The following is a 56,952-nucleotide window of genomic DNA, read 5'->3' on the forward strand; positions in this document are numbered from 1 at the left end:
CATGGGTCCGCATCGGGACAATGATGATGATTGGCGGCAACCAGTTCATCCGCGAGTGTGGACGCATCCGGCCGCTTTGGACGCGAATGGGACTCTTGACTGATTGCTTGTGGCGCGAAAGGCGTTCGCGATAACGAAAACTGGGTTGCCAGCCCGCCTACACGCGCTTTCCGACTGCGCCAGATTCATCGGCTCGGACCGGTAACGTCGAGTTCGGTGTACATGCCCGCCCAGTAGTGGCCGGCGATGTTGCAGATCAGCTCGTAGCGTCCGGGGGGCAGGGTGATAGCGGTCCAGCCGCTCGCCCCGGCAGCGATGCCGTAAGGGGCGATGTTCATACCTTCACCGACACCGCAGGTGCGAGAAGCTTCACCCAGGCTGCCGGTCTCGTCCACCTTGCCTGGCGGGGCCTGGCCACTCGCTACGACAAGCTGGCCATCGTCTACCGCGCCGCAGCCATTCTCAGAGCAATCACGATCTGGCTGCCCTATCTGTCAGACACGCCCTAGGGGGGCCGACCTGCTGTGGCACTTATTTGATGTTGTCGACGGCAATACCAATTACCCTCAACCGTCACGGTGTTCGGAACCCGCGCGGCGAAGGGACTGGCGATGGCCGGCAAGTTCGATATCACCAAGGACAAGGCAGGTAAGTTCCGGTTCCGCCTCAAGGCCGGCACCGGGGAGATCATCGCCGTGTCTGAGGCGTACGAAACAATCGCCAGCGCCAAGAACGGCGTCGAGTCGGTGAAGAAGAACGCAGCCGAGGCCGCTCTTGTTGACCTGACCGACTAAGGCGCGCGCCTGCTCAGCGGTGAGACGTGGCAGACCGCGTCGGAGGGCTGCTGAATAACCGACGGGTCAGCGTGGCCGCTAGTAAACATCAGGCGACCGAACCGGCGGACCGGGCGGGGCGGCGGCTTTGTCAGTTAGTGTTGAGGAACCGGGGGCAGATGGGGGTGGACTTTGCCGCGGTGTAGGAGCGAACAAGCGGGCGCAGACGCCCACGGATCTGATCACGGTGATCCAGGCAAAGTCGATGGAGGCGTCAGTGCGGAGTCATCACCAGAGGATTGCACGATCTGGTAGAGGGGTTTCGGGCGGCGACCCAAGACGACCTCAGCTCTCGTCCGGCGGTGGGTCGGCGAGTTCCACGTGCCAACCCGATTTGGTCAGCAGAATTGGGCGGGCGGCCTCCACCGGAACCTCCGAAGGCGCATTTTTGCGATCTTGCCAAATGATGACCACATCCGATGAATCGGGGCCGTGTCCTATTTCGCTGGAATCATAGGGGATATCCGTTGCGGATACTCGTTGCAGGAGCGGCGAGTGATCGAAGATTTCGCCCCACACCGGATTGTAGGAAATAATGTAGATGGTCCTAGTTTCCTGGCTGAGCGCGGTTTCTATATTGCTGCGGAGACGCTCGGTGAGATTCTTACCAAACGGGTTGAAAAGATACACGACGAGATCTCCGCTGGGTAAGTTGTGGATATCGAGTGCATCACCTGTGATGACGGTGATCGGCGTCCGTCCGGGCTGCTCGTGCGCTATAACCGCCGCGTTCTGCTCGGCGATCCGCGCAAGTTCCGGAGATATTTCGATCCCGACTACAGATCGAAATGCGAATTCACTGGCGACGATTAATGCGCGCCCTTTTCCGCAGCCGATATCGACGAAAGCAGCTCTTTCCGGATTGGGTATCGCACTCAGTGCAGCCCGTATGATGCTTGGCTGTGAACCACCGTATCCGGTATTCGAGTTCGGATCACCTCCTGGCCCCAACCCCAATACGGTGCCCTGCAGGTGTCCGCTGGTGTCGACATGATACTGCGTGTCAAATGGATGAACCGGATTGAGCCGCGTGGACTTGCGGTCATAATACCTAAACAGGACTCGACGAACCGGCTCGAACCTGGAAGCACGATGAACTACGGGCTGTAGCCGGCGGAAAATCTGATGTCGCCAGGGTGTCATCGGGGTTGACCGGTGACGTCGAGTTCGGTGTACATGCCCGCCCAGTAGTGGCCGGCGATGTTGCAGATCAGCTCGTAGCGTCCGGGGGGCAGGGTGATGGTGGTCCAGCCGCTCGCCCCGGCAGCGATGCCGTAAGGGGCGATGTTCATACCTTCACCGGCACCGCAGGTGCGAGAAGCTTCACCCAGGCTGCCCGTCTCGTCGACCTTGCCGTCGGGACCGCTGACACGCTGCCCGGGAAGCTGGCCCTGCGGAAGTGGCAGCACGACGACCTCGTGGGTCAGCGCACCTTTGTTGCGTACCCGCAGCGACACCTGTCCCGCCGGGACTGTGGACGGGTTGACGAAGACCCGCGTCGTTCCCCTGGGGGGCCACGGGTATCCGTTGTTGTTCGCGCCCGGGCCGTAGGGGCCGTTGCCCATCATGCCCGGCCCCATCATGCCTCCCATGTCGGTGAGGGTGACGTCAACCACTGTGCCGGACAACGCCGGCGCCGCGCAGGATCGTGAACCGGCGAACGGCCCAAAGGCGGCCAACGAGGCCGTGCTCGCGATTCCGAGCGCGACGGCGGCAATCGCGATGATCAGCGCCAGCCGCACACGGTGAGAGCCCACCGCGATCACCGGTGATCACGCAGCAGCGCCATGCGCTGCCGATACTCCTCGGCGTCGATCTCGCCACGAGCGAAGCGTTCGTGGAGCAGATCCTCGGCCCGCGTCGGCCCGGAAACCGGCGGACGGGTGCTGTGGCGTGAATCGCCAACATAGCGAATGGCAAACACGATCGCAGTGATCACGAGCGCCCAGAACGCCACCATCCCAACCGTCATCAGGATCCAACCGCCCCATCCCCAGCCGTCACCGCCGTACCACATCATCGTCGTCCGCTCCCTTCCTAGAGGCGAAGCCGCACTGCGGCGAACTTCTCATGCACGAGGTCCGACACCGACGTCGCACCAGCGACCCATAGCAGAGCCTTGCGGCACATCGTGGTCGTCGGCCTCGTACTAACTCCAACAGTGCGCACCGATCACGATGAATCGATGAGGATTCTGTAAAGATTCGCTCAAGAAACCGCGCCGCGGGCACAGGCCGCGTCGTTGGCGCCGCGACTGCGTGGCAGACAACTGAACGAATAACACCTGCAGCGCGCGCGTCATCAACGTAGTTGCTTAGTACTACTCTCTATAGGACATCCTGTACGCACGCTGGGAATCGAGGGTAAACCACACCTGGCGGACCCAACCGGCGCATCATCACTGCATGGCCGGATCCGCTGAATCTCCCTCCCCGACAGTTGCCACTTCCGAGGAGCGGCCGGCGACCACGTCCTCGCGAGCGTCCGAACAGCGCAGTCGCCTGACCGCTGTCCTACTGTGGGTAGGTATCGCCGCAGGCGTTGTGTTCATCGTCGCGGTCCTGTTCTTCTCTGGGTTCTTCCTCGGCAGGCAAATAGGGTGGCATCGCGGCTACGACGGCAACAGGACGGTCCCATCCGGCACGTGCCCGATGATGGGCACTGGTGGGCAAATGCCCATGGGCCCCGGCGGGATGATGGGCCCCGGCGGGATGATGGGGCCCGGCGGCGGGATGGGTCCCGGAGGGATGACTCCTGGCGGGATGACACCCGGTGACTCGCCCCCCGGTGGGATGAGTCCCGGGAGGATGACACCCGGTGAGTCGGCCCCCGGTGGGATGACTCCCGGTGGAGCCAGCACCGACCCGCATCACCCCCCGACCTCGTCGAGCAACCCCAGCACGCCGCGTTCCTAACCGTCTGAGAAGCCCTCTCGGCGGCCGATTCTGTCTATGGTGATCAACATTGTCGACGTCGACATCCCGCTCTGCGTGGTACTCGGCTGAGCCCGTTCCATCCCATGCCATTGACTATCGCGAAGGAATGCACGTCCTGAACGAGTGGCAACGCAGTCCGGCTGCAACCGAACTCGCCAGCCTTGCCCCCGTCCGCTGCGCCCGCAGTCGCCGAGGGTTGACGCGCGCGCCGGCCTCACAGTCCGCCGCACGTCCGCCCGGTGACGCAATTTCGCGGTGGAGCGAGTCGAGTGGGTCAGGGGGTCGTCGCGGCCAGCCTCATGCGGCGACTCGGTATTCGACCGTACCGACCAACCTGCTCGCGTCGCATCGAGCCGGGGTCACCTGGTCTCGACGGATCGGCTTGTGCACTACAGCGCACTTCCACCGCGTCGCCGACGTGGTGGTCGAATCCGTTGCCACCATGCGTAGTACGGGCAGAGCTCAGCGGTGACGGCGGCTGCGTGGCTGTTTGGTGTCGGCGGTGCCATCCTCGTCGGCATCGGAGCATTCTTCATGTTGGCGCGTCCTGCTTTGCTGCCAGAGGACTTGCGCTACCTGGACCGCAGCGCCGTCGAGGTAGCCACGGCTTTGCCGCGCCTCGGCCGATGGCTGCGGTGTGTGTTCACCGTTCTCGGCGGGTACGCGGCGGCGACCGGGATCCTCACTCTTTACCTGGCCGTCACGAGCGTGCGGCACGGGAATCTGGTCACTGTGGCAGTCCTGGCGATTGCGGGCGCGTCATCGATCGGTGTCATGGCGGTGGTAAACCTTTTGTTGCACTCGGCGTTTCGCTGGCCGTTGTCAGCTCTAGCTGCAGTGTGGGTTGCGGCGACGCTGGTTGCGGTCGCGTCCTGAGGCGTGTCCAGCGCGGGCGCGAAGCGGTGTTTGCGCCTGGCTTCCGCGGCGCTCAAACCACGTCTCAGACCGCGATTCACCCAACCGTTTAGCCATGCCCGGTCGCCAGTGGTGCCAGCAGCACCGTGGAGCAACCGGCGAGCACTCAACGAGGCGGGGAACGAAATCGTGGAAGCACAATCAGGACTTCAGGCCTACGGCGTATGCCCCGACAACGCCGTCATCAAGCTCGGTCCCGGCAACCGCTACCGCATCGATTACGACTACTGCAAGGGCTGCGGCATCTGTGCCACCGAATGCCCCTGCGGTGCAATCACTATGGAGCCCGAGGAAATCTAATGTCGCACGGTCAGCCCCCGGAGTACCGACCACGGTGAGGAAGAACGCTTCGTTCGCGCGCCGGTGAAACCGTGCGATTGGTCCCCGGGAGGAGGAGATGCGGTGATCGCGGGCAGGGACGTCTCAACGGTAGGTTGCTCCGCGACTAGCCATAACGCCGGCAACACCGCCAGCGCTGCCCACCGACGGACCGACGGCTACTGCGTCGGACCACCGGGACTCTGGTTGGGGATGTCGGTAATCGGCAGATTCGGCGCCGGTTTGGGTGAGGGGGTCGCGGGCAGCGGCGGGATGCGGCCAGCGGGGATGTCGACGATGTCGTTAGCGGCTGGCCCGTTAACCCGGCTGCCGTAGCTGCTGCCGGGCGCGCGCGAACCTAGCAGGTGGCTGACGGTCACCATGTGATATCCGTTGGCGATCAGTACCGGCAAGAACTGATAGACCACATCGACGGTGCTGGAGTACGTATCGTGCAGCAGCACCACCGAGCCGGGCTTGATCTGCGTTTTCAGCATGTACACGGTGGCGGCGGTGTTGGAATCATTGATCCAGTCGAACGGGATGACGTCCCACAAGATCTCCGCCAACCCCTGCTTGCCTGCCTCGGCGCGGACCGCATCACTGGAAAGGCCACCCGCCGGGCGATACAACTGCGGCGCCCGGCCGGTCGCCGCAGCGATGACCTCCGACGCTTTACTGAGCTGGCCCGGAATGTCCTGCACGGGGATCGTGCTCATGTTCGGGTGTTCCCAGGTGTGGTTGCCGATCTCCATCCCCGCATCGGCGATACGCCGGGCTGCGCCCGGATCAGCGGCGACCTTGTTGCCGATCAGAAAGAACGTGGCCTTGGCGTTGTCAGCTGTCAAGACCTGCAGCAAGCGGTCGGTGAACGGTGTCGGTCCGTCATCGAAGGTCAAAGCCACACATTTGACCCGCGCGCAATCGACATTGTCTGGATCGGCGGCCTGTCGTTCACGCCCGGCGAGCACCATCACCGCCGCCACCACAACCAGCACCGCGGCAAGCGCACTCACCTGCCACCACAGCCGTAAACCCTTCCGGGACAACATGGTCACACCTTCAGGTCCGACGTCGCACACCGGCGGATCTCACAGATGAACCGCCAAGCTGCAGCTACCGATCTACGGTCACGCATAGTAGCTGAGGTCGTCGACGCGCACCCCCGCCCGCCCGGCGCCGGGACGTAATACTCCGGAGAGACGTCCTGCTGCTCGTGCGCCGTGTCAGAACGCGGCGCACGACACCAGCGCAGTCATAGTGAACGCGACGAACGCCAGCATCGAACCCAGCATCGCCGCACCGCACGCGGCCGTGGCCGAGCCCGCGAGCGGCCCCCGGCCTGTTGAACGTCCGCTCTCCAAGCGGGCCAGCCGCAGTCGGGTGCACTCACCAGTCATTCCCAACGCCGCTCTTGGCGCGGGAGCCCCAGCCAGCTCCTCGAGCGCGCGCCGCAGACCACCACACCCGTGCTGGCGCGCGGCCTGCGCGTCGGCGTCGAGTTCAACCAGCGTGCGAATCAATGACGGTGACTGGCGCATCAACGGTAGCCAGCTCATGCCCGCAGCCGCGGCATGCGCCGCATCGACCAACAGGTGGTGACCACGGCGCAGATGGGAACGCTCGTGTGCTAGGACCGCATCGACTGCCGCGCGGTCCAGACGCTGGGTCACCCCGCTGGTCAGCACCACCAGTGGCGGTGCGCCGGCCACGCTGTAAGCCAGCGGTTCCGAGGCCGGCAACCACAACACCCCACCGGCATCGGGCCGGGCGCCCGTCAACAGCCGCGCCAGCTCGACATGCCGCCCGTGCAGTCGGTGGCGTTCCCGACCGGACCGCCACAGCACCCAGCCACCCCGTATCACTGCGAACCCAAGCAAGACAGCACTGACGACCGCAGCCACCGATTCGACGCCTCCGGGTGAAACTTCCCGTGACGCCAACGAACAGCGGCGCACCAGTTCGCCCAGCACAGGCAACGCTATCGAGATGACCGTCGCACACATCGTCAGTGCCCAAACTGCGACCACCAATGACGCCTCCACACCCCGGGTCACCATGGTACGAAGCAGGCTTGGCGCCACGTTGCCCATTGCGAGGCCGACTACCGCAGACACAAACATCGCGCTCATCGCCTTCGGCGCCGTTCTTTGAGACCGCGTGACAACGCCTCCAACTCGGCTTCAGTCGCGCCACGGGCGAAGTGCAGAAGCGCCGCCGTCGGATCCCCACTGTCAGCCAGCAGGTCACGCACCGCGTCGGTGGCCGCCTGGATGCGGCTGCGTGTTGCTAGGTACGTGTAGGCACGCCCGTCAAGCTGGCGGCTCAACCATCCCTTCTGATAGAGGTTGTCCATGACGGTCATCACAGTTGTATAGGCGGGCTTGCGGTTCGGTTCGAGTTCGTCCAGAACGTCGCGGACCCGCACCGGTGCGTCAGAACGCCACACCACGTCCATGGTCACGGCTTCCAGCTCGCCGAGGCCCGGCAGCGGGCGTTGCCGCGCCGCCGGGGTCCGGCGGACACCGCGCGGAGTCTCCCGGCGAGGAGTCATCGCAGGAATCCGGGCCGGCCAACGCTCCGACCCAGGGGCGTGCACGTTCGTATCGCCGTCACTGCGGCCGGATGCCTTCCAGCGCGGATTGCGCCTGCTCGCCCGGCGTCGCGGCCACCTGCGCGCTCGGGATCGGGCATTGGGTCGGCGTGGACAGCCGTCGCCAGACTGCCCAGCCCAACAACGCCAGCGAGGCCACAGCAATCAGCGGCTGGAGCGGTGCCCACACTGACAGCGCACCGCTGACCCCCAGTGCGGCGACAACGAGCTTGTTGCACACCGGACAGCCCACCGCTAATAACGATGCAACATTGGCGAACACGCCCGCCCGGGCTGGTGAGAGCTTCTCGTGAGCCGGGCGCCGCACGTAACTCGCCACGAGCAACCCGGTGAGCGCTGCGGTGATCACCCAGACCGCATAGCTCCACCACGGCACCGGCGTCATACGCAGAAAAAACGGATTGGAGATCAGCGCGCTCGGGACGGCTACCACAACCGCTGCGCCCAATGCCGCGAGCACCGCGACGGCCCACTGCAGCAAGGTCCACCCGCGTATCGTCATATCTCAGCCTGTCCTAACCCCGCCGATATCTACTAGGCGCAATAGTAGACGACGTCACCTCGACGTTGATGGCCGCTGACGGACGGCTTGAGACAAGCCCAGGTCTGATCTCAACTGCGCTCCAATCGCGCTATCTCTTCGTCGATGTCATAGTGCGCCGACGGCCACGACAAATTCATCGATTCGAGTGCCGCGATCAGCAATTCCATCACGGTGATGCGGCTATACCACTTGTGATCGCTGGGGACGACATACCAAGGGGCGACCTCGGTTGATGTTTTGTCTAGCAGTGCCTGGTAAGCGTCCCGGTACGCGGGCCACAGCAAGCGATCGTCGACGTCTCGGGGACTGAATTTCCAGTACTTGTGCGGGTCTTGAAGGCGGTCGAGCAGCCTCTGCCTTTGCTCGTCCAGGGAAATGAACATTGCCACTTTGACGATGACAGTGCCCTGGTCAGCCACCTGCTCTTCGAATTCGTTGATCTCACAGTACCGACCCTGCCACACCTCCTCAGGGACGAGCTTCCGAACTCGAGCCACGAGGACGTCCTCATAATGTGAGCGGTCGAATACCCCGATGTGTCCAAGGCGCGGCAAGGCCTTGTGGACACGCCATAAGAAGTGATGCTGGCGTTCCTCGCTGGACGGCACCCCGAAGGGCGCATGATCGACGCCTTCGGGGTTGACCGTGCCAAGCACATGGCGAATGATTCCACCCTTTCCAGCAGCGTCCATGCCCTGCAGTACCAGAAGTACCGCGCGACCATTACCTGCCACCGCATTGGCGTAGAGCTTCTCCTGCAAGGTATGTAGACGCTTGCCCCTGTCCTGCAGGAGTCCCACCGCGTCGGACTTGCTTCCGACGAACCCCGGAGTAGCGGAAGTGTCGAGATCGGCCAGCGAAAATATGCCGGGAATCGGGCGCAGCAGACGAACCGGTGAGACGTCCCAGCCCGAAGCGGCCGCCTCAATACGTGCCCCCATGTCACGAACCCCCTTCGAGTGCCAACTGCTCCTCCGCCTGCGGGGCATACCATCTCGGGCCGCCGACACAAGTGCGGCCTTCGCCGGAACGATTCGGGCTCGCGGGCGCGAGTGCGGCGATGAGAGGCGTGGCGCACCGTCCGAAGAGGATCACCATAAGCCTCCCAGAACTGATCAGATCTGCCAGTCTTGTGCACCGTCGTTCTGGTTGTAGGTGCCCACAGAGTTCTTCACGACGACGGCGTCGCCACTGCCGAAATGATCAAAGAACCACTGGGCGTTGGCCGGACTGAGATTAGGGCATCCGTGGCTGACGTTGCGCTTGCCTTGGTCGGCAACCGACCACGGCGCGCTATGCACGAAGATGCCGGTGTTACTTATCCGAACGGCGTCTTGCACCTTCAGCCTGTACCCCTCGGCAGCGTCTACCGGTACGCCATACGTAGACGAGTCCATGACGATATCGGCGAACTTCTCTAGGACGTAGTAGGTGCCGTTGGGTGTTTCGTAACCCTTCTTTCCCATAGATACGGGAAATGTCTTCTCTACTGCGCCGTTGCGCGCGATCGTCATCTGGTGGATCTTGTCGTCGATTGTCGCGATCAGGGAGTCACCCGTGCGGAACGTGGATCTCGTGCCGGCGGCGGCGATCGATACCGTCGTATTCGCGGGCCAGAGGTCGAGAGGGCGCCAGCGCAGCTGCGTATCGCTCATCCAATAGAACTTGCCTGGCACCGGGGGATCCGACGAGATGTGGACTGCTTGCTCTGCCATGACCCGGTCGGCGATAGGCCGTTGGAAATTGATGATGATCGGCTTGGCCACACCGACCAGCGAGCCGTTGGCCGGGTTGAACGACGGGGGCAGGAAAGGTGGTGGGCCTACAAAGGGAGCGGAGTTCTGCCCCGCCGGAGTCTCCACCCCGGTGAACGGATTCTCATTCGACGGTCCCACGATCGCCGATGGCTCGTGAGCTTCAAGTCCATCCGGTCCCGTTACGGTTGCTGAGTCGTTCTGCACGAGATCCGGGTCCGCGAACGCCAACGGGCTGCCCACGAGCAAGCCCATCGTGATGATGACAGCGGTCAATGTGACAGAACGAGAACGCCGCACTGGATCACACCTCCAGGTTCCATACATCCGGTGCGGGCACCTCGCCGTTCAGCTTCAGGCCCAGCCGGGAGCGCAACGCCGACAAGCGTTACCCGCCATGACGAGCCTCCATTTGCCAGCCTGCACCTCCTCATCTCCCAAAACCTACTGACAAGGACAGTACGTTGCAAGGAAGTAGCGACTTTGTCACCGCTGCGGCATCGCTGGAGGGCACGCCGTCCGACCTTCGGTCGCGATCCGCTTGGAACGCCACTTCTACTATGTTGTTTCGTAGGAAGACGTTGAACGCACTCGAAGCCACCGCTGCGGCGCGGCTTTCTCCATTCGGAGCTCAAGGGAGCCACATTGCACATACATCGCCGAACATGGGCAACGGTGCTCGGCGTGATGCTCGTCGGCATTGGACTACTCGGTGCGGTAACCGTGATGTCGCGAGACGTTTGCACCGCAGACTGTCCGGCGGCGCAGACCAAGATCGACAGCGCCATCCCCTCGCCCACACCAGCTCCGGCCGCGACCGATACATCACCGCGAGACGGCGCCCAAGAGGTGGATCCGTTGGGACCGGTGACGGTGACCGCGACGGCGGGTCGGTTGACCACGGTCACGATGGTCAACGAGGCCGGCGTTTCAGTGCCCGGGATCATGACGCCCGACAACACCGTCTGGAAGCCCACTGTCCCGCTGGGTTATGGTCGGCTCTACACGCTCACGGTAACCGCCGAAGGCACCGATGGTCGACCAGCCACACGCAACTCGTCGTTCTCTACCCTCACTCCTCGGAATCAAACGAAGGCTTACCTGACCACCACAGCCGGAACACCGATACGGGAGGGCGGCAGCTACGGCATCGGCATGGTTGTCGTAGCGCATTTCGATGAACCGATTGTCGACCGAGCGGCCGCCGAGCGGCGACTGAAGGTGAAAACCTCTCCGCCGGTTCAGGGTTCGTGGTACTGGCTGGATGACCAGAACGCGCACTGGCGTCCCCAGCGGTACTTCGCGCCAGGCACCGAAGTGACCGCGTCGGCAAACATCTACGGGGCTCCACTCGGGGGAGGATTGTACGGCCAGGAGGACAGCACAGTCACCTTCACCATCGGTGATGCACACGTTTCGGTCGCCGACGATACGACGAAGCAGGTCAGCGTCTACGAAAACGGCGTGTTGGTCCGCACCATGCCTACCTCGATGGGAATGGGCGGCACTGAAACAATTGGTGGACAAACCATTTCGTTTTGGACCCAGCCTGGGGTCTACTCAGTACTGGACAAGGCCAATCCGGTGATCATGGACTCGTCAACCTATGGCTTGCCAATCAACTCTCGACTGGGATATCGCGAGACCATCAAGTACGCCACCCGGATCAGTACGGACGGCATTTACCTGCATCAGCTCGAGAGCACAGTCTGGGCGCAGGGAAACACCAACGTGTCGCACGGCTGCCTGAACCTCAACGCGGAAAACGCCAAATGGTTCTATGAGTTCTCGCAACCGGGCGACATCGTGGAGGTGCGCAACACCGGCGGCGAACCGTTAGAGATCTGGCAGAACGGCGATTGGAGCGTGCCGTGGGACCGATGGCTCGCCGGCAGCGCGCTGTCATAACAGGCGCGTGAGTTGCAGTGGCGGTGGGGCACTGCGCGTGTTGACAGCTAGGTCTTGGCAGCGAACCCTACAAGCAAGAAACCGCCCAAGATAAGCACGCCGGCCATCGGATACCCGATGAGCAGATCCTGCAGCCCGATGATCCGTAACCGGCCGAGGTGGGTGATCATGTGGATGACCGCCATCGCCGCCCCGACAGCCACGAATACCCAGCCTGCAATACGCCGGCGCCGCTCGCGCTGATACTCGATCGTGTACAACGACTTGGTAATCGGCCGGTCCCGCCCCATTCGTCTTTTGGGCATCCTGTGCTCCTTCGCATCAATCGACCTTGGATCTACTGGTTAATGTAGTACTAAGCCGGTTAGTACAACACGCGAAGTTCCGCGGTGCGCCGCCGGTCGATGATTCACCCGGCCGTGGCCCCACCGCCCACTCCGAGGGCGTCGGGCTCCATAACCGAGCGCCGGGGACGGTATCGCGAGGCAGGACCCGGCGCGTTCGGGATGTGCCTGATGGCCGATAACGGACGCCATCCTTGACAAGGATATACCCCATGGGGGTATATTGAGGTCGAGCTTGAAAGGAGGACGGCTTTGGATGCGCCAGCACCCGGTTACGCGGATTCGAAGGACGCCCGCCTGAAACGGCTTCGCCGCATCGAAGGGCAGGTGCGCGGTTTGGCGCGCATGGTCGAGCAGGATGCCTACTGCATCGACGTTCTCACGCAAGTCTCGGCAGCCACCAAAGCACTTGAGTCAGTGGCATTGTCGCTCCTCGACGACCATCTGTCCCACTGCGTCCATGAGGCCGTGATGCAAGGCGGTGACGTGGCCGAGCTGAAGATCAGAGAAGCCTCCGCGGCCATCGCCCGCCTGGTGCATTCCTGACGCCCCTGATCTCCCCAACCCCGCAGAAAGTAGCCACAACATGACCCAGAAGCCTGGACTCCCCCTGCCGCTGATCGCGTCCGCCCCCGGATGCGGTTGCTGCGGACCGAAACCATCAACGCCATCCTCATCGACACACGTCAAGGAGACGACCATGAACACCACCCCGGCAACCCACTCCTACGCCGTGACCGGTTTGACCTGCGGCCACTGCGTCGGCACCGTCAGTGCGGAGCTCTCGGCGCTACCCGGTGTACAGGCGGTCACCGTCGAGTTGGTCGCCGGGGGCGTCTCCACCGTCACGCTAGCCGCCGACACACCGCCGATGCCTCAGCAGGTCGCCGCTGCCCTCGATGAGGCCGGCGACTACCGCCTGGTCACTGACCCGCGACCTCGGTAGATATTCACCACGCCCAGCCCGGCAACCCAAGGACACACCATGAGCCCCACGAATCCCGCTGCCGTCGAGCAACCCCGCCGCATTGAGTTGTCGGTCGGCGGGATGACGTGCGCGTCGTGCGCAGCCCGCATCGAGAAGAAGCTGAACAAGCTCGACGGCGTCCAAGCCAGCGTCAACTACGCGACCGAAAAGGCGCAGGTGACCTACTCAGAGGCAGTGGATCCGGCGGTGCTGATCGCGACCATCGAAGCCACCGGCTACACCGCAGCTGCGCCGCCACCGCTCCAGGAAGCCGACGACCAGCCCGGCCAAGCTGGCCCAGAGGCCGGCGAGGCAGACTCGCTGCGGAGCCGACTGCTGATCTGCGCGATACTGACGGTGCCAGTGATCGCGATGTCGATGATCCCCGCACTACAGTTCAGAAACTGGCAGTGGCTCGCATTAACCTTGGCATCGCCCGTCGTGGTGTGGGGCGCGCTGCCGTTCCACCGGGCAGCGTGGACCAACGCCCGCCACCGCGCCGCCACGATGGACACGCTGATCTCGCTGGGCGTCAGCGCTGCTTACCTGTGGTCCTTATGGGCGTTGTTCATCGGACACGCCGGCATGCCGGGGATGCGGATGCCATTCACCCTGCTTCCGCAATCGGACTCTGGGATCGAGCACATCTACCTCGAAGTCGCCGCAGCGGTGACCGTGTTCATTCTGGCCGGCCGCTACTTCGAGGCGCGCGCCAAGACACAATCCGGCGCCGCGCTTCGCGCTTTGCTCCATATGGGCGCCAAAGATGTGACGGTACTGCGCGAGGGAGCCGAAATCCGCATCCCCACAGCTCAACTCAATGTCGGAGACATCTTCCTAGTGCGCCCGGGTGAGAAGATCGCTACCGACGGCGTCGTCGTGGAGGGCACCTCGGCGGTTGACGCGTCGATGCTCACCGGCGAATCAGTGCCCGTCGAAGTGCACCCAGGAGATGACGTCACCGGCGCCACCGTCAACGCCGGCGGCCGATTAGTGGTGCGCGCCAGTCGAATCGGGGCCGACACGCAGCTCGCCCAGATGGCTCGGCTGGTCGAAGAAGCCCAGAACGGCAAGGCGTCGGTGCAACGCCTGGCCGACCGGGTGTCGGGGATCTTCGTGCCCATCGTGTTGGCCCTGTCGGCGGCAACTCTGGCCGCCTGGCTGCTCACCGGCCATTCAGGAACAGTCGCCTTCACCGCAGCTGTCGCCGTGCTGATCATCGCCTGCCCCTGCGCACTCGGGTTGGCCACTCCCACGGCACTGATGGTCGGCACCGGGCGCGGCGCCCAACTCGGAATCCTTATCAAGGGCCCACAGATCCTCGAATCCACCCGCCGCGTCGACACCATCGTCTTGGATAAGACCGGCACTGTCACCACCGGCCGCATGAGTCTGATCGCGGTGCACCCGCGTGAGGGGCAGGACTCCGATGAAGTCCTCGCCTTCGCCGGGGCAGTCGAGAATGCGTCCCAACACCCGATCGCCGCGGCAATTGCCGCCGCGGCATCGGCTCAGGGCCCCCTACCTCAGGTGCAGGAGTTCTCCAGCCACAATGGCCAGGGCGTCAGCGGAGTCATCGCCAGCCACGCAGTCATGGTTGGGCGATTGAGTTGGCTCACCGAAGACTGGGCACTGGTTCCCCCAGATGACCTCACCACTGCCGCCGAACACGCCCAGTCCCAGGGCCGCACGCCGGTCTGGGTGGCCTGGGACGGCGCGGCGCGCGGCGTGATTGTCGTCGCTGACACGGTGAAGGACACCTCAGCGCAAGCTATCGAACAATTCCGCGAGCTCGGCCTGCGCCCGATCCTCCTGACAGGCGACAACCGACGTGCTGCGCTCGCAGTGGCAGAACAGGTCGGCATCGACCCCGACGACGTCATCTCCGAGGTTCTGCCCGCCGACAAAGTCGCCGCAGTCAAAACCCTTCAATCACAGGGGCGAACGGTGGCCATGGTCGGCGACGGAGTGAACGACGCCGCCGCCCTGGTGCAAGCCGATCTGGGGCTGGCGATGGGCACAGGCACCGACGTGGCCATCGAGGCATCCGACCTGACGCTGGTCCGCGGTGATCTGCGCACCGCCGCCGACGCCATTCGACTGTCCCGATCAACCCTGAAAACCATCAAGGGAAACCTATTCTGGGCATTCGCCTACAACGTGGCCGCACTCCCCCTCGCGGCCCTGGGCCTACTCAATCCGCTGATCGCCGGCGCCGCCATGGCATTCAGCTCGGTCTTCGTGGTCAGCAACAGCCTCCGCCTGAGGCGGTTCGCCAGCACCGCCACGTCCCCGAAGTCCGCCGTCGGCCCTCACGTTGCGACATCGGCATCTGCCTAGGAGCACTCAGTGATGCTACCCGGTACCACAAGCCACTCACCGCCGGAAGAGGGTGGCGAACTGGTACCGGCAGTGCTAGGACTCCGCAGGTCAGCAGCGCCAACGAGTGGGGCAACCATCACGCTGCACATGGCCTCCCCTGACCACCCGCGGGCTGCGAGGTCCTTTCCGGACACCGATCCCTGCGCCGACAGACCGCATGGGGCAATTGGTCCCTTGAGGTGGGGCCTTATGGCGTGCAAAGGCGGACCTAGTGCGGTTGGCCTGTCCACGCCAGCGGAGAAGAGTCATACACGTAGTAACTACGTACTACCGAAGGCAGGAGATTGATCATGAAGATGTTGAAGCGTCAGCACCTCGTGTGGTACGCCCTGGCACTGGGCGCAGTCGCTGTCGGTGCGTTCCTGTTCGGCGTGTCGACGTCAACAATCTTGTTGGCACTCGTTGTTCTGGTGTGCCCCTTGATGATGTTCTTCATGATGGGCGGCCATGGGGGCGGCTCTGACCACGGATCCACCGACGAGATGCAGCACACGGAGTCCACCGGACCGTCCTAGCCCAGCATCACCTCACATTCGAGAGGTCGACACGATGGCCGATTCCGCCTACGGCTTGTGGCCGCTGGTCATTGTCAATACGCTGCTGTTCGCGGCATTCGGACTGAGCTTCTTTCATCCCCGGACCAACCGCGACTGGCGCGCAATGGGGGCATACACCGCGTTCTTGGTGGCCTTGTTCACCGAGATGTACGGCATCCCGTTAACCATCTACCTGCTCGGGAGTTGGCTGGGATCGCGCTTTCCACTGCTGCGCGACACCCATGCCGGCGGGCATCTGTGGAATGACCTCATCGGTTGGACAGGCGATCCGCATCTGAGTCCATTCCATCTGGCCAGTTATGCAGCGATCGGGGGCGGGTTCTGGCTCATTGCCGTCGCATGGAGGCATCTGCACGAAGCCGCGCAACACGATCGGCTCGCCACCACTGGGCCATACGCCTGGGTGCGTCATCCGCAATACGATGGCTTCATACTGGTGATGGTCGGATTCTTGCTTCAGTGGCCCACCATTCCGACCCTTCTGATGTTCCCAGTGCTTGTGTTCATCTACGCGCGCCTGGCCCGCAGTGAAGAACGCGAAGTGGCACGCCGGTTCGGTACTGAGTGGGCCGAATATGCCGCGCGCACACCAGTGTTCATTCCCCACATCACGACTGCGTCCGGCGCCGGACCAGGGCGACTGAGCCCTACATCCGATGACATTCACCGCACCCCAAACGGGTAACCGAGGAGCGCCGCCATGGTTCATGTGAACGACACCGCGGCTGTCACGACATCGCCTGCCACTGGCGCCGATTCGCCACCAGTGCTGACCGCTGAAGGAATCGAGAAATCCTTTCGCCGCGGCCTGTGGCCAGGACATCGCCGCCAGGTATTGGGCGGCGTAGATCTGGTATTGCGAGCGGGTGAGGTCGTTGGACTGGTCGGCGAGAACGGCTCCGGCAAATCGACGATCATGAAGATCCTCGTCGGAGAACTGAGCGCTGATGCGGGCATGGTTACCCACTCGGGGGTCTTGGGTTACTGCCCGCAGCAGCCGGTTGTCTATGAGCGGCTGACATGCGATGAACACATGGAACTGTTCGCCCGCGCCTACCGTATGACCCATCAGGCCGAGAGGCGGGCACGGCGAGACCTCTACGACGCGTTGGGGTTTGAACGCTACGCCCGCACGCGAGCCGATCGACTCTCCGGGGGCACGCTGGCAAAACTCAACCTGAGCCTAGCCATGCTGGCGAACCCCCAGGTATTGCTGCTGGATGAGCCCTACGCCGGCTTTGACTGGGACACCTACCTGAAATTCTGGGACCTGGTGGCAGCGCACCGCGATGGCGGCCGCTCCGTACTGATCATCAGCCACTTCGTTGCCGACGAGCGGCGCTTTGACCGCATCGTCAAACTGTGCGATGGGCGGCTGTGTGAGGGGCAGTGCGACGCACACGAGCTGCCTCGATGACCACGGCGGTGCACGAGCAATGGCGCCCCACCTTGCTGTTGACGCGCTGCTTCATCACCGATTACGTGCGCAACCCCGTGAACGTGATCATGCTGGTGGTCGTACCTTCGATATTCGTGCTCGTCGCGGCGGGCTCGATCGCTGACGCCATGGAACTGCTGCGGGGACAGCCTGGCCTTACCACCCAGACCGCGACCGCCGGATGGGCAGCGGGGTTCCTGTCAGGTCTAGGTATGTATTTCCAGATCCGCTCTGCGCGCCGCGCTGACAAACGACTCTTGTTGGCTGGGCTGCCCCCGGCGAGACTGCTGGCGGCCCGCGCGAGCACCGGACTGCTCATGGCGATTCTCGTGTCCGGGGTTGCGCTGGCCGCGCTCGCCGCTCGTACCGGCATCGACCACCCCGGTCGAGTCATCATCGGCACCCTGCTGTTCGCTCTGATCTACCTGGCGATCGGTGCGCTTGTCGGAGTTGCGGTGACCAATCCGGTCAACGGAGCGGTCGTAATCCTGCTGATCTGGATAATCGACGTATTCGTCGGACCCGCCGGTGGTGGCGGAGATTATGTGTACACACGTTGGTTCCCAACGCATTTCGTCACGTTGTGGATGGTGGACACACCGTCGCACCATGCGGGTGAACTGGGCGATCTCGGCGTCGCCCTGGTGTGGATGGCGGTCGCGGTCTTGGTTGCAGGCGCGGTCGTCGGCGCCGGGTCGCGCATCGCCCGACCCAGCAGAGGTTCGCCCGGCCAGCTGGGCACAGCGATCCAGTTCGGTGTCGTCGATTTGATCCGCAATCCTGTGCTCTTGGTATTGCTGGTCATCGTCCCCGCGGCGTTCGTCTTGCTGGCGAAGGCGACCACTCCACAACGTCCACTGGTGGTGTCGGTCAAGGAGCAGGGTGTCATCTCCGACCAGCTGTTCTGGTTCCCCGACGTCCACGCCGGCGCCATGGCACCGATCGCGATTGGGGCGTTGGCGGCGCTCGTGGGAATGTTTGTGGTAGTCGACGCCGCCGGCGGGGATGACCGCCTTCGGTTGGCCGGTTACCGCACCAGCGTCATGGTGACTGCACGTCTTTGTGTCGTCGCTGTTGCGTGCATCGTCATCTGCGCAGCCACGTTGCTGGTGACCGCCACGGTTTATCACGCCGAACAATGGGCTGGCTATGCCGCGGCTAACCTGCTGGTAGCAGCCATCTATGCGTTGATCGGCGTCATCCTTGGACCCCTGTTGGGCAAGGTCGCCGGGGTGTTTGTAGCCTTCCTCATCCCCTTCCTGGACTTGGGTATCGTCCAAAGTCCGATGCTGCGCCCGATGCCCCCGGAGTGGGCCAAGCTACTACCCGGCTACGGCGTAACGCGGGTGTTGTTCGATACGGGGCTCACGCCACACTTCGACGAAAGTGGTTCTCTGCTAATCGGACTAGTCTGGTTGTCAGGTCTCATCGCCGTCGCTGCAGTGGTGCTCACGCGAGTCCGGCCGAAAAGGACAACCACGGCTTGATCGCAACGCAGATACGGGGACGCGAGTGTGCATCGAGTGCAGAGAGCCGAACCCGGCTCTGGTTCATCGGTGATTGCGCTTGCGGTTCAAGCGGTGTGCAGGAAGGAACGGGGAACAGATTGTGGAGAAGTACAAATTGGATCTCATCCGCGTTGCTTCAGCGCTGATGGTGTTCGCCGCCATCACCTACACGGTGTGCTACGTGTGGCATGGCCTGGCCCGCTCTCCATTCACCGACGGCCTTTTCGCGGCCGCCTTCCCTGGGTTCAGCTGGAGTGTGATCGGCTTTGTGACCGGTCTCGGTTGGAGCTTCGCCTACAGCGCATATGTCGCCGTTGTATTCGTGCCGGTCTACAACCTGTGTTGCCGGGTAGGCACCCAACCTAACCAGCGCCGAATCCGCCGCTAGCCGTACTAGGCACTGGCAGGCCGCTTCGCCCGTCGAGCCTTTTAGCACTGGGTTGAATCGGCTTGATCGGTGCTCCGCGTCACTCGTCGAACAATCGCATACGGCCGCACGTCAGTTGCCCACGGAGTCCAGCACAGGGCGGCTGAAAGTGTGCGCCTGGACCGGTCCCGCGTCGACCAACGACGCGAGGTCAGACAGAAGCGCTGCGCTGCCGGAACTACGCACGGCCGCGGACTTCTTTGAGAAACAGGGGCCACCGCCGCCGCACCAGCAACTGGCCGGCCGATTTCCGAACCGTGGGCGTGGCCATCCAATTAGACAGGGCCGCAGAGCATCCGAACGACGATTAGTTCGGCCACCTGATCTCGTCAACGGCGTGCACGTAGGAGGCGCACGCCATCGGCGTGATGCCTGGCCCGCACGCCGCGTCAAACAAGGCGCCTCAGTCGTGATGATGGTTCCACTCCTCCGCTGAGGCCCCAAGCCGCTTGCCACCCTGAGTGTCCTCATCGAAGCTCAGCAAGAACCACGCCCGCATGTGACTGGCACGCCACAGCGACTTTGGCCGAATGGTGCCACCCATAAGGAGCTTGGCGCCAACGTGTGACGATGGTGCACTGCCCCAACGACGCTCGCTGAACGAGAATGCACAGTCCAGTCACGGTGAGGGCCCTAACCGGTATCCGATGCCGCGGGCGGTCGTCACGTAGTGCGGCCGGCGGGGGTCCTCACCGAGTTTGCGGCGCAGGTGACCGATATGGACGACGACGACGTCTTTGCAGCCACTCCAGGATTCTCCCCAGACGCCCTCCAAGAGTTGGCGGTTGGTGAAAACGGCACCCGGGCGGGAGGACAACATCGCCAAAATCTCAAATTCGATGCGCGTCAAGTTGAGTGGCTCACTACCGAGAACCGCCTGTCGTGCTGCGATGTCGATGTTCAGCGCTCCGAATTTCCGGGACGGCTCAGTACGGCCCCGGCATTTCCCGTGCAGACAGATTCTCTCCCCGCGTTGGAGTTGAGATCGGCGTAGAATCGCACGGATGCGGGCGACCAACTCCCGCGGGCTAAACGGTTCAGTGATGTAGTCATCGGCATCGACCGATAAGCCGATGACGTCACCGACTGCGGCCACTATCACCACATGGGCATTCGAGAAGCTACGAAGCTTGCGGCATATCTCCGGCCCATCGGCACGAGGGCGTGCAAAATCAAGCACGATGACATCAGGGTCGTTGTCGTGCGCGGCCTGGAGAGCATCTCGTTGCGCCGAAACCACCTCCACAACGAAGTGCTGTTGCTTCAGGTAGCCGGCGACCATGCCGGCGAGGAAGCCCTCGTGGTCGACGATCAAGGCACGGATTCTGCCGGCCGCCGGAGTGCCGGTGGCGCCGATTTCCGTGGTCATTGTGTGATTTCCCCTCCTATCCGCTCCGGATAGCCTTGTAGTCATCGGCGGCAAGAGCGCATCGGTGAACGTCACATTGGCTGACACTGCCGCGCGCTGAATACACACCCCTGTCATTCATATACTGTCTACGTACGGAGATAGTATGTGGTGGTCTCCCGCACACGGTAGCCGCGACATGCGGATGCACGGCGTCAGGCGTACCTAGGGTAGGGAATGCCGATCTGCGGCTGCCGCGCGTCGGATCACGTACTCCAACGCCTTGCGCTCTACCGATGCCTAAAAGCGAAACGCTCGGCAGGGGCCGCTGGTTCGTTACTGGATGTATCTGGCGACGTAGGGTGTCATCCCGCTGGTGCGGACCGGGGAGACATGGACATCTGAGCCGGTGTAGGGAGCTTCGAGCATCTGGCCGTTACCCAGGTAGAGGGCGACGTGCTGGCTGCCGCCGGGGCCGTAGAAGATCGCGTCACCCCGACGCATCTGCGCTGACGGAATCTGAGTTCCAGCGGTGTACTGCGACCCCGAATAGTGCGGCAGCTTGACGCCGACCCCGGCGAACGCGTACAGGATCAGGCCCGAGCAGTCGAACCCGATGGTGTTCGCCCCGCTGTCGATGCCCCTGCTCGGACCGTCGGCGTTGCCGCCGCCCCACGAGTAGGGCACGCCCATCTGGGACATAGCCCGCTTGATCACGTACTCGACGGCCGTCGAGCCGTAGACGAACGGGATCTGGCCGTTGGTGATCCCGGTGTCGGTCGGCTTCAGGATGCCGAGCTTCTGCAGGAAGCTCTTGCCCAGCTTCTGGGTGGTCTGCATCGAGGTCGAGGCGATCTGCAGCACCGCGTTGATGATCTGGATCGGATCGCCCGAGGCGAAGGCACTCGGCACCGCGGGCAGGGTCAGATCCCACTCCGAGGCCCTGCCGTAGGGCACCTTGGCATCACCGGGGGCGGCACTGGAACCCGGCGCGGCCGGATCCCAGCGGTCCCCCGACGAGCCGGTGCTCGGTGCGGCGGACTGCGGCACCGCCGCGGGTGCGCCGGCGGGCGCCGCCCACTGACGGGCGGCGTCGAGCTTGTCCTGCGCGGTCTTGCGCTCGGCGGCGAGGCGGTCGATCTGGGCCTGCTGATCGCGGAACGTCTTCTGCGCCTCGGTCAACGCCGCGACCGCCGCATTCTGGCTGGCTTCGGCGCCGACGACGGCCTGGTCGGCCTTCTGCTTGGCCAGCCGGGCCGCCGACTCCTTGTTCACCTGCTCGGTGCGCGCCCGCTGCAGATCGGTCATCACCTGCTCGGCGCTGACCGCCAGCGTCTGGCCGGCCGTCGTGCTGGAGATGATCTCGTCGGGATTGGTGGCCATCACCAGAGCGCCCGCCGGACCGTTGACGTAGGTGGCCGCGGCGAAGGTATCGAACCTCTTCTGCGCCTGGACAATCGCGGTACCGGCGTCCTTGATCGCCTGCTCGCTGGCGTCGACCTGCTGCTGGGCGGCACTGGCCGCGTCGCGGGCGTCCTGCACCCCGACGATCGCCTTGTTGACGCTTTCCTGCTCGGCCTGAACCTGCGCGCCAACCTCCTGAAGCTCCTGGCTGGCGTCAGCTACCTCGGCGATCAACGCGGCCAAGCTGTTCGGCCCGGGTCCCGGCTCGGCCTGAGCCAGTTCTGGAACACTGAGCGTCATCGCGACACTGATCGCCACTATGAGGGCAGGTCGACACCAGGTGAAGCGCAGATCAGTTGTTCCCACTCGGCCGTCTCCCAACAACTCGGTCCGCACCCTTACGCGTGTTGCTCCAGATGCGATCGGTAGGCCCTGCCGGCGTCACGTATCTACCGTTACGTATCTACGTAGTACGCAGTAAGACCGTACTTCCGAGACGAACAGTACATTCACTTTTGACCCATTGGTACCACCCGTCACAAACTACAAATGTGTAATTCCGCGGCCGGGCTCCTCGGTAATGGATCGACGGTTCACACGAAGCGGTATGTCGCCGATGTCACCCGCCGCATGGAAGTACTGACGGCAACCCTCGGCCGACGCAGTCGAGCAGGTTCTGGTGGTCCGCTATGGCGTTGCGTTCACCGCACAGACGTGAACCGGTCAGGCTGCGCCGCAAACTTGCCGGCGCAGTCGAGTGAACAGAACAAGTAGTCACCACCTGCGTAGGTGAGTCGTCCGGCTGCGGTTGCCGGATTGACCCGCATTCGGCACACCGGATCGACATCACGATCGTTCGCATCGTCACGGACGAGCTTGAACAGTTCGACCGGGATGGTCAGATTGTGCAGCGTCATGCAGCCCAATGCCCGCACCTGAACGCCGACCGACGGCGCGGCGTCCGCGACGGCGCGCGTGGCAAGAATTTGTCCACCTCCGGCTTGCGCGGCAAGTCTGGCCGCGACGTTGACCGTCGTACCGAAGACATCGCCGCCTCGTTCGACCACCGGTCCGTAGTGCAGCCCGGCCCGCAAGTCGGGGAATCGCGCATCCCTCTCGCACGCATCAAACAGCCTAAAAATCAACGTAATTGCCGATGATGCATCGACAGAGGTGAACAACACGGCATCGCCGATCGCCTTGACAAGCCGATCGCCGACGCCTAGAACCGACTCGGCGTCCGCAATCAACTGCTCAGCAACATCGGCTGCGGCAATGTCTCCATGCGCCTCGGTCAGGGCGGTGAAGCCAGCCAAATCCGCGAAGGTGACTGCCGCATCGGAGGTGTCCACACCCCGCAGTATCCGCTACCGATGTGCTGGTAGGGAGGCGCCGCACCCAGGTCAAAATTGGAAATCCCACCCCGCCGGGGCGTCGCGCGCTACTACGACGACAGAATGGCAAGGTTGCCCCGCGGGGTGGCGACTTCCCACTCCTGGCTCATGACCATTGACCGTGTCAGCGCAACGGTGGTTGAAGCTTCGCCGACAGTGCATACGCCGCCGCGGTGTTCGCGCGGGTGCAACCCCGGCTGCCCCGGGACGTCCGCATCGCTTGTCGGGAATCATCACGCTACGGCCCGCACGTCGGCAGGCCCAACAGGGCTAGGAAAGGACCAGCTAACGGTGCAGCGAGCATGATCGCCATGGTCGCCGTCAGTGCGGCATTAATGCGAAGTTGGCCCCATAGCGTTGGCCTTGCAATAAGCCGTTCGGCGCGCGCGAGCACTGCGATGTCGGCGGCCCCCAACGCTTCAGCCGGCGCGGCGTCTACCAATGACCTCAGGCCGGACAGAAGCGCCGCGTTGCCATGATGGCGCACCGCCACGTCATCGGCACACATCTCAAGCAGCCGAGCCACTTCAGCGGCACCCCCAGTCATCAACGCCAGATTGGGGAAAACCGACGCGAGACTGCGCAGTGCTGCGACAACAGTCAGGTGGCCCCCTGTCAGATGCGCGCGCTCATGCGCAAGAACCGCACTGAGTTCATCGTGCCCCAACACCGCCAGCGCCGCCGAGGTGACAACAATCGCCGGGGGGCGTCCCGCGACGCAGTAGGCAGCAGGCTTTGGCGCGTCGATGACGACTACTTCGGGGTCACCAGTAGAGCGACCAACCAGCCGGGCGGCCTCTGCATGGCCGTAAGCGCGTATTCGCAGCCGGGTCAACGCCTTGGACAAGCGAACGCAGGTGACACCGACCGCCCCTGACACACCCGCTGCAATTGCCAGTGCCAGAGCCTGCGGCGCTCCGCTGTGATCCCCGATGAAGGTGCCGTGCAGCTGGTTCAGACACGACAGGACCACCAGCTCCGGATGTTTCCAGTGGCGTGCTACTTCGATGATGAAGAACACAACGGCCCCGACCCAAGCCACCAATACTGTCGCGATGGCGGTCAACCACACCGCCACCCCCAACCGGGGAGCATCGCCACGTCGGGTGAATTTGGGCAGAAGTCTCGGGCCTACCGACAACACCGCGACGCTATACAGCAGCAGCCCGGCGGCGGTCAGCACTACTTCCTCCTCCGGCGGCTCAATCGCCGCAACTGGGCGCGCAGACTTTCAGCTTCCTCAGGCCCGATCTGTTCGACGAAGTGGCTAAGCACCAACTCAGAACGGCCGCCCCCGTCCAGCGCGTCACGCATCAGCCGGGCGCTGTGCTCCTCACGCGACAGCGTGGGCCAATACCTGTATGCCTTGCCCTCGCGCTCGCGCTGCAGCCAACCCTTGCCATGGAGGTTGTCCATCGTGGACATCACCGTGGTGTACGCAATTCCTCGCTCGGCTGCCAGCTCGTCGAACACTTCACGTACTGTCGTGGATGCCTGCGGGCCACGATTCCAGATGCGATCCATGATGACCGCTTCCAGTTCTCCGAACCCTCGAATTCGCACGGGCAGCCTCCCAATATGTCGGCGCTCAGCCTACCGCAGGCCGTCTTATACGCGCCGGTTTCGTACTGCGTAGCTACGGAGATGGCAACGGGAGCTCTTGCTGCGCAAGGGCTGGTTTGCCGGCTGAGGCCGCTGGCGTTCTTCCCTATTTCGAACCCGTTCAGCGCTGCGCATCCCCTCGCGTATCGTCCGCGTCAGGAACTGCACACACCTCGAAACAGGCAGGGAGCTATGGGCAGCCAGGACGGTGATCGTAGAGGCGGCCGGGGCCGACTGTTCTTAATGGCTGTGCTGATCGTGGCGGGTGCAGCCATCGCCGTAGCGACCGGTGGCCTACGGCTCGGTAGAAGCGGGCACTCCACACTTTCGGCCGAGCAGGTGGCTCAGGAAAGCTGCCAATCCGACGTCCTGAAGCGGTTAGTCGCGCCCGCGACTACACATTTCTCCGGTGTCCGCGCCGAGACCAGCAGCCTCGAGACCGACGGCAAAGATCTCTTTCCGCTGACCCTCGAAGAGCCCCTCAAGGGCATCGACATCTCACGCATCACCGTGCTCAACGTCTCCGGTGTGGTCAACGCCCCCACCGAAGTCGGTTCCACGCTCGAGGACCACTTCGACTGCCGCGCCTACTTCGTCGACGGGAAGCTGGCTCATACGATGGTGCTCTTCGACCACGACCATTGAGCACCTCCGCAAGTCCGCGTTGGGCTGAGCCGGGTGAGGCGCAGCGTCCAACCGGTTGAGGCACCCCAGGTCCGGGGAGGTCACTACGAGCCGACAAGCGGGACGTCAGCGAGCAGAGCTACTAGTTCAGACCCACTCTTCAAGACTGGAGCCTTAGCCGTGGTCATGATGATGACCGTCGGTCTCCCCGCCAATCACCGCCAACCCAAGCTCATCAGGCACCGCGGCCGAAGGCGGCTGGGGCGCAACGACATCTGGTGGAATGGGGTGTCCCTCATGAGGATCGTCCGCGGTGTCGAGTCCCATATCAATCACCGGTAGCCCGGACTCGGCGGGCACCGGTGCAGTCGCGGGTCCTGGCGATGTTGGGTTCGGCGGAGCTACGGAGTCGGCGTGATCGGCGTCGTGTTGATGGCCCTCCTCGTGCGCCTCATGTACTGCCGGATGTTCCCCCTCCGCCTCGGCCACCTCGCCGTGATGATGGTGCTGATGGCCCTGGAGGCTCGAACTCAATCCCACCGCCACCGCGCCGGCCATCACGGTGTTCGCGCCGAGGAAGATCAGCGCCCTGCCGAAACCTGAGATTTCATCGGTTCGATAACGGCGAGACCACGCCCACCCTGCACCCATACCGACATAGCACTGAAGCAACAAGACCGAGATACCAGCGGCCTCCACCCCCTCAGGTTGGCCGGCGTAAGGGCCGAATGGTGGACCAGCGGTGCGGGACACGAGCCACAGCGCGGCAGATCCAGCATTGGCTGCGACCCCGGCCGCGAGCACCAAAGTCGCCGGCTTCGACCACGCTACCAATGCCCAAACCAGTTGGGACACCGCAATGGATGCAAAAAAATACTCCCGACGGCAGCCAATCGCGCCAGTGCATGGGCGCGACCGCGAAGTGAATCACCGCCGCGCCAACGGAGGCGACCGCGGCGCACTGAACCGCCCCGGGATGCCCGGAGACTCCGGACTCACCGGGGCGGTTCAATCAGAGACTTAAGGCGTGGCCTTCGATGAGGATGATGAGTCCGATGCTGATCAAGACGACGGGGAGCAGGATGTGGCCCCAGCGGGATAGGGCGCGGGCGACGAGGGGATGGCGGGCGACGAAGTATCCGGTGACGCACCAGAGGGCGACCAGCGCGAGGAACACCGCGCTATAGGCGAGGAGCCCTCCGGCGCTGGTAGTAGTGAAGACTGGGACGTAGACGCCGATGTTGTCGCCACCGTTGGCAAGGGTGACCGCGGCGACGGCCATCACACCGGGACCTGTACTGCTGTGCTCCTCGGCCAGGTCTTTCGCGGGGGTGGTGTTGTCGGCACCGCGGGATCGGTGCTCGCGCCAGACGTTCCACGCTGCCCGCAGCCCCAGCGCCAAAGGGAGAAGACCCAAGTACGCAGTGGCAGTTTCTGGGAGCAGTCCTGCGCCGAGGGCGCCCACGACGGAAGCGGCGAGGATGGCCGCGAAGCCAAGATATTGCCCGATGATGACCCGGACGACGCTTGTGCGGCCCACGGCTTGGCCGAAGAACAGCGCCAAGGTGACGATGTCATCGATGTTGGTGACGGCGAACAGGCCGACTGCCTGGCCGATGGTCCCGATGTTCACCTAGCTCCCCACTATCGGGCACAAAGGGTACGGAACCGACTGCGTAGAGGAAGGGCGGGGGGATACTACCTGTCGGGTCAGTCGTCGCAGTAGTCGCAGTGGGCCTTGAGCGGCAGCAGTTTTGGTGATAGCCGGGGCGGAGCAGCAGATGTCAACCTTCCAGGCGTTGATGCCCTCCCTTGTGGCGATCACGGCGATGACGATGGCCGCGATGGGATCGACCCAGGACCAGCCGAACAGACTGCTGAGGAGCAGTCCGACCAGCACGACCGCCGACAGATAGGTGCAGAGCAGGATAAGGCGAGAACTAGTGCTACCACTGATACAGGGCGACTTAACTTCCATTTGGGCATCAACGCGGGCGGCCGCGGCACGTTGGTCTAGCGAGCAAGGGGCGGACGCGTTGGTATCATCGCCGTCCGATGAACCCGCGGATGGGTTTCATACATCCGCACCGCGAGGATCAGACCGGATACCGCGGTGAGGGCGGCGACGGTCCAGATCGCGGCCCGGATTCCGAGGGTATCGGCGACGATACCGGCGAGCAGTGCGCCGACCGCGAAGCCGCCGTCTCGCCACAGGCGGTAGGTCCCGACCGCCCGGGCACGCCACGCCGGGTGTGCGACGTCTCCGATCGCAGCGAGCAGGGTCGGGTAAACCAGTGCGGTCCCCGCGCCGAGCATCACCGCGGCAACCGCCCATATCGCGAACGTGTCACCGAGTGCGATCAGGCTCAGAGCGATTGCCTGCAGCCACATTCCGGAGGCGATGAGCCATTTGCGGCCCCACCGGTCCGAGAGCGCGCCGGTGGCCAACTGGCCGGCCCCCCACACCGCGGGGTACAGCGCGGCCAGCACGCCGATCTTCCCGACCGACAGCCCGGCGGCGGCGAACAGGATCGGGAACAGGCCCCATGCCAGGCCGTCGTTGAGGTTGTTGACCAGGCCGGCCTGGCAGGCCGACGACAGCGCAGGCTCACGGAAGCTGGTCTGCACGAACACCTGCCGGTTGGTCAAGTCGCGGTGTAAGTGGTCGTGGCGGCCGTCGGCGCGGGCCACGTGGGTGGCGGCCTCGAGTCGGGCGTGTCCGCGGGTCTCCCTGACGGCCAGGGTGGACAGTCCCAGGCCGAGGGCGGCGAACGCAACACCGAGCAGGAACGGCGCCGGGCGCAAGCCATAGGACTCCGCCAGGTAGCCGGTGGCCAGGGCGGTGACCGCGACCGCGCCGTAACCGGCGGCCTCGTTCAGACCCATCGCCAGGCCGCGCCGTGCCGGGCCGACGAGATCGATCTTCATCACCACGGTGGTGGACCAGGTCAGGCCCTGGCTGATGCCGAGCAGCACATTGGCGACGATGACCCACGACCACGACGGCGCCCAGATCAGCAACAGCGGCACCGGAACGGCGACCAGCCAACCCGCCACCAATACCGGCTTGCGCCCGAACCGGTCGGACAACGTGCCGGCGAAGTAGTTGGTCGCGGCCTTGGCCACCCCGAAGACCAGGATGAACGACAACCCGGCCGTGTAGGCGCGGATACCGAACACCCGCTCACCCAGCAGCGGTAGGACGGTCCGTTCCTGGCCAAGCATTCCGCCCACCAAGGCGTTGACGACGACCAGGAGGCAGAACTGAGCGAGGTTGGCCCGTAGCCCGAGGTGGGGTTCGCGGCCCTCGATCTTCATGCGCCGGTTGCCAGTTCGCGGCCGGTGTCCTGCACCCAGTCGGCGGGTCCGCCGTCGAGCACGATGACGTCGTGGTGTCCCGCCCGCTCCAGCAGGCTGGCGGCGCCCATCGCGCGCTCACCGTGCCCACACATCACCACTATGGGCTCATCGGGCACGTCGTCGGCTCGGTTGGCGACGTCGCCGAGTTCGATATGTATCGCTTCGGGCAGATGCCCGGCCAGATACTCGGGGCGTTGGCGGATGTCGAGGACCCGGCGTCCGCCGAGATGGTCGGCGCGGGTGAGCGCGGTCGACGCGACGTCATGGCCGGCTGCGGTCCACGCGCGCATTCCGCCGTCAAGTTCACCGATGAGGTTGCTGTAGCCGATTTTCGCGGCCTGCCAAGCGATCTCGTTGACGTCCTGGTCGGGGTCGCGCACGATGATCAGCGACCGGTCGAACGGGGCCAGCTCGAATGGGCGTTGGCCGCGGAAGGCCCGAGTCTCGCCCTGCTGATCGACCACGATGACCCCGCACGCGAATTCCAGTACACCAGCACGGCTGGGACGTTCGTCGAGACCGAACCGATCACCGATGTCGGCAGCTGACTAGGCTGGACGGTCGTCAGCATCGCCCGGGACTGGGACGTCGTATTCCCTCGAATCTGATCTGCAAATCATTGTCCCACAATCGAACTCGTGCTGAACCAGTGTGGCTCCAGCTTTAGGGCGTGGGGACGGTGTCGGGGCCTGCTGCGGCGTGAGTTGATCGGCCAGATCTCGCCCGATCTCGCCAGGCCGCGGCGTTGTCGGGTTGTGCGCATCACTGCGCCGCCTCGTCGTCGTCGCGGCTCCCATCGCCGTCGAGGCAACGCTGAAGCAAGCTGATGAGCACGAGCTTGTCCTCGGCGACCGCTTCGGCGGTGACGAGGCGGTCGCCCACCGCGCGATAGCGGGGCTGGGCTGCTGCTGCTGCTGCTGCGAGCGTCGGATCGACCAACAGGCGGGTGGGTCGGCCCGGCACGCCCGCGAGTGCCGAATCCCAGGAGGGGGCTCGGTAGCGGACCGCCTCCGGTTGTCGGCCGGCATAGCTCTCGACGAGGACGGGAAGCGCGGGCGGCAGCGCACAGCGATCCATCATCTCGAGACCAATCAGGTTGTCGTCAACCCGGCGGCAAGAGCGCGGGTCATGTCGTCGTCGTTGACTACCAGCGCATGGGGATCGGTCTGGGCCAACTCCTGCAACGCGTGCGGGGTCAATGTGTGTAGGCGGCGGGCGCGTTCACGCTTGCAGCCCAGCACGATCTTGCGCACGTAGCGGCCGTTGCCGGCGAAGTCGAGCAGGGTGCCGCCGTCGTGGGGGGTGGCACGCAGCCGTTGCGCCTCGTCGTGCAGCAGCGGCCAGGCGCTGTCGGCCACCACGATTTTCTCCTTGCCGGCGATGTGGCGGCCGATGGCGACGATCTCGTCAGGGGTGTAGCTGTCGAAGGTCAAGGTGAAGTGGAACCGACTCGCCAGGCCCGGATTGGCACTCATGAAGCGGCGCATCTCTTTGGGATAGCCGGCCACGATCACCACCAGCTGGTCGCGGAAGTCCTCCATGTACTTCAGCAAGGTGTTGATCGCGTCCTTGCCGAACGAGTGGCCCTCCTGCTCGGGGACCAGACGGTAGGCCTCGTCAATGAACAGCACACCGCCCAAGGCGGATTCGCACACCTCCTTCATGCGCTGCGCGGTCTGGGAGACGTAGCCCACGACGAGGTCCTCTTCGGTGACCTCCACGACGTCCGGGCGTTCGACCTTGCCCAGGCCATACAAAATCTCGGCGACGATGCGGGCGAAGCTGGTTTTGGCGGTGCCCGGTGGGCCTTCGAGCACCATGTGGCTTTCGTTGGTGCCGGAGACTTCCTGGCCTTGGGCGGCCAGCAGTTGGTCGATCTGAATCTCGGTGCGCCACACGGCGATCTGCTCTTTGGGGCCCTCCAGGCCGATCAGCTCGTCGAGGCGGGCCTGGGCGCGGGCCAGCACTTCCTGCTGGTCGGCGGCCAGCTGCGCGGCGTGGCGGTGTTCGCGGCTGGTCTCAGTGCCGCGGTCCCAGGGGTCGGTGCGGCTCGCGATGGTTTCCGCGTCGGTGATCACCAGGCGGTAGCTCGGGTCATCGAGGGCCTGGCGGGCGGCCTCCAGCACGACGCCGTTGACCGTGGCGGCGCGAAATGCCGTCGTGGCAGCCTCTTCGTTGCCGAGCTCGCGCAGGCACCACCCCTTTGTCAGGGCCACATCGGCGCCCACATACGGGTTGGTGGTGGTGATCGCGGCGGCCAGATCCAGGGCCGGCTGCAGTTTCCCCAGGCTGGCCGCCGCCGCCGCGGACAGCGCCTTAGTCGCCGCGGTGACCTCGTCGAGGACGTAGGTGGCGTCGGCGGGGGGACACACCGCCGTCACAGCCCGCACGTCGGTCCACCGCCGCGTCTGGTGAAACAAGCTGGCCTGCAGGAACTGCCGCCACTGGGCGGCCTGCGCATCGCAGATCAGCACCGGATCGTCGAGGATCTCGGCGGCCTCGTCCCAGCGTTGTGCGCCGATCAGCGCGCCGGCGTAGGCCATCGCGATGGACGCCCGCGACCACACCGGATGGGTCATGTACAGGGGTGCGTTGACCACGGCGTGCAGCTCGCCATCGGTGAACCCGATGCGCCGTGTCTCGCGGTAGAGGGCGCGGGAGTTGCGGTGAGCCTCGGCCAGGGTGTCCAGGTCGGTGTCCCCGCATGCGATGCGGCCCAGCCACGCATCGGACATGGCGGGGTTGGCGTCGGTGACATCGGCGAAACCGGCCAGGGCGGCGGTGGTGTCGCCGGCCTTGTAGCGGTGGATCGCGGCGTCGAAGGCGCGGCGCTGTTCGGTGGGGGAGGTCATCGCTGTCCGGGGAGGCGATGGGCTGGCATCGGCAGGTCCAGGGTCGGTGGTGGCGGGCTATGGGTTGATGGGATCGACGGTAGCTGCTGTCGGGCCCTCGTCGTCAGGGGGCGGCGGTGCCGCCTCGTCGTGCGGGGGTTCGGGCGGGGGTGGGATCTCCTCGTCGTAGCCGGTCGTGGCGGTATCGGTGATCGGAGCAAGCGCCTGCGGAGATTGTCCTGTCGCCGCCAGCCCGGCGCCGGCAGTTCGGCGCTCCACTGCCGCGGCCGGGTCGACGCCGTCGGCAGTGGGGGCGGTGCGCCGGCGGCCACCTCGCTGCGGGTTGCTCGCCGCGGGGATGCGGTCAGCGCCGCCGGTGAGGGTCGGCGCCATCGCCGCCGCCCCCGCGGTGACCACGCCGCCGGGCGAGCCGCCGCCCCCACCCCCATCCGGCGTCGGCGGGGCTGCCGTGGTGCGGGGTGCGGCGGGTGACAGGCCAGCGGAGCGCCCCTCGATGTCGGCGGCGGGGGTCTCCCCGGCAGCGGGTACCGGTGCGAAACCGGGCCGTGGCTGGCCGAGCATCTCCCCACCGGCGGCGGCGGCGGCCTGATCGATGTGTTCCCAGGGCGTCGGGTTCTGCGCGGCCTTCGACCCGGACCGCAGGCCGCGCAGGCCGGACAGGGCTGCCGAGCCGCCTTTGCCGAGGGCCGCGTGCATGCCCATCCCGACGGCCACATCGGTGGCCCGCCCCATCATCGCGCGCCGGTGCGGGTGGCCGGCGACGTCGTGGTGGATGTGGCGTAGCAGCGCACACGCCGCGATGCACACCAGGCCCATCATCAGCACATGGGCGAACGGGTTGGTGCCGCCCAGCTGGCCCGGCAGCGGCAGGGCCACCAGGCGTTCGATCGCCAGACCGATCACCGACACGAACACGATGTAGACCAGGACCTCGATGCCGTGGCGGAAGAACTGCCAGGCGGTGTCGATGGCGTGGCGCTGCGCCGAGCCGGGGATGCCGCCCAACCACAGTGACGGCAAGAGCTTCGCGGTGGTCCACATCGCTTTGACCGACACCTTCAGCACCGCCCAGCCCGAGGCCACCATGAATATCCCCAGCAGCAGCGAGCAGCCCACCAGCACCAGCCCGATCCACACGTTGGCGCCGTCGAGGTGCTCGGCATAGCTGACGGCCGTCCGGTCGCCGCACTGGGTCATCGCCCGGATCGGCCCGTCGGGGGCGCCCTGGCGCACCGCCATCGTCCAGGCTGTGCTGCAGGCTCCGACGCGATCAACCACATGCCCAAAGTTCCACAGCTGCAGCGGTTCACGCACCGTGTGAGTCAGGATGCTGGCGGTCAGGGTGTCGACCTGCCCGTCGAAGCCACCCCCACTGACGCTGCCGTTGCGGGTGGCCGCCTCGGCCACCGAAAAGCCCACCCGACGGCCGAAAGCCAGGACCCCGTCAGGGCCGTACATTTGTGAGGCCGGATCGGAGAACACCGCAATCGACAACGCCGGCAACGTCAGCGCGGTCAGAACCATGGTCCAGCCGCGCCCGACCTCGCCGCGCCGGATGGTGAACACCCCGGCGAACACCCCGATCGGCACGGCCACCAGCAGCAGACCCAGCCGGGTGGTCACCGTGATGATGCCGTCGGTGATCGCGCGGGCCAACTCGCCGACGACGGTGAGCCAGTAGGTGGACACTGTCATCCGAAACAGCCACAGCGACAGTGTGACAATCCCGATGAACAGGCCCGCCTCCGCGGTGAGCAGGTTGGCCGCGGTCGCATTGGCCAGCATCAACGCCAGCGTGTGACCCATCCACTGCATCCACGAACCGGGGTCTAAGCCCAGTTCCGGTGTCGTCTGGGCGATCTGGTCGCGGATGCTGGCGATGGCGAAGGTGTAGTCACCCGGGGACACCCCGTAGGTGTCGTGCATGCCCGTCCAGCCCAGCACCATGCTGTTGGTGGCCGCGGCGGCTTGCGGGGCCGCGCACACCGCCACCGCCGACAGCGACCACAGCTCGGCCAGCACCGTGGCAGGCCGCCCGATACGCGGGTGGGTCAGCAGCCAGTAATGCCAGCGGGCGATCACCGGCCGGCCGCCTGCTGGTGGCGGCTGCGGTGCGGGTTGGTGTCGAACTTTGCGGCGAGCTCGGCGGTGGGCGCGGCGAACAGCCGCAGCTTGCCGAACCCGCCGAACTCGTCGAGGAACCACGCCTCGCCTTCCCGGCCGGGGATCACCCGCCCGTAGCGGGTGTCGATCGCGTCGTCGCCGTGATCCATCAGCTGCCGCGGGCTGGTGTTGGAGACGTAGTCGGCCAACAGCGCCGGGTGGCGGTCGACATCGCGGCCGCACCAGCGCAGGGTCGCCTCGGCGATCCCCGCCTGTCTAAAACCCATGCACAACCGCTGGTCGATGAACTCGTCCTCGAGAACCCCGAAGTCCTCCGGCGGATTCTGCGACACCCCCAAAAAGGCTGTCCACGCCTTGCGGCCCTGCCGGATGATCGTGTTGGCGGTCTTGCGCCCGCCCGGCGAGTGGGTCCAGGCCGCGCACTCCTCGACGATGAGGATGTCGGGCTGGGTGGGCCGTCTGAAAAAGGTGGCCTGCGCCAGTTCAGCCGCCAGCCCGTAGAGCGCTTGGGCGGCGCGTTGGCTGGGCGTGGTCTGGGTGTGCAGGTGGGCCTGGTACTCCTCGGTCACGGTGGGCAGCGTCAGACCGCCGAAATTCCAGATCACGCATTGCGCGCTCAGATCCGGGGCCGGCAGGGTCTCGTCGAACAACGCTCGCAGCAGCCGCTCGGCGCGCAGCCCCTCCAGGCCGACGAGCAGGTCGTCGTCGACGCCCACCCGGCCATCGCGCAGGGTGCGCAGGTACTCCAGAAGCTGGTTGGTCGAGCCGATGCCGTTGGCGTGCAGCGAGGCCGGCGCGAGGTGGGCTTTGAGCCGGGACGCCTGCGGGCTCAACGGGCTGAACCCGAGCTGGGGCAGCAGGTGGTCAACGGTGCGTTCCGACGCCTCTTCCATGGGGAATATCCGCAACCCGTCCAGACTGAATTGCGGACGGGTCGGGTCAATGACGATTTTGTCGTCGAACCCCTCGAGGGCGCGGGCGTGTTCCCGGGCCTCGGTGGGGTCGATGATGTGTATTCCGGCTCCGACCGCCAGCCAGCAGCGTTGCAGGTTCTTGGTGATGTGGGACTTGCCGACCCCGGGTGAGCCTCCGATCACCAAGTTGGCCGGATTGTCGCGGGCTGGGGCGTTGAGCAGGTCGAGTAGCGCCACGTCCCGAAGCCCCGGGCTGGTGACGATCATGCCCAGCGGAACGCCGGTGTTGTTGCCGACCCGGGCGGCCAGCAGAGGCACGAACTTCGCGAACCGGGTTGTGGTCGTGGGATTGCGGAACTCACCGAGGGCCGCGGTGGTTTCGGTGCCGGGATTGAACGCCCGCCACAGGGTGGCCTGGCTGCCGCGGTGGCGGCGCAGCCCGATGTCGTGGCCGCGGAATGTGCGGGTGAGGTGGTCCAGGACGGTGTTGACCGCCTCGATGTCGGCCCCGGCGACGGTCATCACGATCGCCGGGTTGACGCCACGCTCGGCGGCCCCGCGTTTAAGCTCGGAGGCCAACTCCCTGCCGGAGGCCAGTTTTCGTACCAGCTCGTCGTCGCTGAGCGCGTGACGACCCCGCTGACGGGCCTGATCTTTGATGTTGACGATGACGTTGTGAGCCACGTTGACGGCGGCCTGCACGCTCTCAAACGTCAGGTGCATCGCCCAGTCCACCGTGGTGATCGGGGTGGTGTGATCGTCGAGGACCTTGAACAGGGTGGCCTCCGGCCAGCGCAATCCGCTGTCGGGGAACTTCTCCACCGCGGCCAGGGCTTGGTAGGAGTCGGGCACACCGTCGGGCCGATCGCGGTAGGTCCGCAGGAACACCTCCTCGGGGGTGCGGGCGGCCCGCCACCGCCGCCCCCGCAGCTGGGTGGCGGACTCGTCGAACCACACCGGGGTGAACGCCGAGGCGGGCAGGCGGGCGTCGGGGTCAAAGTGGGTGGTGGGCAGTGGGTGGGGCCATGCTCCGCGGCTGGCGGTGTAGTTCCAGTGCCACCAAATCTGTTCCACGCTGGCCGGTTTGCAGAACAAGGCCGGCGGCAGGGCCCGCACCATCCGGGCGGCCAGGTCGCGGTAGTGGGCCAGGGAGGTTTCGCTGTCTTTGTCGCGTCCGACCACGGCGTCCACGCGGCGCCGCCACGACCCGGCGGCGGTGTTGCCGGCCAGGCCGTAGTCCAACGGCAGACTCAGCCAGTAGATCCGGCGGCGGGCCCCGCAGCGGGCGATCACCGGCTCCCAGGCTCGGCAATGGCTGATCCAGGACCTGGCGGCGGGCGCGATGGCGCCGGTGTCGTTGTTGTGCAGCAGATCAGGATGGGCGTAGAGCATCCGGCGGGTCAGGTTGCGGGTGGTCACCGGCGCGGTCAGGCCACTGAGCAGGGCACCGCAGGGAAGGGTGCGCCACAGTTCGGCGTGGACATCGGCCACCATGTCCTGAGATTCCCGGGGCATGAAGATGAACGGCTGGCCCGACACCAGATACTCGGCGTAGACACCGCTGTCGGTGAACCGCAGATTGCCGATCGCCCCGCGCGGGGCGTCACTGGCAGTCATGCGTCCGCTCCCCCATCGTTGTTGTGCGACATCATGACCCGCGGGTGAAGATCGGCCCACCACCAGCGCAGCCGGGTCGGCAGCGACGGGCGCCCGTGCGGCAGCTTGGCCAGCACCCCCACCGCGGCCACCGTCAGGACCACCCCGCAGACCAGAATCGCCAGCGCGTGACCGCTCTCGAGGTTGGTGGTGACCAGGGCGGCGGTGATGATGAACCCGGCCACCGCCGCGATCGCATCAGGAGCCCGCCATTTGTCCCGAAACGGCAGGGTGAACCCGTCACCGGAATCGCCCAGATAGATCGGCAGGTCGCGCTGGTCGGAATAGACCTTGGCCGCGCTGTCATCGGCCATCGCCTACTGCCCCCAGGGGCTTTCCACGCGAACCGGATTGGAGATGCCGTGGCTACTGGCCTCCCGGGTCAGCGCCGACGCCACTCCCACCGACAACAGGATCAGCACCGCCATGATGATGGTGCCGATCTGGGCGGAAATGCCCGCGCCGGCGCCCTCGCGGCTGTGCGCCCGGATCGCCGAGACGCTGCCGACCGCGAGGGCCACCACCGCCAAAAAGCCGATGCCGCCCAGGATCAGGTCACGCCCGGAGCTGAAGATGCCGGCCGCGGCCAGCACCTGGGTGTCCGCGAGAACGGTCGCAATCATTGTCTTCCTCTGCTTTCTCTAGGGGTTGCGCGGACTCACCGCGGTGGCCTCCGACCCGGCGACGTGGGGCATCAAGTCCAGGGCGGAAATCATCCATGTTCCGCCGCTGTTTTCGACCCGCAGCGGGTAGACCATGGTCACCGTCGCAAATTGGGATGTCTGGGCGAGGACAGTGGCCAGCACATGAATCTCGCTGCCCGGTGCGGGCTGGTCGGGAACGGTCTCCGCGGAGCTGGCGGCGGTGACGATCGCACTCTGATATCCGCCGACCCCGACCAGGGGCGTCCCCGCGACGACGTAGCGATCCAGGCCGGTGGTCGACGTCAAATAGGTGCGCACGAACCCAGTGAGCACCGCGTAGATCGGGCTGTCGGTGCTCACCGTCTGGCGGTAGCCCAGCTTGATGTCCGCGCCGGGGCCGGGACCGTTGATGCGCGCCGGCATCGCCAGCGCCCGCGGCTGGTAGTGCCACACCGACACCGGCACCTGATAGAAGGCGCGGGTGGGTTGCGCTGAGGCGTAGGGACGCTCGTTGGCCGCCACCACCGCGGTGTAGAGATCAGCATCGCCGACCGAGCCGGCGCTGATCACCGACACGACCTGCGGGATGGTGACCACCGCGGCCGGGGTCTGCGGCAGCGTCATCGCCGACCCGTCGGGGGTGGTGATGAAGCGTTGCAACACCGCCGCGTCGCGGTCCTTGCAGCTGGTGTCGGCCACGGCGGCGGCGCCTTGATCCGCGGCGGGCTGGCCCTGGCAGGTTGTGGTGGCCGTCAACCACGACACCACGAAGTCGGCGGCGAACGCGCCGACCTGGTCCTGCTCGTTGTGCACCCGTTGCGCGATGGCGGCGAAGTCGGGGTGCTCAGGGGCCAGGAACACCTTGCAGCCCGCCATCCCGCCCAGCACCGCCAGCCCGGTCAGGACCGCCAGTGCGGCTTTGCGTCCGAGCTGGCCGCCGTGCTGCAGGCGGGCCGACCACGTCTGTGACAGTTTCATCCCAGTCTCAATTCGGTTGGTGACCAAAGAACTTCAACGCGCTGATCGCGAAGGTGGCATCGACCGGGTCGGTGCCGGGCGCATCGAGGGTGGCGGGGTCGGTGGCCGTCGCGGTGTCAGACGTCGGGGGCGTTCCGCCCGAGCCGAGCACCGAGTCGCCGAAGCCGGGTTGATCGCCGCCCGGGTCGGCGGTGCCGGCCGGCGGGGTGGCGGGCGGCCGCGCGGTCTGCAACACGATGACGGTGACTTGGGAGGCCAGCACCCTTTTCGGCAGCGCCATGATCACCGGTCCGTGCACATTGCCGGTGTCCTGGGTGACGACCGTGCGGTCGCCGTCATTGAAGATGTACTGCAGCTTGGTTACGACCCGGTGTTGAAGCCAATCATCCTTCCCGCCCGGGGTTTTCGGCACCCATCCCGGTGTCACCGACGCCGCCGAGAGCACGTAACTGTGCCCGAAGTCGACGTGCAGAACCTGTCCGTCGACCTGGGCGCCCTGCTGGCCGCGAACACACACCCACGCCGAGTCGGTGCTGGCATCGGCCAGCGACTGGGCCGAGGTCGACCCCGGCGGGCAGTTGGCGGCGGCGGTGTAGGGCACAACCTGATCGGAATCAGGAGCCGGTGGCATCGAGGTCGGCGCGGGAGCCGGTGTCACCGGCATGACCGCGGACTGCGCCGGTTCGCGGGGCGGCGGCGCGCTACGGCTGTGGTCGGTGAACATGACCACCGCGGCCACGATGGCCGTCAACGCGACCACCAGGCCCGTGCCCAGCCACACCGCGACCTTGCGGGCCCCTGCGTTGGGGTCAGCCTCCCCCGCCGCGGTGGCAGCAGGACCGGGCGCGGTGGGGGTGTCGAGCTCAACCGGCGGTTGCTGTGCGACAACGGGATCGGAGGTATCGACGCCGAGCGGGTCGTCGTCGGCGGGAACAGCGGCGGTCGGCGCCACCGGGCCCGTGTCAGCGCCGCCGCCACACTCGGCCGGCGGCATGGGCGGGACCGGGCCGAGCAACTCCAGTGGGGAGTCCTCGTCCTTGAGATGACCGTGCGCCCACCACTCATCAGTGACCGCGCCGTCAGGGTCGGCCACGGTCTTGCTCACCGCCACGACCTCCCGCCGTCGTCGGTGACCTCGGCATCGATATAGGGCCGGGATGTGGGGGACCCGGCAGGTCCCACCCACACCGGCACCATCACCCAGCCCGGCGGCGGCGGGCACACCCACGCCGGGGGCGGAGGGACCGCCACCCCGAACCGCGGCGGGGCCGGCAACGGCGGGCGCTGCGGGCCCGATCGGCGGCGCAGGACCGCGGTTACCATGACTGCGACGGCGACCACAACCAACAGCGGGAACAGCTCCACAATCAGCTGTGCGATCGCGCCCAACAGGACAATGACGACCAGCATGCCCATGCCGACGATACCCACCAGAACCTTCATTATCAGCACCTCACAAGCTAGTTCCAACAACGGTCGACGGCCCGAAACCGCCTGCAGATAGCGAAGATAACGTGCGGCGGGGTCGCTGTATAAGCCCTCCCGCCGGCGGGATCGAACGCCTGATGCACCACGTCGATGTGCGTCTGCAGCAGCTCGGCTCACCAAGACCGACCTCACCCGGCGGGGTGGGCCGGAAAGCTCCACGCTGCACAAGATCCGCGACCGGACCGGACAGAACACTCCGCGGGTGAGCACCCAGTTGCGCCTGGACCGCTGCCTGGGCTGGGAACCTGGCTCCTCGGCGGCGGTGCTGCTCGGTGGCAAACCGCTCACCGTCACCGCACGGGCCGCGATCGGAGAGGCGTTGACCCCCGCTCGGTCCTGGACAGGCTGCTGTCCCAACTGCGCACTGAAATCGACGCGGCCCGCGCCCGATGTCGGCGCCCTCCTGGCGCGCCTGGACCGCCTCGAAGACCGGCTCGACCACCTCGCCAACGAGTTCGACGTCGACGAGGACCTGCTGCAGCAGTTCAACAGCGGCGACGCGTCCTCGTCCACGGGAAGCTAGTTCGGCGCGCTCGCCGACAACAACCCAAGCAAGCATCACCGCGTCCGCTCCCCCGGCGTATTCAGCCGGCGGGCATCCAACAGGCCCGGGCCGGTCAGGTCGTAGCCGCCCAGAATGTCGTCGGCCTGCGCGCCCGTCAACTCGTGGCGAGCAGGTGTGCGAGGAAACCACAGGCGTGACGCCGCAACCGCCAACCATCCCTCGGCGATACCCAAGACGCCGGCCACCGCGAACACCGCTGCGAACTGCACACAAATCCACGGCATCACCGCGACCTGCCCAAACGACGCCCCCGGCTGATAGACCAGCAGAGACAACACCACAATGACCGCACCCAGACCCGCCGCCGCCCACAGCAGCACAGCGATCGGATAGCCCCGCAGATCACCCGGGATCAGCCGGGTCACCACCGCTTTCAGCACGTAGCCACCAATAAGGCCGAACGGGGCCAGCACCACCACGGCGGACATGAGCACAAGCTCGACCTGCGAGGCCGGGGAGCGAGTGGTTCGCAGCCATAACGGCGGCAGCAGGGTGTCGTCGTGCGGGTCGGGCACCGCCACGGACTGGAGCCGCTGGCGGGCCCGCACTTTGCGGCCCAACTGTTCGGCCCGGCGCCGCTGAATGGTCGACCACCCCTGGTGGCGGGCGATCCAGGCCCGGCGCAACTCGTCGAACTTGTCGTCGCTGCTGGGATCACGCATGAATTGAGCCTAAAGCTGCCCAGAACCCCCATTAGGCACCAATTTTGCAGTGCTGACAGCGCTGCGTCTGCGCCGGTCTTGTCGCAGCTCAACCTCGATGCCGGCCACCCCAAGCTGTCGATGAAGGCGGGTAGCCGCCGGTGGGTGGAGCCGCCGGATCAGGCCCGGTCTGCCCGACTTGGCCGAGCCCGCCTGTGCCGCAGCCGTCGAGGTGGAAAAATTGGCGCCAACGGGAGGTTGCAGAGCGGTCTAGACGTGGATCACCGTCGTCATTGGACAAAGGGAAGGCGCAGTGCGGGTTTGGCTCGAGTTTTCGTTCGCGGGAAACCCCCAGGCCAAGGCCGCTGGTGCGGGCTGGGATACCCGCGCCAAGTCCTGGTATGCACCCCAGGCGGCCATGCCGGGTCTGCAACGATGGACGCCGCTGCCCGAGCTGCTACCCGGAGAGGATCGCGGCGCCCCCTACTGACATCCAGTTAGCATCAGACTGAGACGGTGACACTAATTTTGTGAAACTACAGTCGTCGTCGTCCGAGCGGTACGCAGTGCGTCCAAATACGTTCTGAAATCGGACCACTCGATCAATTCCACCATTTGTCCAGGGCCGCCCCGGACGATGAGCCGGGCCTCTCCGCTGTTGCGGGGCATCAGTTCCTCGGCTTCCAGGGCGTTACCGAACGCGCGACCGGTGGTCTTGTCATCACCGTTGTGGTCGTAGGACTGGTGGCTGCGGGTGGCCTTGCCCGCCCAAAACGCCGCCGACTCCATCAGATCACGCTCATGGGAGCCATACATGATCAAGCTCGCCGGCGTCACGTCACGGATCGCCCGACCCTGCAGCGGGCCGTAAATCGCCTCCAGTTGCGAACCCGCCTGGGCGGCATAACAAATAGCGGTCCCCAGGCCGCGAGACTCAGCGAGATACTGGGGTAGTCGCGGCAGCGGGGTGTTGGTGATCTCGTCCAGGAAGAATCCGAGGCGGTGGAACTCTTCCCATTGGGCGACTTTGGTTCGCTGCCGGTTGATCAGATGATCCATCAGCGTGATGGCCTGGGCGGCGACTGTTCCGTCGGCGGGGGTCAGCAGATAGATTGTGGCGCTGGGGTCGTCGAGAAAGTCTAGGCTCAGCGGCGGTAGCCCCCGGTCGCGCTTGGAGGTTCGCAGCCAGGCGGTCAGAACTTTGGTTACCGTCATCTTGACCGAGTCGCGCTGTTTGGCTTCCATGTCGAGCACCCCGTTGACGCGCGCCTCGAACAGCGGATCACCGCATGCTGCTGCTGCGTTGGCCCACGACGGTTCGGCGCTGACCTGAAAAGCTCCGCTGCTGTTCTTCGCCGGCTTTTCCACTTTTTCCGCCCCTTCTAACGCCCAGTTCATGCTGCCGTTGAAGACGGGCGGGCTGGCGGCGTAGAGCAGGCAGGTCAGCGGGGCGAACGCGAGTTGGTCCCACGGCCCGGGATCGGTGCCAGACCGCAATGCGCTGCCCGACAGGGCCACCGAGGACGTGCTCAACAGTGTCTCGGCCACCGCCATAGCGTCGTCGAGGGTGCTGATCAGGGCGGTCGGGTCGTAGCGGTGAGGCGCGAAGTCCTTGGGATACCAGGGTGCCGCGATGGGGCGCAGATCAATCAGGGCGGCCGGGCCCCACCGTCGGGAGGCCACCAGTTGCATCAGGTCGTCCTTGCTGGAGGACACCAACGCCGGCCCCGGCCACAACACAGCGGCCTGAGAAAGCCAGCGGCGGGTCTTGCCGGTCCCCGGCGGTGCAAACGCGCCGATATGCGGGGCGCTTTCCAGTGGGCGCAGAAGCCCGTCACGGCCACGCACCCATCCCGCGAAAGGGGTTACCGGAGGCCGAAACCCGTCCTCGTTGAACGAATTGTCCATACGTCAACGCTAAGGGCTACACAGCGGGGCTCTTCGCACCAATTTCTCCGGCACCGGACGCGACCGACCTCCTATGCGGAGCTCGACGACCGCGGCACGACGCGATGGCCAGTCGCGCCATCACCAAAGGTGGCCGACGACGACAAATCCTCTCCTGGTTAGCCCGTCCACGCCTGCTCCTGCCGAAACGCCACGATCGCGACGTCGAGGGTGCGTTCTGCGGTGCTGATGCGCACCGTGGACCGGGAGGTCTGCACGAACCGTAGATCAGGATCGGGCCCGCCCGGGTCGGCGTCATCGGCCAGAGTGATCACCGTCGAGGACAACCCGGCCGGCGCGTTGCCCCGACGGTCGTTGACCACGATCGTCGGCACGAACTCCGGTGCCCGTCCCAGGTCCACGACGGCGACGTTGGGTTGGGACACCGAGTGCCAACGACTGGGCTCATCGGAATAGATCGCGATCCGCTCCCCGGCCGCAGCGGCCCGGATAATCAATTGGCGCACATAGAAATCCGAGGTGTTCATCAAGATCCGGGTGACCTGTGCCGGATCAGTCAGCGCCCACATCACCAGGTCGTCGCGATGAATCCCCGGGTGGGCGGTCAGATCGTCGTGCAAGGCGGCCCCCACGAGAACCCCGGTCGCCCCGATCGGGATCTCCAACTCATCGGGCCGCTCCAAGGTCGCGGTGGGCAGCCGCAGCCGGGGTCGCTGCGTCGGGGCTGCCCACAGCGCCGCGGCCTGCTGATCCCCCGCTAGCGGATTCAGGTACAGCGTCGGCGGCTGCTGGGCTGGCTGGGGATCATCGGTACGCACCAGCGCCGACACCAGCACCGGTCCCCCGCCCTGCGGCTGGGTGCACCGCGCTTTGGTGATTGTCGTGACCTGCACCACCGAATCGCTACGCAGCGACCACATCTGGTTTAGCGAGGCCGAGGTGATGTCCTCCGGGGAGAAATACCAGCTGCTCAGATGCCCCGGGTGGGCGTCCAGGGTGCGCCAGCCCACGTCCACGGCCGGCGCCGACTCGCGCACCGCCGCGCGACGTGCCGAACTGCCCGCATCCGCGTCGTCGGCCGGGTCCTCTTCGGCGGTGTCGGGCGGGGCGGCCAGGCCGGCGCCGAGCTGGGCCAGCGCCTCGTCGAGTTCCTCGGCGCTCACGGCGGTAGCCCTCACACCGTGTTGGCGTAGCGCGGTGACGATGCGGTCGGTGGCTGCCGCTGCCGCCGCCCCGATCGAGCGCCGGTAGACCAACCCTTCTACGGAGTCGTTCAGGTCTAGGCGCACGATGAGGCGCGTCTGGCGGGCACCGGCGGCGGGGCGATCGGCCAGCAAGGTGCTGTAGAGGGCCGGGTAGCCGCTGCCGCGACGCACCCGCTGCCCGGACTGCACCACGTCGATGCTGATCCGCAGCCCGCCCGGCTGATCGAGGTTGTCGATGAGAACCTGCAATGGCAGCAGGTTTTCGGTGTAGGTGAGCGCCGAACCACGCAGGAACGTCGGGGTGTAGGCGCGCCCGGCCACCTCGACCATGGTGATGGCCTCGTGTGGTTCAGCGCGCACCCCCACCATGGTCGATCCGCAGGGCACATCGACCGCGACGCCGGCCGCCGCCACCGTGGTGCGACGGGTCCGCCACCGCAGCCGGGCAGCCACCCATGCGGCGGCGTTGCGGCGGTACACGGTGATCAGCAGCAGCACCAACGCGGCGACACCGATCACCGCGCCCGGCCACCACCCGAACCGGTGCGGGGGCAGTGCCGCGAATGCGGCCAGGGCGATGACCTCGGCGGCCACCACCGCGGCGGCGGTGGGACGCACTGCCACAGTGCTGGCCTTCATGACATCCTCCGTCGGATCGCGGCGACACCGGCCAGCGCGCCGGTCAGCCCGAGCACGGCCAGCGCGCCGATCAGCGCGGTGTTGCGGGGCCGCTGATCCGGGGCCGGCGCCGGCGGTGGGACATGCAACGGCGTGGAAAGGTGTTCGGCCGGTGTGGCGTCACCGGGGGCCACGTCGTAGGTGAGCGCGGCAACCGGGTCCACCACCCCGGCGCCGACCTGGTTATCGACCCCATGGGCGGGGTTGTGCGCGGTTTCGGTGAGCCGCCGGATGACCTGATGGGCAGTCAGATTGGGGAATTTCGCGCGCACCAACGCCGCCGCACCCGACACGTAGGCGGCGGAGAAGCTGGTGCCCCAGAAGCCATACCCGGTGCCGGGGTCCTTGGCGGGCAGGGCGTTGACCGCACTGCCGTTGAGGCTGGACAGTCCCATGACGCGGTAACCGGGAGCGGCCACTCCGACCCACGGCCCGGCGATGCTATCGGGCATCGGTTGTCCGTCGGGGGTGAGCGCCCCGACGGTCAACACGTAATCGGAGTACCAGGCCGGAGTGACGATGGTGTGGACCCCCGACCAGTCGCGGGCGTCGTTGGGGTCCAACGGGTTCGACGACGGGTTCTGGGCGCAGTCGGGCTGCAGGGGGTCGCCCTTATTGCCTGCCGCCGCGACGATCACCACATCCTTGTCGACGGCGGCATAGCGGACCGCCGCACCCAGCGGGTCCTGGTTCACCGGGGCGGCGGCGTTGATGCAGCTGGCCAGCGAGACGTTGATGACGCGCACCCCCGGCAGATCAGCGGCGTGGCGGATCGCCCGCGCCAGGGTCACGATGTCGCCGGCCTTGCGATGTTCCTCGGCCTCCTGCGGCGTCGGATTGGCCGGGGAGAACTGCGGGGAGGTTTGCCGAATCGAGATCAGCGCCGCGTCCGGGGCTACCCCCACGACTCCGTCCGGGGTGCCCGGCGGCAACCCCGCCACCAGCGGCACCCCGCCGCTGGGATCGTCGGGCCCGCCGGCCTGCGGGGCGTCCGGCGGCGGGGCGTCCGGCGGCGGTGGCCCGGCCGGCGCCGGCGGCGGCGGGGCGGGGGCGGTCACGGTCACCGTGGCCGCAGGCGGTGGGGGCGGCGGGGGCGGCAGCTGTGCGGGGTTGGCCGGCACTCCCGGCGGCGGGAGTGGGGCACCCACTCCGGCCGGTCTCGGCACCGGACGGTCAGCGGGATTCGCGGGGGCCGCGCCGATAATCGAGGCGACGATCGTGCCGTGGCTCTCGCAGTCGACCAGCCCGCCGTTGGCGTCCCCCATCACGTAGTCGCCGCCGGGAAACAGCGCCGGGAATCGCGCATTGGGCGTCACGCCGGTGTCGATGATCGCCACGGTGACCCCCGCGCCGGTCGAATACTGCCACGCCTGAGCCAGATTCATCATCACGTTGCCCGGTGCGGGCTGGCTGAGATTCGGGTCGGCGATCACCGCCGGCTGGGCACAGCCATAGTTTTGGCGCATCGGTTCGCTCGGGCCCGGGGTGTCGTCGGGCGGTAGTGCGGCCGGGTCGATGACCGGCGGGGCGATCGCCCACGCCGCCGGGGGGGCCAGCACATGGGCGGCGATCAACGCGCCCGCGCCCGCGCAGGCTGCCGCACGGCGCACCGACATCAATGGTTCCGCACGTAGTGCAGGTATCCGATCGCCCACGCCGCCAACGGCACCACGACGACATACAGGGCGTACTCGAGCCATTCGACGAGCTCGCGCACCGTCTCGGAGAAAATGTGGGCCGGTACGAACGCCCCGGCGGCCAGCGCGCAGACCGCTATCGCCACCACCACCGCCGCCGACCACAACGCCGGCGCGATCGCCGCCGGGTTGGCTGACAGTCCGTAATGCAGCGGGATCGCAAACAGTGATAGGGCCGCCCCGGTGACCAACGTCATCGAGCAGCGGCGGTCCCGGAACGCCCTGGCGCGCAACACCGAACACAACGCACAGACCGCCACCACGGTGACCGCCGGCCACTGCCGTCCAACGCCGGGATGGATGGCGAACCAGGATGCCGCGACCTGGACGGCGGCGATCCCGGCCAAGATGCCGCGCAGAACCCGATTGGCGCGCAGCGCCACCTCGGCGACCTGATCGCCGCGCAGCGTGACATCTTCGGGGGCATCAGCCACCGGAGACAGCGTGTCCTCGGGTTGGCCCGGGGCGCGGGCGAACAGATCCTTGCCGGTGATCGAGCGGAAACTCTGACGCGGCACCCGCGCCAGCCAGCGGGCCACACTCGAACAACTCACCGATGCCACCAGCACCGCGACCAGCACCACCACCGCGATGCGCTGGCCGGGCACGTCGAAAAACATCCGCACCGCGGCCGCGCCGAACCCTGCGGTCGCCACCACCGTGACCGCCGCGGCTGACACCCAATAGCCGCCAGTGACTTTCGCCAACCCCACAGCGCTGACGATGGCGACCAGGCAGGCCAGGAATGCGTGCGGGGCGCCGGGATGGGCGCCAGCAGGGGCGCACGCGGCGGCCAAGGTCAGCGCTGCCGCCGTCGACGCCGCCAGCGCGCCGATCACGAAACGCTCTGACTGCAGCCGGGTGCACACCCAGCCAGCCCCGGCCAGCAGGACCGCGGCGGCGCCGAACACCGTGGGAACGACCCATCCCCCGCCGCTGGCCCACCGCATCCGCCACAGAATCAGCGCCGCCAACCCCAGCGCCGTCAGCGTCAACATCACCGCCACCCAGCGGGCGTCGCGCGCCGACACCGTCGGGAAGTGCTGGCGGGCCCAGCCGGCCAGTGCCGTCGACACGTTCTCGATATTCGGGGTGTAGCGCACCGCGTGATCGGCGGGGACCAGAGCCAGCAGTTCGGCGTCGGTGATGCCCTGGGCGGCCAGCGACATATCCCCGGCCAGGGCGGTCATCCCCGCGGCACGAACGAACACGTATGTGCCGCCCGGCAATTCGTCGTCGCCGGTACTGCGCAGCTGGCGGTTGATTGCGTCGCGGGTCGCGTCGGTCAGCGCGTCCAGCGGCACCGCGGCGGGCAACACCATGTCGATCTGGTGGTGATCGCCCACCAGGATCGACACCCGGCATGACGCCGGCACCGCCGGGGCGGGCGCCGCCGAGGCCGGCGCCGCCGTGGGCATCGACCGCAGGCTGGTCACCGCCGCTCCCGCGGTCGGTCGGTGGTGGCGGCGAAGTGTTCGGCGAGGGCCGCGGCGATCTCGAAGATCCGCCTGCGGGTCAGCCGGTTCACCTCGTTGTCGATGTCGACCACCCCGGCCGGGCGCAACTGGGCGTCGAAGGGCACCTGCACCACCACCTGGCCGCGGGAGGCGAACTGCTCGACCAGGCGGGCGCGGGTGCGGTCGTCGGCGTGGCCGTCGGTATCGTTGAGGACCAGCACCGTGCGGTGCAGCAGAGCGGTGTAGCCGCTGTTGGCCAGCCATTCCAGCGTCTGCCCGGCCGCCGAGGCCCCGTCCACCCACGGTGAGGACACCACGATCAGCGCATCCAGGTCGGCCAGAACCTCCTGGGTCACCGGCGAATCCATCGTCGATCCGCAGTCGATGATCGAGATGGTGAAATGGTTGTCCAGCCGCGCGGTGGCCTCCCGGTAGATCGGCGGGTCCAACACCCGCCGCCGCGCGGTGGCGGCCTCCCCCGCCAGCACGAACAACCCCACCGAGTTCGACCCCACCCGGGAGCGCACGTCGCTGAAGCTGTCGAGATGCTGGTCGGCGGCCAGTTCCCAGTACGATCCCGCAGCAGTGGGATCCACCCGGCTGCCCAGCTTGCCGAAAGCGGTGTCGGCATCGATGGCCACCACCCGGTCTTCCGGGCGCAGCTCGGCGAACACCGACCCCACACAGGCGGCGATCGTGGTCTTTCCGGTGCCGCCCTTGCCCAGGACGCCGATCTTGTAGCGGCCCCGAAGCACCGACCTGATCTTGGCGTCCAGTTCAGCCTGCCTGCGCTCATCAGGCGAGCGGCCCAGGTTGATCAGCCCAAAGGTGATCGCATAGATCGCCTTTCGCCATCCCCGCCCCGGCGGGATCTTGCGGGTCGGCACCAGTTCGCTTTGGCGGATGGCATCGACATAGTTGAAATTGCTCGGCGCGGCGCCCCCGCGATAGCCGCTGGTGTCCCACCCCGGGCATGCGTCGTCGTCCCAGCGCTCGGTGACGGGAGCCGGCCGCGGCGGCGGTGCCGCGGTGTCGCCCTCCGGCCAGAACTCGCTGTCCTGTGCACCGCCGCGCGACAGCGGTGCGGGCTGCTCGCTGCGCGAGGGGTCGCCCGGGTAGGCCCGACGCGGCGGCGGTTGGGATGGTGCGCCCCACTGCGGCTGCGGCGCAACCGGTTCGCCCCACTGCGGCAGCGGCGCGCCGGCACCCGGACGCGGTGCGGGCGGCAGCGGGGGCATCACCGTGGTGGAGTCCTCGCTGGGACGGGCGCGGTGGGCTCCAAGCGAGGAGTCGTCGAGCGAATCCTCCTCATGCCAGCGCTGGCCTTGGTCGGCGTCGACCTCGCCGAAATCCGGGGCCGGATACGGCAGCCCCGGCCCGTCAGTGTCCTGGCCCGGTCGGCCCGGCGCAACCCCACCCGGGGGGACAGCAGGGTGCGCCTCGACGTATTCGCTGTTCTGACGGTCAGTCACCTATCAATCCTCACGGTGTGGAAGTGGCACCTATCGGCACATGTTGTCGGGTCCTTGATTTTCCGAATCACGGTGAGCCTCCGGGTGTCTGGGTCACCAACGGCTCGGCGCCGCCCACCGGCGTGAGACTGTCGTGCTGGGTCATCGCGTCGGAGCGGCTCAACGCCGGCCCGGCAGCATAGACGCGGATCAGTGGCCACGGGGCCTGACCGGCGCTGGGCGGGGACACCCCCAAGGACTCCAGGGCGCGCTGGTCGAGATCAATGCCGAAGCGCACACCCTGATCGGAGATCCACCACAGCGACTCTTTGCTCGTCGAGGTCGGTGCGGCGCTGGTGCTCAGCACGAGATTGGTGGCGCCCGGGGCGATGGAGACCTGATCGGCCTCCACCGACGTCAGGTCGGGTGTGGCGTCTTTGACCAGATGCACCAGCCGCGAATCGGCCGTCGCCGGAATCGGTAGTCCCTGTCCGGAGAGCACGCTGACCTCAGCGGCCCGGTCGCTGGCCCCCTTTGACCAGGCCAGGCAGGTCGTGGTGTCGACGGTGGTGTCCACCAGGTGCAGCCGCGTCGTCGGATAGAAGGACACCGGCAGGCTGTCCACGGTGGGCACGGGAGCCAGCGCGTCCGGGGACAGCGGCACCGGGGCCACGTCGCCGAAGGAGTTCGCCGAACGCAGCAGGGTGGCCACAAACGGCGAAATGCGTTGCACACCAGTAGGTAGCAGGACATAGAAGGCGTCCGCGGCTGGCTGTGTCAGATCATGGACCGTCACCACCGACCCGATCACCACACCGGGCCCCAGATTCCACGGCGAGGGCGCCCCGGCGTTGGGGATGGCCGGGCTGGTCAACGGATCGGTCGCGGGGATGGCGTCGAACAGCGCGGTGGACAGCGGAATCGGTTGTGGTGCGCTGGAATCAATGCCCAATGCCAGGGCGACCGACTTGTTGGACAGGTCGATCTCGCTGCGGTGCCCATCCCAGATGACGTAGGTCTTGTCGTTGTGGCGGGCCAGCACCGCGTTGGGCATCTGCAGCGGCGCGGATCGCTGGCCCAGACTCAGCGCGCCGGCGATGGCCGTTACCACCGGCCGGGCGGGTGCCGAGGCCATCGCGGTGGCTGTCGGGGCGGTGTCGCACAGCGCCCACTGCGAGGAAGCGCCGGTGCGCACCGGCATCTGGGTCGGAGCTCCGGGGATGCCCACGGTCGGAGCCTGCGGGAACTTCTCCAGCTCGGCGGGCGTGACGAACGTCGGGTTGGCGTTCTCCCCGGCGATCAGCCGGGCGCTCATCAGGTTCAGCGCCGGATGCAGACGGCCGTCGACGACGACATAGATCGCCCCGGTGTCACGGTCGGCGAGGATCTTGGACTGCCCCACCTGACCGGACGGTTTGAACCAGGCCATCAAGAACATGATGCCCACCGCCACCACGGTGAGGGTGAAGCCCAGGATCAGCGCCGCGGCGCGGCGCGACTCCGGGTCGTAGTCCAAGCGAACGCCGTGGTGCGACAGCGCCGCCGCGTTGCGCTTGTTCCAAAACCGCGAGGCGCTCACCTGCACCCGCGAGGTGAGATTCAACGCCATAACGCCACCCGCACCCGGCGCTTCCCGGTCAAAATCGGCACCACTTTCAGCCCCCTAGACATTGCGGAATCCGCAGTTCAGGCCGCCGCCGCGGCGGGCGCGGACAGCAGCTCGGTGAGGTCGGCGCGCAAGCCCTCCGCCGTCGTGGGCCAGATGCTCATCCACCGTTTGCCGTCGGCGGCGGTCGAGACGGTGAAACTGATCCGGCCCAGATCGGTGTCGGCCACGGTCAACACCCGTGCCTGCGGTGACACCTGGGCGCCGCGATCAAGGACGGCGACCACGGCCATCGCCGAGCGGTCCAGATCGTGAGCGGCGGCCACCGCCTGCACCGTCGAGGGTGGCAACCCCAGGCGCGACAGCGCCGTGGACACCGCGGGCCGGCCATGCGGGGCGGCGGTGCTCATCGCCGTGGTCACCAGATCGAGCTGCACGTTGGCGCCGTCGATGTCGGCCGGTGTGCCCTGCCCGAACGCCGGAATCAGCATGTGGCACATCAACTCCGCCTGCCGACGCCCGTCGTCGGCCTCCCCGACCGGACCCACCACCATCTCATCGCCGTCGCGGGCGGCCATCGCCATCCAGCGGCGATGCCGGCACACCACCATCACCCGCTCGTCAACGACGCGGGCGTCGGGGTCTGCTGAGGGCGGTGCCGGGTGGCGCACCGAGAGCACCGCCTCGCGGTCCGGGCGGCCCAGCACCGTCATCCAATCGCGCACCATGTCATCGACACGGCCCGCCCCGTCGATCACCCCAGCCTGGTGCAGCGCGGCGTATTCCGCCGTCTGCGACAGCGGCCGGGGGCCCTGCGTCGTCTGGACGATCAGCGACTCGTGGATCGACGGGATGAACGGTTTGAGCCGCAGCGCCGCCGGCATGGACTCCACACCCAGCAGCGCCTGCAGCACCCACACACCGCCGACAGATGTTGTCAGCACGCTTCGTGCTCCTCTCTGTCCGGCCAAGGAAAGGGGGGCCGACGTCGTCGGCCCCCTTCTCCCTCGCGGGCCGTGGCCCGCTTCGGCCGGGGTTCGGGTTACCCCTGGAACGAGTTGTATGCGGAAATGTCTTGGGCCATATAGTCTGACGCGGAGGTGTCGACCGCGTCACCGTGGGACGCGATGACCGTCTTGCCGTCGTTGATGCCCTCGATGATCATGTTCTGGGCCTGCTGGTAGCCGACCGAGCCGTGCTCGGTGTTGAAGAAAGCCTGGATACCGGCCAATTCGTGCAACGCTTCCTGGCCGATCTGATCGAGCTCCTGGCTGTAGCTCATCATGGCGCTGGTGTAGTCGGCCAGGCCGGCGAAGTTGTACCGCATGTGTCCGTCAGTCATCAGTTACTCCTTGAGTGAAAGTCGTTGGTGGGCGCTGGGTTAGGAGAACCGCAGCTGGCCGGGGATGGCCGCCAGTGCATGCGCGTTGTCCTCGTCGCGGGCGGTGTAGCCCTGCGTGTTCTGCCGGATCAGATCGTTGAGCTGCTGAAAACGCGTCTGAATCCGCAGCTGCGCCTCGTGCACCTCCGCGGAGGTCTTGATGTTCATATCGCCGCCGGCGCCGTTGAGGATCCCCCCGCCCTGCACCTGCTGGGCGTGATCGAGGTAGCGCTGCAGGACGTTTTGGGCCCGACGGCTCAATTCGTCCATGCGCTCGGCGAACGCGACGAGTTGTGCGGCTCCAACTTCAGCCATGGTGATGGTCTCCTTGCCTGTCTTGGTCTTTCGAGCGGGTAATTCGAGTCTAAAAGCGCCCAGAGGGAGCATTACGCACCAATTTCTGCCCTCTGCCCCCTCCCGGCTCGGGCCGTCACTTGCATCGTGCGAGTCGGCATCCGATCCGCACCGCCCTGCTGGTGCTGCTCGCGGGCCACCGCCGAAGCCGGGGCGCCGTACAGGCCGCCACCCATGCCCGCCGACGGCACCGGGGCGGTCTCGGCCAGGGGCAGCGCCCCCTGCCAGCCTCCCGGCAGGCTGGGAGCCGACGGGGGGCTGAAGCTGCTGGCGGGGCGTACCAACGACGCTGAGGCGGTCCCGCTGGTGAACACCCCGCTGCCCAGTCCGCCCAGACCGCCGCCGCCAGCACCGAGCCCCGACGCTGCACCGCCCAGCCCGGACGCCGCCGACCCGCCCGCCGTCATCGCCCCCGGCAGCGCCGGTGCCATCGCACCGGGCAGATCGGCTCCGCCCATACCGGTGAACATGGAGCTGAACGGGCTGAACAAGCCGGACAGCTGGCTCGGGGCCGAGGTCAACAGCTGCGGCAACTGGCCGCCCATTGACCCCAGCGACGAGAATTGGCCCAGCATCGAGCCCATCGACCCTATCGCCGACATCGGGGAACTGGCCAACGCCGCCGCGGGTTTCGCGCCCTGGCCGGTGGCATCCACGGTCTGGGTCATCGACTTCGCGCTGGCCTGCAGGGCCCCTTGGGTTCCGGACTGGGCGGCCGAGGCGGCCGCTGCCGCCGCGGGTGCGGCGGGATCAGCGGCGCTCGGCGACAGCGGCGGCGGGGTCGCCAGCGCCGCCAGCGCGGCCTCCACCACCGCCTGATAGCTGGTCATCAGGGACGCGTTCTGAACCCAGTAGCCCTGATAGAGGGCGGCGAGCTGCAGGATTGCCGGGGTGTTGATGCCCATGAAATTGGTGGCCGCCAGCGCCTGTTGGGTCGCCAGGTTCGTTGTGCAGACCGGGGCGGGGATCATCGACGCCAGCGACGTCTGATGTGCGGTGCCGGCCTCGGTCGCCGCGGCGAACGCTTCCTGAAGCCAGGTGAACGCCAGCTCGAGAACGGTGGCGTAGTCGGCGGCCGAACCCAGCATCCCAGTGCCGCCCAACCCCTGCCAGCCGCTGGCCGCGGTCATGCCCGCGTTGCCGAGCAGTGCGGCCATCTCGGCCTGCAGCATGTCGGCCAAACCCTGATGTCCGGTCGCCGCCGTCATCACCGTCGCGGCGTCGTCGCCGCCGGCCATCAGGGCGTGGTTCAGCTCCGGCGGGCTCGCCGCGGCATCTCCGAAGGGCATTGCTGGAGAGGGTTTCTACAACGACAGTAAGGTCTGGCTGATGACGTCACTGGCGGTGTAGCTCACACCGTTGACGCCGATCGTGGCCGCAAACAGCGACCGGGCGGCCATCAGGTCGGCCATCATCGCCTGCGTGGCCGCGCCGCGGGCGTTCAAGGCAGCCGCCAGGGCGACTCCAGCCGGGTCCAAGCTCGGTGGGACCACTGCGCAGGTCAACGGCGCGGCAACTCCGTCGGCGCCCGCCATTGTCGCCACACCGGCACTCTCGGCCGCCGACGACGTCCCCAGCAAAGGAGCGGACACATTAACCGGGCTTGTCATTATGTTTGCCTCCCTAACATAATCTTGCCGAACTCAGCCTAGTTTAACCACGGCGTCAGAGTGGTTGCTGCACGAGTTTTACGACGGGGGCCGGCGTAGCGCCATGTGCGGCGGTTCCGACCAGGCCACCAGCACCCCGTCCTGCGCGCTTCGGGTGATCAGCGTGCCTTTGCCGGGCCGCTGGGCCTCGGCATGCACCCCGTTCATGATCTGGCCGTGGGAACGGCGGCCGTCCAGAGCGATCACCGGCGGCAGCGCACCCACCATGCGGCCCAGCACCCCGTTGCCCTGCGACTGGAACGACCAGCTGCGGATGTCGGCGGTGGCGATGATGTGCAGGCCCAGGTCGGCACCCTGTTCGACGAAACCGACCAGCGGGGCCATCGGATGCGCGGCGGTGTGCCAGGAGCTGATGTCGTCGGCGATGACGAAGAACTGTCGGCCCGTCCAGAACTGCTTGGTCAGCAGGTCGTGCTGGCTGGTGCCCGGTGGCGGCTGGCGCTCGGTCATCACCTCGGCCAGCCGCTCGCACACAGTGCGGATGTCCTCCTGCCGGTAGGCGTACTGGGCCAGCCACCGGTCCTCGGGCACCACCCCGATCAGCTTGCGGGTCGGATCGAACAGCACGATCGTGGCCTCATCGGCGCTGTAGCGCGCCATGATGCCGCGCATCACCGTGCGCAAGAAATTGGTGCGCCCCGATGCGCCCAGGCCGGTGGCAATCGCGTGCGGGGTGGCCTCGAAGTCGAAGCACGCCGGCTGCAGCGTGGTCTCCAGCAACCCGAACGGCACCAGATGCCGGGGCCAGGACGGATCGGCCATGGCCATGACGGCCTCGAAGGTCACCGTCTCCGGCAGACGCAACACCGTGCTGACCTTTTCCACACCGGCCACGTCGCGAACCTCGGCGGCGATCCCGTGCACGTCGAGCTGGGGCTCGGGCTGCATCGTCAGCGAGGGAAAGCCCACCATCAGGTGATGGCCCCAGTGGGTGACTCCTCGGCCCGGGACGTCGGGAACCTCCTTGGCCGGGCGGCGCGACGGATCGGCCGGATCGGGCGCCACCGTCGTCTCGATGGTCTGCACCAGCCGCATTTCCAGGATCTGGCTGGTGGCATTACGCATCGAGGTCCGCATCCCCGACAACAGGCTGGTGTGGGTGATCACCACCCGCACCCCGTAGTTGCGCGCGTTCATCAATCGAAGGACCGTTTCCAGCCCGTTGGGGTGGTCCTTGGAGAAGTTCTCCAAACCGTCGATCACCACCACCACGTCCCCGCCGGGGACACCGATGTCAGTCGGGGTGGGACCGAACTTGGCCTCCCGCACCGTCTGCATGTCCAGCCCACGGGTCGTGAAGATCCGATCGCGTTCATCCCGGATCGCCTCCACCGTGGCCAGCAGCCGGTTGACACCCTCGGTGTCGGAGGTACCCGCGACCGCGGCGACATGAGGCAGTTCGGACAACTGCGCCAGCTGCGGGCCGCTGGCGGCCACACAATAGAACTGCACCCGCTCCGGGCGATACATCAGCGCACAGGCGGTCACCATCGTCATCGCCGCCGTGGTGGCCCCCCGCTGCGGCGCGCAGATGATCAAAGCGTTGTCGGACAACAGATCCAGCGCGTGCACCTCCTGGCGGTGATCACGCGGCCGGTCCACCAACGCCACCGGGAAAGCCAAGCCCGGCGTCTGGCCGTAGTCCACCTGCCACGGTTTACCGCGCCACCGGTCGACCAGTTCCACCACGGTGGGAATGTGGCCACGCCAGCGGCCCTGCTTATCGCGCTCGGGCAGCGGCGGAAGCCAAAACGGCCGCGGCGGACGTTCCGGGCGGGCCCGCAACGACTCGCTGAGCGCGTCGACGATCTTGGGATACTCCTGGCCCGGCGGCAACGCCGGGACCTCCGCGCGGCCCCCGTCGTCGGGCTGCACCGGTGCGGCCAGCAGCCCGTCGATGTCCTCGGACTCCTCGACGGTGAAGGGTCGCGGCTCAAACCAGGTGCCCGCGCGCAGCGGCTGCACCGGTCCCTCATCAACGACTTTGGGCACGAACCGCGCCGAGGACAAGAAAAACCGGTACTGGCGGGGCTGGCGCAACGCCACCCTCAGAAACGCTGTCCCCTCAGCGCCTTCCTCCGGAACATGGGCCGCCACCGCGGAACCGATCGCCTCGCGAGAGTCCTGCTCACGGCCCAGACGCGCGGCCACCCGGAAACCGAGCAGCTTGCTGACCTCGCGTAGCCCCTGGGTGTCGACGGTTTGGCCGACCAGCTGCAAGAACACGTGCAGGGAACGCCCCACTCGGGCGATGCGTTCGAACAGCGCCCGAAACTTCGCCCCCCACAACGGATCCTTGAGCATCTCGTTGTACTCATCGACGATCACCCACAGCACCGGGATCGGCGCCAGGCTGGGATCGGTCAACCGGCGGTGGTTGTAGGTCGTCACATCAGGGCAGTCGTCGAGTTCGGCGATCAGGGCACCGCGGCGGTCGATCTCGCCGTCGAGGGCGTCATACATCCGTCCCACCAGATGCCGTTCGTCGGCCAAGTTCGACACCGCG

Annotated in this window: 57 protein-coding genes and 2 pseudogenes (1 of these 59 only partly in view); 16 read left to right on the plus strand and 43 right to left on the minus strand. The window is 66.4% G+C overall.

Annotated elements, in window-relative coordinates; all coding sequences use genetic code 11:
- Positions 1-185 precede the first annotated feature (185 nt).
- Positions 186-407, minus strand: a pseudogene (locus tag B133_RS23140) (hypothetical protein); the annotation flags it as partial.
- Between the two features lie 204 nt (positions 408-611).
- On the opposite strand from B133_RS23140, the gene B133_RS0121540 reads away from it, so the two are divergent.
- Positions 612-794: a DUF1508 domain-containing protein gene (locus tag B133_RS0121540; protein WP_026256736.1), complete on the plus strand. Its 183-nt coding sequence runs from the start codon at positions 612-614 to the stop codon at positions 792-794.
- A 324-nt stretch (positions 795-1,118) separates the two neighbouring features.
- Here B133_RS0121540 and B133_RS24545 read toward each other — a convergent pair whose 3' ends face one another.
- From B133_RS24545 to B133_RS0121560, 3 genes are read right to left on the minus strand one after another with little or no spacing between them, the layout of a single operon-like run.
- A complete protein-coding gene (locus B133_RS24545; RefSeq protein WP_157626073.1) occupies positions 1,119-1,976 on the minus strand; it encodes a class I SAM-dependent methyltransferase in 858 nt (285 codons plus the stop codon).
- Positions 1,973-2,590, minus strand: a complete 618-nt coding sequence (locus tag B133_RS0121555) for a sulfocyanin-like copper-binding protein (protein WP_026256737.1) — start codon at positions 2,588-2,590, stop codon at positions 1,973-1,975. Before B133_RS0121555 ends, B133_RS24545 begins: the two co-directional genes overlap by 4 nt.
- A gap of 5 nt (positions 2,591-2,595) precedes the next feature.
- Positions 2,596-2,853: an SHOCT domain-containing protein gene (locus tag B133_RS0121560; protein ID WP_018604127.1), complete on the minus strand. Its 258-nt coding sequence runs from the start codon at positions 2,851-2,853 to the stop codon at positions 2,596-2,598.
- A gap of 385 nt (positions 2,854-3,238) precedes the next feature.
- Here B133_RS0121560 and B133_RS0121565 point away from each other — a divergent pair, with 385 nt between their 5' ends.
- From B133_RS0121565 to B133_RS25085, 3 genes are all read left to right on the plus strand, one after another.
- The gene (locus B133_RS0121565) at positions 3,239-3,748 is read left to right on the plus strand and encodes a hypothetical protein (RefSeq protein ID WP_026256738.1); all 510 of its coding nucleotides are present in this window, start codon (positions 3,239-3,241) and stop codon (positions 3,746-3,748) included.
- A gap of 489 nt (positions 3,749-4,237) precedes the next feature.
- A complete protein-coding gene (locus tag B133_RS0121570; RefSeq protein ID WP_018604131.1) occupies positions 4,238-4,645 on the plus strand; it encodes a hypothetical protein in 408 nt (135 codons plus the stop codon).
- A gap of 168 nt (positions 4,646-4,813) precedes the next feature.
- Positions 4,814-4,984, plus strand: coding sequence for a 4Fe-4S binding protein (locus tag B133_RS25085; RefSeq protein WP_232423386.1), 171 nt, complete (start codon positions 4,814-4,816; stop codon positions 4,982-4,984).
- 197 nt (positions 4,985-5,181) lie between these two features.
- On the opposite strand, the gene B133_RS0121580 is transcribed toward B133_RS25085, so the two are convergent.
- The 6 genes from B133_RS0121580 to B133_RS0121605 all read right to left on the minus strand — a co-directional run bounded on the left by B133_RS0121580 (position 5,182) and on the right by B133_RS0121605 (position 10,214).
- A complete protein-coding gene (locus tag B133_RS0121580) occupies positions 5,182-6,054 on the minus strand; it encodes a polysaccharide deacetylase family protein (RefSeq protein WP_051088157.1) in 873 nt (290 codons plus the stop codon).
- Positions 6,055-6,228: 174 nt separating this feature from the next.
- Positions 6,229-7,125: a M56 family metallopeptidase gene (locus tag B133_RS0121585; RefSeq protein ID WP_036419819.1), complete on the minus strand. Its 897-nt coding sequence runs from the start codon at positions 7,123-7,125 to the stop codon at positions 6,229-6,231.
- A gap of 5 nt (positions 7,126-7,130) precedes the next feature.
- Complete coding sequence (locus B133_RS0121590) at positions 7,131-7,556, minus strand: BlaI/MecI/CopY family transcriptional regulator (RefSeq protein WP_018604136.1); 426 nt, start codon at positions 7,554-7,556, stop codon at positions 7,131-7,133.
- Between the two features lie 58 nt (positions 7,557-7,614).
- Positions 7,615-8,118 (minus strand): hypothetical protein, encoded by a 504-nt coding sequence (locus tag B133_RS0121595; RefSeq protein ID WP_018604137.1) that lies wholly within the window; start codon positions 8,116-8,118, stop codon positions 7,615-7,617.
- A gap of 110 nt (positions 8,119-8,228) precedes the next feature.
- Positions 8,229-9,101, minus strand: a complete 873-nt coding sequence (locus B133_RS0121600) for a PPK2 family polyphosphate kinase (RefSeq protein ID WP_018604138.1) — start codon at positions 9,099-9,101, stop codon at positions 8,229-8,231.
- A 174-nt stretch (positions 9,102-9,275) separates the two neighbouring features.
- Positions 9,276-10,214: an Ig-like domain-containing protein gene (locus B133_RS0121605; protein ID WP_036419762.1), complete on the minus strand. Its 939-nt coding sequence runs from the start codon at positions 10,212-10,214 to the stop codon at positions 9,276-9,278.
- A 387-nt stretch (positions 10,215-10,601) separates the two neighbouring features.
- Here B133_RS0121605 and B133_RS0121610 point away from each other — a divergent pair, with 387 nt between their 5' ends.
- Positions 10,602-11,822: an Ig-like domain-containing protein gene (locus B133_RS0121610; RefSeq protein ID WP_026256742.1), complete on the plus strand. Its 1,221-nt coding sequence runs from the start codon at positions 10,602-10,604 to the stop codon at positions 11,820-11,822.
- A gap of 47 nt (positions 11,823-11,869) precedes the next feature.
- Here the strand turns inward: B133_RS0121610 and B133_RS0121615 are convergent, their stop codons facing one another.
- The gene (locus B133_RS0121615; RefSeq protein WP_036419765.1) at positions 11,870-12,127 is read right to left on the minus strand and encodes a hypothetical protein; all 258 of its coding nucleotides are present in this window, start codon (positions 12,125-12,127) and stop codon (positions 11,870-11,872) included.
- Between the two features lie 291 nt (positions 12,128-12,418).
- Between B133_RS0121615 and B133_RS0121620 the strand changes: the two genes are divergently transcribed.
- The 8 genes from B133_RS0121620 (at position 12,419) to B133_RS0121655 (ending at position 19,406) form a co-directional block, all read left to right on the plus strand.
- A complete protein-coding gene (locus B133_RS0121620; protein WP_018604142.1) occupies positions 12,419-12,712 on the plus strand; it encodes a metal-sensitive transcriptional regulator in 294 nt (97 codons plus the stop codon).
- Between the two features lie 154 nt (positions 12,713-12,866).
- Positions 12,867-13,112 (plus strand): heavy-metal-associated domain-containing protein, encoded by a 246-nt coding sequence (locus B133_RS0121625; RefSeq protein ID WP_018604144.1) that lies wholly within the window; start codon positions 12,867-12,869, stop codon positions 13,110-13,112.
- Positions 13,113-13,151: 39 nt separating this feature from the next.
- Positions 13,152-15,473, plus strand: coding sequence for a cation-translocating P-type ATPase (locus tag B133_RS0121630; protein WP_026256743.1), 2,322 nt, complete (start codon positions 13,152-13,154; stop codon positions 15,471-15,473).
- Between the two features lie 332 nt (positions 15,474-15,805).
- Complete coding sequence (locus B133_RS0121635; RefSeq protein ID WP_018604147.1) at positions 15,806-16,030, plus strand: DUF2933 domain-containing protein; 225 nt, start codon at positions 15,806-15,808, stop codon at positions 16,028-16,030.
- Between the two features lie 34 nt (positions 16,031-16,064).
- On the plus strand, positions 16,065-16,757 hold the full coding sequence (locus B133_RS0121640) for an isoprenylcysteine carboxylmethyltransferase family protein (RefSeq protein WP_018604148.1): 693 nt from the start codon (positions 16,065-16,067) through the stop codon (positions 16,755-16,757).
- 15 nt (positions 16,758-16,772) lie between these two features.
- Positions 16,773-17,489 carry an ATP-binding cassette domain-containing protein gene (locus tag B133_RS0121645; protein WP_018604149.1) on the plus strand — a complete coding sequence of 239 codons (717 nt, stop codon included), beginning with the start codon at positions 16,773-16,775 and terminating at the stop codon, positions 17,487-17,489.
- Positions 17,486-18,997 carry an ABC transporter permease gene (locus B133_RS0121650; protein ID WP_018604150.1) on the plus strand — a complete coding sequence of 504 codons (1,512 nt, stop codon included), beginning with the start codon at positions 17,486-17,488 and terminating at the stop codon, positions 18,995-18,997. Before B133_RS0121645 ends, B133_RS0121650 begins: the two co-directional genes overlap by 4 nt.
- 121 nt (positions 18,998-19,118) lie before the next feature.
- On the plus strand, positions 19,119-19,406 hold the full coding sequence (locus tag B133_RS0121655; protein ID WP_018604151.1) for a hypothetical protein: 288 nt from the start codon (positions 19,119-19,121) through the stop codon (positions 19,404-19,406).
- A gap of 658 nt (positions 19,407-20,064) precedes the next feature.
- Here B133_RS0121655 and B133_RS0121665 read toward each other — a convergent pair.
- The 5 genes from B133_RS0121665 to B133_RS0121690 form a co-directional block, all read right to left on the minus strand.
- Entirely contained in the window at positions 20,065-20,814 is a 750-nt protein-coding gene (locus tag B133_RS0121665; protein WP_018604153.1) for a winged helix-turn-helix domain-containing protein, read from the minus strand.
- A gap of 315 nt (positions 20,815-21,129) precedes the next feature.
- Entirely contained in the window at positions 21,130-22,563 is a 1,434-nt protein-coding gene (ripA, locus tag B133_RS0121670) for an NlpC/P60 family peptidoglycan endopeptidase RipA (RefSeq protein WP_051088158.1), read from the minus strand.
- 335 nt (positions 22,564-22,898) lie between these two features.
- The gene (locus tag B133_RS23145) at positions 22,899-23,549 is read right to left on the minus strand and encodes an adenylate/guanylate cyclase domain-containing protein (protein ID WP_018604155.1); all 651 of its coding nucleotides are present in this window, start codon (positions 23,547-23,549) and stop codon (positions 22,899-22,901) included.
- A gap of 280 nt (positions 23,550-23,829) precedes the next feature.
- Complete coding sequence (locus B133_RS0121685) at positions 23,830-24,663, minus strand: M56 family metallopeptidase (RefSeq protein WP_232423394.1); 834 nt, start codon at positions 24,661-24,663, stop codon at positions 23,830-23,832.
- Positions 24,664-24,773: 110 nt separating this feature from the next.
- Positions 24,774-25,154 carry a BlaI/MecI/CopY family transcriptional regulator gene (locus tag B133_RS0121690; protein WP_018604157.1) on the minus strand — a complete coding sequence of 127 codons (381 nt, stop codon included), beginning with the start codon at positions 25,152-25,154 and terminating at the stop codon, positions 24,774-24,776.
- 282 nt (positions 25,155-25,436) lie between these two features.
- Between B133_RS0121690 and B133_RS0121695 the strand changes: the two genes are divergently transcribed.
- Positions 25,437-25,838: a hypothetical protein gene (locus B133_RS0121695; protein WP_018604158.1), complete on the plus strand. Its 402-nt coding sequence runs from the start codon at positions 25,437-25,439 to the stop codon at positions 25,836-25,838.
- 153 nt (positions 25,839-25,991) lie between these two features.
- Here the strand turns inward: B133_RS0121695 and B133_RS24740 are convergent, their stop codons facing one another.
- The 14 genes and pseudogenes from B133_RS24740 to B133_RS0121765 all read right to left on the minus strand — a co-directional run bounded on the left by B133_RS24740 (position 25,992) and on the right by B133_RS0121765 (position 39,788).
- On the minus strand, positions 25,992-26,516 hold the full coding sequence (locus tag B133_RS24740) for a hypothetical protein (protein WP_198291106.1): 525 nt from the start codon (positions 26,514-26,516) through the stop codon (positions 25,992-25,994).
- Between the two features lie 313 nt (positions 26,517-26,829).
- Positions 26,830-27,450, minus strand: a complete 621-nt coding sequence (locus B133_RS0121705; protein WP_018604160.1) for a cadmium resistance transporter — start codon at positions 27,448-27,450, stop codon at positions 26,830-26,832.
- A 77-nt stretch (positions 27,451-27,527) separates the two neighbouring features.
- Positions 27,528-27,750, minus strand: a pseudogene (locus B133_RS25090) (hypothetical protein); the annotation flags it as partial.
- A gap of 80 nt (positions 27,751-27,830) precedes the next feature.
- Entirely contained in the window at positions 27,831-29,135 is a 1,305-nt protein-coding gene (locus B133_RS0121715; protein WP_018604162.1) for an MFS transporter, read from the minus strand.
- Positions 29,132-29,641, minus strand: coding sequence for a rhodanese-like domain-containing protein (locus B133_RS0121720; protein WP_018604163.1), 510 nt, complete (start codon positions 29,639-29,641; stop codon positions 29,132-29,134). Before B133_RS0121720 ends, B133_RS0121715 begins: the two co-directional genes overlap by 4 nt.
- A gap of 298 nt (positions 29,642-29,939) precedes the next feature.
- Complete coding sequence (locus tag B133_RS23425) at positions 29,940-30,257, minus strand: hypothetical protein (protein WP_018604164.1); 318 nt, start codon at positions 30,255-30,257, stop codon at positions 29,940-29,942.
- A gap of 11 nt (positions 30,258-30,268) precedes the next feature.
- The gene (locus B133_RS0121730; protein WP_018604165.1) at positions 30,269-32,029 is read right to left on the minus strand and encodes an AAA family ATPase; all 1,761 of its coding nucleotides are present in this window, start codon (positions 32,027-32,029) and stop codon (positions 30,269-30,271) included.
- 57 nt (positions 32,030-32,086) lie between these two features.
- Positions 32,087-34,111, minus strand: coding sequence for a hypothetical protein (locus tag B133_RS0121735; RefSeq protein WP_018604166.1), 2,025 nt, complete (start codon positions 34,109-34,111; stop codon positions 32,087-32,089).
- On the minus strand, positions 34,108-36,684 hold the full coding sequence (locus B133_RS0121740) for an ATP-binding protein (RefSeq protein WP_018604167.1): 2,577 nt from the start codon (positions 36,682-36,684) through the stop codon (positions 34,108-34,110). The genes B133_RS0121735 and B133_RS0121740 overlap by 4 nt, the downstream gene beginning before the upstream one ends.
- Complete coding sequence (locus B133_RS0121745) at positions 36,681-37,037, minus strand: hypothetical protein (protein ID WP_018604168.1); 357 nt, start codon at positions 37,035-37,037, stop codon at positions 36,681-36,683. Before B133_RS0121745 ends, B133_RS0121740 begins: the two co-directional genes overlap by 4 nt.
- A gap of 3 nt (positions 37,038-37,040) precedes the next feature.
- On the minus strand, positions 37,041-37,346 hold the full coding sequence (locus tag B133_RS0121750) for a hypothetical protein (protein WP_018604169.1): 306 nt from the start codon (positions 37,344-37,346) through the stop codon (positions 37,041-37,043).
- 18 nt (positions 37,347-37,364) lie between these two features.
- Positions 37,365-38,345 (minus strand): conjugal transfer protein, encoded by a 981-nt coding sequence (locus tag B133_RS0121755; RefSeq protein ID WP_018604170.1) that lies wholly within the window; start codon positions 38,343-38,345, stop codon positions 37,365-37,367.
- A 7-nt stretch (positions 38,346-38,352) separates the two neighbouring features.
- Positions 38,353-39,450 carry a hypothetical protein gene (locus B133_RS23160; RefSeq protein WP_157626075.1) on the minus strand — a complete coding sequence of 366 codons (1,098 nt, stop codon included), beginning with the start codon at positions 39,448-39,450 and terminating at the stop codon, positions 38,353-38,355.
- Positions 39,447-39,788, minus strand: a complete 342-nt coding sequence (locus B133_RS0121765) for a hypothetical protein (RefSeq protein ID WP_018604172.1) — start codon at positions 39,786-39,788, stop codon at positions 39,447-39,449. Before B133_RS0121765 ends, B133_RS23160 begins: the two co-directional genes overlap by 4 nt.
- Positions 39,789-40,035: 247 nt before the next feature.
- Between B133_RS0121765 and B133_RS0121770 the strand changes: the two genes are divergently transcribed.
- Positions 40,036-40,356, plus strand: coding sequence for a hypothetical protein (locus B133_RS0121770; protein ID WP_018604173.1), 321 nt, complete (start codon positions 40,036-40,038; stop codon positions 40,354-40,356).
- A gap of 35 nt (positions 40,357-40,391) precedes the next feature.
- Here the strand turns inward: B133_RS0121770 and B133_RS0121775 are convergent, their stop codons facing one another.
- A complete protein-coding gene (locus B133_RS0121775; protein WP_018604174.1) occupies positions 40,392-41,060 on the minus strand; it encodes a hypothetical protein in 669 nt (222 codons plus the stop codon).
- 292 nt (positions 41,061-41,352) lie between these two features.
- On the opposite strand from B133_RS0121775, the gene B133_RS24550 reads away from it, so the two are divergent.
- Positions 41,353-41,529, plus strand: a complete 177-nt coding sequence (locus B133_RS24550) for a DUF5710 domain-containing protein (protein WP_157626077.1) — start codon at positions 41,353-41,355, stop codon at positions 41,527-41,529.
- A 32-nt stretch (positions 41,530-41,561) separates the two neighbouring features.
- Here the strand turns inward: B133_RS24550 and B133_RS0121780 are convergent, their stop codons facing one another.
- From B133_RS0121780 to B133_RS0121835, 12 genes are all read right to left on the minus strand, one after another.
- A complete protein-coding gene (locus B133_RS0121780) occupies positions 41,562-42,947 on the minus strand; it encodes a type IV secretory system conjugative DNA transfer family protein (RefSeq protein WP_018604175.1) in 1,386 nt (461 codons plus the stop codon).
- A gap of 158 nt (positions 42,948-43,105) precedes the next feature.
- Complete coding sequence (gene eccE / locus B133_RS0121785) at positions 43,106-44,791, minus strand: type VII secretion protein EccE (protein WP_018604176.1); 1,686 nt, start codon at positions 44,789-44,791, stop codon at positions 43,106-43,108.
- Entirely contained in the window at positions 44,788-46,446 is a 1,659-nt protein-coding gene (gene mycP / locus B133_RS0121790) for a type VII secretion-associated serine protease mycosin (protein ID WP_018604178.1), read from the minus strand. Before mycP ends, eccE begins: the two co-directional genes overlap by 4 nt.
- Positions 46,446-47,945, minus strand: a complete 1,500-nt coding sequence (eccD, locus tag B133_RS0121795) for a type VII secretion integral membrane protein EccD (RefSeq protein ID WP_036419829.1) — start codon at positions 47,943-47,945, stop codon at positions 46,446-46,448. The genes mycP and eccD overlap by 1 nt, the downstream gene beginning before the upstream one ends.
- A 14-nt stretch (positions 47,946-47,959) precedes the next feature.
- The gene (locus B133_RS25095) at positions 47,960-49,456 is read right to left on the minus strand and encodes a MinD/ParA family protein (RefSeq protein ID WP_018604181.1); all 1,497 of its coding nucleotides are present in this window, start codon (positions 49,454-49,456) and stop codon (positions 47,960-47,962) included.
- A gap of 67 nt (positions 49,457-49,523) precedes the next feature.
- Positions 49,524-51,044, minus strand: a complete 1,521-nt coding sequence (gene eccB, locus B133_RS0121805; RefSeq protein ID WP_018604183.1) for a type VII secretion protein EccB — start codon at positions 51,042-51,044, stop codon at positions 49,524-49,526.
- Between the two features lie 77 nt (positions 51,045-51,121).
- Positions 51,122-51,985 (minus strand): ESX secretion-associated protein EspG, encoded by an 864-nt coding sequence (locus tag B133_RS0121810; protein ID WP_036419775.1) that lies wholly within the window; start codon positions 51,983-51,985, stop codon positions 51,122-51,124.
- A 98-nt stretch (positions 51,986-52,083) separates the two neighbouring features.
- Positions 52,084-52,383: a hypothetical protein gene (locus tag B133_RS0121815; RefSeq protein ID WP_036419777.1), complete on the minus strand. Its 300-nt coding sequence runs from the start codon at positions 52,381-52,383 to the stop codon at positions 52,084-52,086.
- A gap of 39 nt (positions 52,384-52,422) precedes the next feature.
- Positions 52,423-52,737: a hypothetical protein gene (locus tag B133_RS0121820; protein ID WP_157626079.1), complete on the minus strand. Its 315-nt coding sequence runs from the start codon at positions 52,735-52,737 to the stop codon at positions 52,423-52,425.
- A 71-nt stretch (positions 52,738-52,808) separates the two neighbouring features.
- On the minus strand, positions 52,809-54,065 hold the full coding sequence (locus tag B133_RS0121825) for a PPE domain-containing protein (protein WP_018604191.1): 1,257 nt from the start codon (positions 54,063-54,065) through the stop codon (positions 52,809-52,811).
- Between the two features lie 15 nt (positions 54,066-54,080).
- Positions 54,081-54,386, minus strand: a complete 306-nt coding sequence (locus B133_RS0121830) for a PE domain-containing protein (RefSeq protein ID WP_026256748.1) — start codon at positions 54,384-54,386, stop codon at positions 54,081-54,083.
- Between the two features lie 78 nt (positions 54,387-54,464).
- Positions 54,465-56,952, minus strand: partial view of a type VII secretion protein EccC gene (locus tag B133_RS0121835; RefSeq protein ID WP_018604196.1) — the 3' portion only. It continues 1,718 nt past the right edge of the window; 2,488 of the gene's 4,206 nt are visible here — the last part of the coding sequence; its start codon lies off the right edge, out of view; the stop codon is at positions 54,465-54,467.

It is taken from the genome of Mycobacterium sp. 155, from assembly GCF_000373905.1.
GTDB lineage: Bacteria > Actinomycetota > Actinomycetes > Mycobacteriales > Mycobacteriaceae > Mycobacterium.

What these genes read in the sequence shown, in the direction of transcription:
- mycP (WP_018604178.1), bottom strand. Translation starts at nt 46,446, where the DNA reads ATGTCGGTGCGCCGTGCGGCAGCCTGCGCGGGCGCGGGCGCGTTGATC.
- eccE (WP_018604176.1), bottom strand. Translation starts at nt 44,791, where the DNA reads ATGAAGGCCAGCACTGTGGCAGTGCGTCCCACCGCCGCCGCGGTGGTG.
- B133_RS0121775 (WP_018604174.1), bottom strand. Translation starts at nt 41,060, where the DNA reads ATGCGTGATCCCAGCAGCGACGACAAGTTCGACGAGTTGCGCCGGGCC.
- B133_RS0121745 (WP_018604168.1), bottom strand. Translation starts at nt 37,037, where the DNA reads ATGGCCGATGACAGCGCGGCCAAGGTCTATTCCGACCAGCGCGACCTG.
- B133_RS0121815 (WP_036419777.1), bottom strand. Translation starts at nt 52,383, where the DNA reads ATGACTGACGGACACATGCGGTACAACTTCGCCGGCCTGGCCGACTAC.
- B133_RS0121830 (WP_026256748.1), bottom strand. Translation starts at nt 54,386, where the DNA reads ATGACAAGCCCGGTTAATGTGTCCGCTCCTTTGCTGGGGACGTCGTCG.
- B133_RS0121820 (WP_157626079.1), bottom strand. Translation starts at nt 52,737, where the DNA reads ATGGCTGAAGTTGGAGCCGCACAACTCGTCGCGTTCGCCGAGCGCATG.
- B133_RS0121780 (WP_018604175.1), bottom strand. Translation starts at nt 42,947, where the DNA reads ATGGACAATTCGTTCAACGAGGACGGGTTTCGGCCTCCGGTAACCCCT.
- B133_RS0121740 (WP_018604167.1), bottom strand. Translation starts at nt 36,684, where the DNA reads ATGACTGCCAGTGACGCCCCGCGCGGGGCGATCGGCAATCTGCGGTTC.
- B133_RS0121600 (WP_018604138.1), bottom strand. Translation starts at nt 9,101, where the DNA reads ATGGGGGCACGTATTGAGGCGGCCGCTTCGGGCTGGGACGTCTCACCG.
- B133_RS24545 (WP_157626073.1), bottom strand. Translation starts at nt 1,976, where the DNA reads ATGACACCCTGGCGACATCAGATTTTCCGCCGGCTACAGCCCGTAGTT.
- B133_RS0121565 (WP_026256738.1), top strand. Translation starts at nt 3,239, where the DNA reads ATGGCCGGATCCGCTGAATCTCCCTCCCCGACAGTTGCCACTTCCGAG.
- B133_RS0121560 (WP_018604127.1), bottom strand. Translation starts at nt 2,853, where the DNA reads ATGATGTGGTACGGCGGTGACGGCTGGGGATGGGGCGGTTGGATCCTG.
- eccB (WP_018604183.1), bottom strand. Translation starts at nt 51,044, where the DNA reads ATGGCGTTGAATCTCACCTCGCGGGTGCAGGTGAGCGCCTCGCGGTTT.
- B133_RS0121580 (WP_051088157.1), bottom strand. Translation starts at nt 6,054, where the DNA reads ATGTTGTCCCGGAAGGGTTTACGGCTGTGGTGGCAGGTGAGTGCGCTT.
- B133_RS0121640 (WP_018604148.1), top strand. Translation starts at nt 16,065, where the DNA reads ATGGCCGATTCCGCCTACGGCTTGTGGCCGCTGGTCATTGTCAATACG.
- B133_RS0121665 (WP_018604153.1), bottom strand. Translation starts at nt 20,814, where the DNA reads ATGACCACGGAAATCGGCGCCACCGGCACTCCGGCGGCCGGCAGAATC.
- B133_RS0121610 (WP_026256742.1), top strand. Translation starts at nt 10,602, where the DNA reads ATGCTCGTCGGCATTGGACTACTCGGTGCGGTAACCGTGATGTCGCGA.
- B133_RS0121765 (WP_018604172.1), bottom strand. Translation starts at nt 39,788, where the DNA reads ATGAAGGTTCTGGTGGGTATCGTCGGCATGGGCATGCTGGTCGTCATT.
- B133_RS0121585 (WP_036419819.1), bottom strand. Translation starts at nt 7,125, where the DNA reads ATGTTTGTGTCTGCGGTAGTCGGCCTCGCAATGGGCAACGTGGCGCCA.
- B133_RS0121825 (WP_018604191.1), bottom strand. Translation starts at nt 54,065, where the DNA reads ATGCCCTTCGGAGATGCCGCGGCGAGCCCGCCGGAGCTGAACCACGCC.
- B133_RS23425 (WP_018604164.1), bottom strand. Translation starts at nt 30,257, where the DNA reads ATGATGGATCGCTGTGCGCTGCCGCCCGCGCTTCCCGTCCTCGTCGAG.
- B133_RS0121650 (WP_018604150.1), top strand. Translation starts at nt 17,486, where the DNA reads ATGACCACGGCGGTGCACGAGCAATGGCGCCCCACCTTGCTGTTGACG.
- B133_RS0121615 (WP_036419765.1), bottom strand. Translation starts at nt 12,127, where the DNA reads ATGCCCAAAAGACGAATGGGGCGGGACCGGCCGATTACCAAGTCGTTG.
- B133_RS0121730 (WP_018604165.1), bottom strand. Translation starts at nt 32,029, where the DNA reads ATGACCTCCCCCACCGAACAGCGCCGCGCCTTCGACGCCGCGATCCAC.
- B133_RS0121590 (WP_018604136.1), bottom strand. Translation starts at nt 7,556, where the DNA reads ATGACTCCTCGCCGGGAGACTCCGCGCGGTGTCCGCCGGACCCCGGCG.
- B133_RS0121755 (WP_018604170.1), bottom strand. Translation starts at nt 38,345, where the DNA reads ATGAAACTGTCACAGACGTGGTCGGCCCGCCTGCAGCACGGCGGCCAG.
- B133_RS0121595 (WP_018604137.1), bottom strand. Translation starts at nt 8,118, where the DNA reads ATGACGATACGCGGGTGGACCTTGCTGCAGTGGGCCGTCGCGGTGCTC.
- B133_RS0121715 (WP_018604162.1), bottom strand. Translation starts at nt 29,135, where the DNA reads ATGAAGATCGAGGGCCGCGAACCCCACCTCGGGCTACGGGCCAACCTC.
- B133_RS0121695 (WP_018604158.1), top strand. Translation starts at nt 25,437, where the DNA reads ATGGCTGTGCTGATCGTGGCGGGTGCAGCCATCGCCGTAGCGACCGGT.
- B133_RS0121750 (WP_018604169.1), bottom strand. Translation starts at nt 37,346, where the DNA reads ATGATTGCGACCGTTCTCGCGGACACCCAGGTGCTGGCCGCGGCCGGC.
- B133_RS0121630 (WP_026256743.1), top strand. Translation starts at nt 13,152, where the DNA reads ATGAGCCCCACGAATCCCGCTGCCGTCGAGCAACCCCGCCGCATTGAG.
- B133_RS0121540 (WP_026256736.1), top strand. Translation starts at nt 612, where the DNA reads ATGGCCGGCAAGTTCGATATCACCAAGGACAAGGCAGGTAAGTTCCGG.
- eccD (WP_036419829.1), bottom strand. Translation starts at nt 47,945, where the DNA reads ATGCCCACGGCGGCGCCGGCCTCGGCGGCGCCCGCCCCGGCGGTGCCG.
- B133_RS0121635 (WP_018604147.1), top strand. Translation starts at nt 15,806, where the DNA reads ATGAAGATGTTGAAGCGTCAGCACCTCGTGTGGTACGCCCTGGCACTG.
- B133_RS0121645 (WP_018604149.1), top strand. Translation starts at nt 16,773, where the DNA reads ATGGTTCATGTGAACGACACCGCGGCTGTCACGACATCGCCTGCCACT.
- B133_RS0121625 (WP_018604144.1), top strand. Translation starts at nt 12,867, where the DNA reads ATGAACACCACCCCGGCAACCCACTCCTACGCCGTGACCGGTTTGACC.